Source organism: Haloarcula japonica DSM 6131, from assembly GCF_000336635.1.
Lineage (GTDB): Archaea > Halobacteriota > Halobacteria > Halobacteriales > Haloarculaceae > Haloarcula > Haloarcula japonica.
This window is the reverse complement of record NZ_AOLY01000038.1, coordinates 1-54,231: the sequence shown is the minus strand read 5'-3', so window position 1 is coordinate 54,231 and position 54,231 is coordinate 1. Positions and strand designations below refer to the sequence as shown.

At 64.1% G+C, this 54,231-nt stretch carries 63 protein-coding genes, 1 tRNA gene and 1 pseudogene (1 of these 65 only partly in view); 18 read left to right on the top strand and 47 right to left on the bottom strand.

Annotation, left to right across the window (positions count from 1 at the left end):
- The 3 genes from C444_RS14345 to C444_RS14335 all read right to left on the bottom strand — a co-directional run.
- Positions 1–337, bottom strand: the 5' portion of a protein-coding gene (locus tag C444_RS14345) for a DUF7534 family protein (RefSeq protein WP_004593688.1). The gene continues 71 nt to the left of window position 1, outside the view; 337 of the gene's 408 nt are visible here — the first part of the coding sequence; it begins with the start codon at positions 335–337; its stop codon lies beyond the left edge, outside the window.
- A 91-nt stretch (positions 338–428) separates the two neighbouring features.
- Positions 429–1,541, bottom strand: a complete 1,113-nt coding sequence (locus tag C444_RS14340; protein WP_004593687.1) for a glutamate-cysteine ligase family protein — start codon at positions 1,539–1,541, stop codon at positions 429–431.
- Positions 1,542–1,771: 230 nt separating this feature from the next.
- Positions 1,772–2,596, bottom strand: a complete 825-nt coding sequence (locus C444_RS14335; RefSeq protein WP_004593686.1) for an aldo/keto reductase — start codon at positions 2,594–2,596, stop codon at positions 1,772–1,774.
- Positions 2,597–2,849: 253 nt separating this feature from the next.
- On the opposite strand from C444_RS14335, the gene C444_RS14330 reads away from it, so the two are divergent.
- Positions 2,850–3,359, top strand: coding sequence for a hypothetical protein (locus tag C444_RS14330; protein WP_004593685.1), 510 nt, complete (start codon positions 2,850–2,852; stop codon positions 3,357–3,359).
- A 98-nt stretch (positions 3,360–3,457) separates the two neighbouring features.
- Here C444_RS14330 and C444_RS14325 read toward each other — a convergent pair whose 3' ends face one another.
- Both C444_RS14325 and C444_RS14320 read right to left on the bottom strand, forming a co-directional pair.
- Entirely contained in the window at positions 3,458–4,423 is a 966-nt protein-coding gene (locus tag C444_RS14325) for a WD40/YVTN/BNR-like repeat-containing protein (RefSeq protein ID WP_004593684.1), read from the bottom strand.
- A 206-nt stretch (positions 4,424–4,629) separates the two neighbouring features.
- Positions 4,630–5,580 (bottom strand): molybdopterin-binding protein, encoded by a 951-nt coding sequence (locus C444_RS14320; protein ID WP_004593683.1) that lies wholly within the window; start codon positions 5,578–5,580, stop codon positions 4,630–4,632.
- Between the two features lie 112 nt (positions 5,581–5,692).
- Here C444_RS14320 and C444_RS22405 point away from each other — a divergent pair, with 112 nt between their 5' ends.
- From C444_RS22405 to C444_RS14310, 3 genes are all read left to right on the top strand, one after another.
- Complete coding sequence (locus tag C444_RS22405; protein WP_167320813.1) at positions 5,693–5,857, top strand: hypothetical protein; 165 nt, start codon at positions 5,693–5,695, stop codon at positions 5,855–5,857.
- 128 nt (positions 5,858–5,985) lie between these two features.
- The gene (locus tag C444_RS14315; RefSeq protein ID WP_004593682.1) at positions 5,986–6,306 is read left to right on the top strand and encodes a hypothetical protein; all 321 of its coding nucleotides are present in this window, start codon (positions 5,986–5,988) and stop codon (positions 6,304–6,306) included.
- A gap of 42 nt (positions 6,307–6,348) precedes the next feature.
- A complete protein-coding gene (locus C444_RS14310) occupies positions 6,349–8,088 on the top strand; it encodes a histidine kinase N-terminal 7TM domain-containing protein (protein ID WP_049909536.1) in 1,740 nt (579 codons plus the stop codon).
- A 9-nt stretch (positions 8,089–8,097) separates the two neighbouring features.
- Here the strand turns inward: C444_RS14310 and C444_RS14305 are convergent, their stop codons facing one another.
- The 3 genes from C444_RS14305 to C444_RS14295 all read right to left on the bottom strand — a co-directional run bounded on the left by C444_RS14305 (position 8,098) and on the right by C444_RS14295 (position 10,130).
- On the bottom strand, positions 8,098–8,796 hold the full coding sequence (locus tag C444_RS14305) for an SDR family NAD(P)-dependent oxidoreductase (RefSeq protein ID WP_004593680.1): 699 nt from the start codon (positions 8,794–8,796) through the stop codon (positions 8,098–8,100).
- An 87-nt stretch (positions 8,797–8,883) separates the two neighbouring features.
- Positions 8,884–9,447 carry an NUDIX hydrolase gene (locus tag C444_RS14300; protein WP_004593679.1) on the bottom strand — a complete coding sequence of 188 codons (564 nt, stop codon included), beginning with the start codon at positions 9,445–9,447 and terminating at the stop codon, positions 8,884–8,886.
- 47 nt (positions 9,448–9,494) lie between these two features.
- On the bottom strand, positions 9,495–10,130 hold the full coding sequence (locus C444_RS14295; protein WP_004593678.1) for a helix-turn-helix domain-containing protein: 636 nt from the start codon (positions 10,128–10,130) through the stop codon (positions 9,495–9,497).
- 193 nt (positions 10,131–10,323) lie between these two features.
- Between C444_RS14295 and C444_RS14290 the strand changes: the two genes are divergently transcribed.
- The 4 genes from C444_RS14290 to C444_RS14275 all read left to right on the top strand — a co-directional run bounded on the left by C444_RS14290 (position 10,324) and on the right by C444_RS14275 (position 12,943).
- Positions 10,324–10,737, top strand: coding sequence for an SRPBCC family protein (locus C444_RS14290; RefSeq protein ID WP_004593677.1), 414 nt, complete (start codon positions 10,324–10,326; stop codon positions 10,735–10,737).
- Positions 10,738–10,850: 113 nt separating this feature from the next.
- Positions 10,851–11,156, top strand: a complete 306-nt coding sequence (locus tag C444_RS14285) for a CGCGG family putative rSAM-modified RiPP protein (protein WP_004593676.1) — start codon at positions 10,851–10,853, stop codon at positions 11,154–11,156.
- Positions 11,157–12,230: a radical SAM/SPASM domain-containing protein gene (locus C444_RS14280; RefSeq protein ID WP_004593675.1), complete on the top strand. Its 1,074-nt coding sequence runs from the start codon at positions 11,157–11,159 to the stop codon at positions 12,228–12,230.
- A gap of 65 nt (positions 12,231–12,295) precedes the next feature.
- Positions 12,296–12,943: a helix-turn-helix domain-containing protein gene (locus tag C444_RS14275; protein WP_004593674.1), complete on the top strand. Its 648-nt coding sequence runs from the start codon at positions 12,296–12,298 to the stop codon at positions 12,941–12,943.
- Positions 12,944–12,959: 16 nt separating this feature from the next.
- Here C444_RS14275 and C444_RS14270 read toward each other — a convergent pair whose 3' ends face one another.
- From C444_RS14270 to C444_RS14240, 8 genes are all read right to left on the bottom strand, one after another.
- Positions 12,960–14,120 carry a hypothetical protein gene (locus tag C444_RS14270; protein WP_004593673.1) on the bottom strand — a complete coding sequence of 387 codons (1,161 nt, stop codon included), beginning with the start codon at positions 14,118–14,120 and terminating at the stop codon, positions 12,960–12,962.
- 1 nt (position 14,121) lies between these two features.
- Positions 14,122–14,355, bottom strand: coding sequence for a DUF2249 domain-containing protein (locus tag C444_RS14265; RefSeq protein ID WP_004593672.1), 234 nt, complete (start codon positions 14,353–14,355; stop codon positions 14,122–14,124).
- Positions 14,356–14,481: 126 nt separating this feature from the next.
- Entirely contained in the window at positions 14,482–14,778 is a 297-nt protein-coding gene (locus tag C444_RS14260; RefSeq protein WP_004593671.1) for a hypothetical protein, read from the bottom strand.
- A 64-nt stretch (positions 14,779–14,842) separates the two neighbouring features.
- On the bottom strand, positions 14,843–15,121 hold the full coding sequence (locus C444_RS14255; RefSeq protein WP_004593670.1) for an ArsR/SmtB family transcription factor: 279 nt from the start codon (positions 15,119–15,121) through the stop codon (positions 14,843–14,845).
- A gap of 207 nt (positions 15,122–15,328) precedes the next feature.
- Positions 15,329–16,450, bottom strand: coding sequence for a pyridoxal phosphate-dependent aminotransferase (locus tag C444_RS14250; protein ID WP_004593669.1), 1,122 nt, complete (start codon positions 16,448–16,450; stop codon positions 15,329–15,331).
- A 114-nt stretch (positions 16,451–16,564) separates the two neighbouring features.
- Complete coding sequence (locus C444_RS14245; protein WP_004593668.1) at positions 16,565–17,728, bottom strand: thiolase family protein; 1,164 nt, start codon at positions 17,726–17,728, stop codon at positions 16,565–16,567.
- 55 nt (positions 17,729–17,783) lie between these two features.
- Entirely contained in the window at positions 17,784–17,939 is a 156-nt protein-coding gene (locus tag C444_RS22400) for a hypothetical protein (RefSeq protein WP_004593667.1), read from the bottom strand.
- Between the two features lie 45 nt (positions 17,940–17,984).
- On the bottom strand, positions 17,985–18,752 hold the full coding sequence (locus C444_RS14240) for a DUF7839 domain-containing protein (protein ID WP_004593665.1): 768 nt from the start codon (positions 18,750–18,752) through the stop codon (positions 17,985–17,987).
- A 135-nt stretch (positions 18,753–18,887) separates the two neighbouring features.
- On the opposite strand from C444_RS14240, the gene C444_RS14235 reads away from it, so the two are divergent.
- Both C444_RS14235 and C444_RS22395 read left to right on the top strand, forming a co-directional pair.
- On the top strand, positions 18,888–19,568 hold the full coding sequence (locus C444_RS14235; RefSeq protein WP_049909540.1) for a metallophosphoesterase: 681 nt from the start codon (positions 18,888–18,890) through the stop codon (positions 19,566–19,568).
- Between the two features lie 37 nt (positions 19,569–19,605).
- Positions 19,606–19,761: a hypothetical protein gene (locus C444_RS22395; RefSeq protein WP_004593663.1), complete on the top strand. Its 156-nt coding sequence runs from the start codon at positions 19,606–19,608 to the stop codon at positions 19,759–19,761.
- A gap of 38 nt (positions 19,762–19,799) precedes the next feature.
- Here the strand turns inward: C444_RS22395 and C444_RS14230 are convergent, their stop codons facing one another.
- The gene (locus tag C444_RS14230; RefSeq protein WP_004593662.1) at positions 19,800–21,053 is read right to left on the bottom strand and encodes an NAD(P)/FAD-dependent oxidoreductase; all 1,254 of its coding nucleotides are present in this window, start codon (positions 21,051–21,053) and stop codon (positions 19,800–19,802) included.
- Positions 21,054–21,136: 83 nt separating this feature from the next.
- Between C444_RS14230 and C444_RS14225 the strand changes: the two genes are divergently transcribed.
- Complete coding sequence (locus C444_RS14225) at positions 21,137–22,309, top strand: threonine synthase (protein WP_004593661.1); 1,173 nt, start codon at positions 21,137–21,139, stop codon at positions 22,307–22,309.
- A gap of 83 nt (positions 22,310–22,392) precedes the next feature.
- Positions 22,393–23,406 carry an alcohol dehydrogenase catalytic domain-containing protein gene (locus C444_RS14220; protein ID WP_004593660.1) on the top strand — a complete coding sequence of 338 codons (1,014 nt, stop codon included), beginning with the start codon at positions 22,393–22,395 and terminating at the stop codon, positions 23,404–23,406.
- Positions 23,407–24,067: 661 nt separating this feature from the next.
- On the opposite strand, the gene C444_RS14210 is transcribed toward C444_RS14220, so the two are convergent.
- From C444_RS14210 to C444_RS14185, 7 genes are all read right to left on the bottom strand, one after another.
- On the bottom strand, positions 24,068–24,691 hold the full coding sequence (locus tag C444_RS14210) for a J domain-containing protein (protein ID WP_049909533.1): 624 nt from the start codon (positions 24,689–24,691) through the stop codon (positions 24,068–24,070).
- 68 nt (positions 24,692–24,759) lie between these two features.
- A complete protein-coding gene (locus tag C444_RS14205) occupies positions 24,760–25,518 on the bottom strand; it encodes a proteasome assembly chaperone family protein (RefSeq protein WP_004593657.1) in 759 nt (252 codons plus the stop codon).
- 5 nt (positions 25,519–25,523) lie between these two features.
- On the bottom strand, positions 25,524–25,706 hold the full coding sequence (locus C444_RS21320; protein ID WP_004593656.1) for an RNA-protein complex protein Nop10: 183 nt from the start codon (positions 25,704–25,706) through the stop codon (positions 25,524–25,526).
- 28 nt (positions 25,707–25,734) lie between these two features.
- Positions 25,735–26,535, bottom strand: coding sequence for a translation initiation factor IF-2 subunit alpha (locus C444_RS14200; protein ID WP_004593655.1), 801 nt, complete (start codon positions 26,533–26,535; stop codon positions 25,735–25,737).
- Position 26,536: 1 nt separating this feature from the next.
- Entirely contained in the window at positions 26,537–26,710 is a 174-nt protein-coding gene (locus C444_RS14195) for a 30S ribosomal protein S27e (RefSeq protein WP_004518703.1), read from the bottom strand.
- Positions 26,711–26,712: 2 nt separating this feature from the next.
- Positions 26,713–26,991, bottom strand: a complete 279-nt coding sequence (locus C444_RS14190; RefSeq protein ID WP_004593654.1) for a 50S ribosomal protein L44e — start codon at positions 26,989–26,991, stop codon at positions 26,713–26,715.
- A gap of 130 nt (positions 26,992–27,121) precedes the next feature.
- Positions 27,122–27,388 carry a hypothetical protein gene (locus tag C444_RS14185; protein WP_049909531.1) on the bottom strand — a complete coding sequence of 89 codons (267 nt, stop codon included), beginning with the start codon at positions 27,386–27,388 and terminating at the stop codon, positions 27,122–27,124.
- Between the two features lie 184 nt (positions 27,389–27,572).
- On the opposite strand from C444_RS14185, the gene C444_RS14180 reads away from it, so the two are divergent.
- Entirely contained in the window at positions 27,573–27,845 is a 273-nt protein-coding gene (locus C444_RS14180) for an HAH_0734 family protein (protein WP_004593652.1), read from the top strand.
- A 56-nt stretch (positions 27,846–27,901) separates the two neighbouring features.
- Here C444_RS14180 and C444_RS14175 read toward each other — a convergent pair whose 3' ends face one another.
- Positions 27,902–30,220 (bottom strand): DUF2298 domain-containing protein, encoded by a 2,319-nt coding sequence (locus tag C444_RS14175; RefSeq protein WP_004593651.1) that lies wholly within the window; start codon positions 30,218–30,220, stop codon positions 27,902–27,904.
- 117 nt (positions 30,221–30,337) lie between these two features.
- On the opposite strand from C444_RS14175, the gene C444_RS14170 reads away from it, so the two are divergent.
- From C444_RS14170 to C444_RS14160, 3 genes are all read left to right on the top strand, one after another.
- The gene (locus C444_RS14170) at positions 30,338–31,105 is read left to right on the top strand and encodes a glycosyltransferase (RefSeq protein ID WP_004593650.1); all 768 of its coding nucleotides are present in this window, start codon (positions 30,338–30,340) and stop codon (positions 31,103–31,105) included.
- Positions 31,102–31,587 carry a GtrA family protein gene (locus C444_RS14165; protein ID WP_004593649.1) on the top strand — a complete coding sequence of 162 codons (486 nt, stop codon included), beginning with the start codon at positions 31,102–31,104 and terminating at the stop codon, positions 31,585–31,587. Before C444_RS14170 ends, C444_RS14165 begins: the two co-directional genes overlap by 4 nt.
- A 74-nt stretch (positions 31,588–31,661) precedes the next feature.
- A tRNA-Met gene (locus tag C444_RS14160) sits at positions 31,662–31,736 on the top strand.
- A gap of 65 nt (positions 31,737–31,801) precedes the next feature.
- Here C444_RS14160 and C444_RS14155 read toward each other — a convergent pair.
- The 21 genes from C444_RS14155 to C444_RS14055 all read right to left on the bottom strand — a co-directional run bounded on the left by C444_RS14155 (position 31,802) and on the right by C444_RS14055 (position 51,678).
- Positions 31,802–32,239, bottom strand: a complete 438-nt coding sequence (locus C444_RS14155; RefSeq protein ID WP_004593648.1) for a hypothetical protein — start codon at positions 32,237–32,239, stop codon at positions 31,802–31,804.
- Between the two features lie 153 nt (positions 32,240–32,392).
- Complete coding sequence (gene hpt, locus C444_RS14150; protein ID WP_004593647.1) at positions 32,393–32,962, bottom strand: hypoxanthine/guanine phosphoribosyltransferase; 570 nt, start codon at positions 32,960–32,962, stop codon at positions 32,393–32,395.
- 44 nt (positions 32,963–33,006) lie between these two features.
- Positions 33,007–34,920 (bottom strand): hypothetical protein, encoded by a 1,914-nt coding sequence (locus tag C444_RS14145; RefSeq protein ID WP_004593646.1) that lies wholly within the window; start codon positions 34,918–34,920, stop codon positions 33,007–33,009.
- Complete coding sequence (locus tag C444_RS14140) at positions 34,917–35,405, bottom strand: hypothetical protein (protein WP_004593645.1); 489 nt, start codon at positions 35,403–35,405, stop codon at positions 34,917–34,919. The genes C444_RS14145 and C444_RS14140 overlap by 4 nt, the downstream gene beginning before the upstream one ends.
- Positions 35,406–35,553: 148 nt before the next feature.
- Positions 35,554–36,045: a type IV pilin gene (locus tag C444_RS14135; protein WP_004593644.1), complete on the bottom strand. Its 492-nt coding sequence runs from the start codon at positions 36,043–36,045 to the stop codon at positions 35,554–35,556.
- Positions 36,046–36,310: 265 nt separating this feature from the next.
- Positions 36,311–36,889, bottom strand: coding sequence for a DUF7344 domain-containing protein (locus tag C444_RS14130; RefSeq protein ID WP_004593643.1), 579 nt, complete (start codon positions 36,887–36,889; stop codon positions 36,311–36,313).
- A 112-nt stretch (positions 36,890–37,001) separates the two neighbouring features.
- Positions 37,002–37,466 carry a type IV pilin gene (locus tag C444_RS14125; RefSeq protein ID WP_049909538.1) on the bottom strand — a complete coding sequence of 155 codons (465 nt, stop codon included), beginning with the start codon at positions 37,464–37,466 and terminating at the stop codon, positions 37,002–37,004.
- A 194-nt stretch (positions 37,467–37,660) separates the two neighbouring features.
- Entirely contained in the window at positions 37,661–39,442 is a 1,782-nt protein-coding gene (locus C444_RS14120; RefSeq protein ID WP_004593641.1) for a Na(+)/H(+) antiporter subunit D, read from the bottom strand.
- A complete protein-coding gene (locus C444_RS14115; RefSeq protein WP_004593640.1) occupies positions 39,442–41,133 on the bottom strand; it encodes a cation:proton antiporter in 1,692 nt (563 codons plus the stop codon). The genes C444_RS14120 and C444_RS14115 overlap by 1 nt, the downstream gene beginning before the upstream one ends.
- Complete coding sequence (locus tag C444_RS14110; RefSeq protein ID WP_004593639.1) at positions 41,130–42,623, bottom strand: monovalent cation/H+ antiporter subunit D family protein; 1,494 nt, start codon at positions 42,621–42,623, stop codon at positions 41,130–41,132. The genes C444_RS14115 and C444_RS14110 overlap by 4 nt, the downstream gene beginning before the upstream one ends.
- Positions 42,616–42,972 (bottom strand): cation:proton antiporter subunit C, encoded by a 357-nt coding sequence (locus C444_RS14105; protein ID WP_004593638.1) that lies wholly within the window; start codon positions 42,970–42,972, stop codon positions 42,616–42,618. Before C444_RS14105 ends, C444_RS14110 begins: the two co-directional genes overlap by 8 nt.
- The gene (locus tag C444_RS14100; RefSeq protein ID WP_004593637.1) at positions 42,972–43,445 is read right to left on the bottom strand and encodes a Na(+)/H(+) antiporter subunit B; all 474 of its coding nucleotides are present in this window, start codon (positions 43,443–43,445) and stop codon (positions 42,972–42,974) included. The genes C444_RS14105 and C444_RS14100 overlap by 1 nt, the downstream gene beginning before the upstream one ends.
- Positions 43,442–43,987 carry a DUF4040 domain-containing protein gene (locus tag C444_RS14095; RefSeq protein ID WP_004593636.1) on the bottom strand — a complete coding sequence of 182 codons (546 nt, stop codon included), beginning with the start codon at positions 43,985–43,987 and terminating at the stop codon, positions 43,442–43,444. The genes C444_RS14100 and C444_RS14095 overlap by 4 nt, the downstream gene beginning before the upstream one ends.
- Entirely contained in the window at positions 43,984–44,265 is a 282-nt protein-coding gene (locus tag C444_RS14090) for a monovalent cation/H(+) antiporter subunit G (protein ID WP_004593635.1), read from the bottom strand. The genes C444_RS14095 and C444_RS14090 overlap by 4 nt, the downstream gene beginning before the upstream one ends.
- A complete protein-coding gene (locus tag C444_RS14085; protein ID WP_004593634.1) occupies positions 44,262–44,537 on the bottom strand; it encodes a cation:proton antiporter in 276 nt (91 codons plus the stop codon). The genes C444_RS14090 and C444_RS14085 overlap by 4 nt, the downstream gene beginning before the upstream one ends.
- Positions 44,530–45,573 carry a monovalent cation/H+ antiporter subunit E gene (locus C444_RS14080; protein WP_004593633.1) on the bottom strand — a complete coding sequence of 348 codons (1,044 nt, stop codon included), beginning with the start codon at positions 45,571–45,573 and terminating at the stop codon, positions 44,530–44,532. Before C444_RS14080 ends, C444_RS14085 begins: the two co-directional genes overlap by 8 nt.
- A 151-nt stretch (positions 45,574–45,724) precedes the next feature.
- On the bottom strand, positions 45,725–46,891 hold the full coding sequence (coaBC, locus tag C444_RS14075) for a bifunctional phosphopantothenoylcysteine decarboxylase/phosphopantothenate--cysteine ligase CoaBC (RefSeq protein ID WP_004593632.1): 1,167 nt from the start codon (positions 46,889–46,891) through the stop codon (positions 45,725–45,727).
- Positions 46,892–46,941: 50 nt separating this feature from the next.
- Entirely contained in the window at positions 46,942–48,507 is a 1,566-nt protein-coding gene (locus C444_RS14070; RefSeq protein WP_004593631.1) for a DUF7519 family protein, read from the bottom strand.
- On the bottom strand, positions 48,504–49,829 hold the full coding sequence (locus tag C444_RS14065; protein WP_004593630.1) for a DUF58 domain-containing protein: 1,326 nt from the start codon (positions 49,827–49,829) through the stop codon (positions 48,504–48,506). The genes C444_RS14070 and C444_RS14065 overlap by 4 nt, the downstream gene beginning before the upstream one ends.
- Positions 49,826–50,566, bottom strand: a complete 741-nt coding sequence (locus C444_RS14060; RefSeq protein WP_004593629.1) for a DUF7269 family protein — start codon at positions 50,564–50,566, stop codon at positions 49,826–49,828. Before C444_RS14060 ends, C444_RS14065 begins: the two co-directional genes overlap by 4 nt.
- Positions 50,566–51,678 carry a DUF4129 domain-containing protein gene (locus C444_RS14055; RefSeq protein ID WP_152420815.1) on the bottom strand — a complete coding sequence of 371 codons (1,113 nt, stop codon included), beginning with the start codon at positions 51,676–51,678 and terminating at the stop codon, positions 50,566–50,568. The genes C444_RS14060 and C444_RS14055 overlap by 1 nt, the downstream gene beginning before the upstream one ends.
- A gap of 101 nt (positions 51,679–51,779) precedes the next feature.
- Between C444_RS14055 and C444_RS14050 the strand changes: the two genes are divergently transcribed.
- The gene (locus C444_RS14050; RefSeq protein WP_049909527.1) at positions 51,780–52,835 is read left to right on the top strand and encodes a M48 family metalloprotease; all 1,056 of its coding nucleotides are present in this window, start codon (positions 51,780–51,782) and stop codon (positions 52,833–52,835) included.
- A 70-nt stretch (positions 52,836–52,905) separates the two neighbouring features.
- Here C444_RS14050 and C444_RS14045 read toward each other — a convergent pair whose 3' ends face one another.
- Positions 52,906–53,646 (bottom strand): NAD(P)/FAD-dependent oxidoreductase, encoded by a 741-nt coding sequence (locus C444_RS14045; RefSeq protein ID WP_004593626.1) that lies wholly within the window; start codon positions 53,644–53,646, stop codon positions 52,906–52,908.
- Between the two features lie 153 nt (positions 53,647–53,799).
- Here C444_RS14045 and C444_RS14040 point away from each other — a divergent pair.
- Positions 53,800–54,231: pseudogene (locus tag C444_RS14040) on the top strand (peptidase); the annotation flags it as partial.

Sequence of the window (54,231 nt, the reverse complement as noted above, 5' to 3'; positions counted from 1 at the left end):
CAGCTGGGAGATAGTAGAGCTGTGTGACGGGGTCCGGTGGTCCGAGCACGGCACCGACAACGAAGGCACCGACGCCCGCACTCGCGAGCGTCATGAGTCCGTGGTCAAGTCGCTCCGGCGGGTGCGCCCGCGTCCCTCGCCTATAGAGGTAGTAGGGGAGAATGAACAGGGCGAAGACGATACCGATGGCCCACACCACCGGCGACCCGCTCTCTCGTGCCCGCGCGTCTCTGTAGGTCCAGAGGCCGATCGATCCCACCGTTGTGGCCCACACCAGCACGGAGAGTGCGGCGAAGACGGCGGGCGGAAGCGACCCGAGGAGCGCATCGGTAACCATGTTAGGAGAGCAAAGACTGTCGGCGACTATATGTTCAGTGGTTGATTGGTCTGTGGCCACCGCCGGCGTGAGCCACTCCATCGCTGGTCGGTCAGTCCATGGCAACTGGGTCGACCTGCCGCAGGTCCGCTTTGAGTCGGGTGGCGTGGTCCAGCCGGATCTCCCTGGCTGCTTCGGGCGTGACTGGCTCCGGCCTATCGAAGGTGGCCGAAACAGGGTCGTACGCGTCTACCTCGAATCCCATTCGGTCGAGATACGGCTCCACGCCGTCGGCGGTAACACCGTCACAGATCGCGTCGGTAGCGTATTCGAGGACCGAATCGAACTCCGGAAGCACGATTTCGTCGTCGGTAACACGGCCCCGCTGGCCGTCGATACGGACCGGTGTTCCCTTGAGATGCTCCATCAGACCCGTGATGTCCTCAGCCAGTGACAGCACCTCGCTCGGCAGCGCAGTGTCGGGCGACCGCCACTCAACGGTGCCGAACTCGGCCCGGAGTTGAACCGGCGTCCAGATAGCGCTTTCCGGGTCGAAATTCGCGACAGCAGTCTGGCGGTTGAGACCGGCGTCGATAGCCGCGGTCACGAACTCGTCATAGCGCCGTTCGAGCCGCCGGTCCCATTCGGCCCTGTCGGTGACGTACGACCACAGCCAGCCCTGGTGTGGCACCGAATTGTACGCCATCCACCGGTACAGCTTCGAGCGCGCCCCGTCAGCCAGTCGCCGTCCCCGGAAGTACGGCGATGACGAGACGAGCGCCAGCGCGGGGTCGATGGCGATCAGCGTGTTCAACTGGTCGATTGCCCGCCCCGGCTGCTGTTCGACGTGGATGTGTGTGCCGGCGCAGTGGCGAACGAACTCGAAATCGTCGCCGATGACACAGTTTTGAATCCGCGTCCGGTCGCTTGGAATCTCCTGAATCTCGTCGGCATTGACTGGTGTCGAAAGCGGCACGAGGCGTTTTCCGAGGTCGTCGGCCTGCCGCAACACGGCCCCGAGCCGGCCAAGGAGTTCCTCGCGCAGTTCTGTCGCTGTCTCACACGGCGTCGTCTTGACCTCCAGCAGGGGCTCGACGAACTCCCGCTCCGCACCCGGGGTTGCGTCAACGAGTGTTCCCGGCTCGACCAACCGGCCTGCGTCGTCGATGACCCAGTACTCCACTTCGATGCTCCGCCGTATCGGTTCGGATTCGTGTACTGACACAGTGGCCTCGCTGTGGATTCAGCGGTGTGTCCCAACGCCGCACTCTAGTGGTAACGCACCACACGAATGCTATGATGAGACAGCTTATGGCAGTTGTGGGATTCGTAATATTTGCGGCGGGAAAGGATACAAACATAGTTAAATAATCTGAAGAAGAGGATGTATGTCCAGACAAATCGAATACAATCCACAAGCCGGGACTTCAAGTCTATATGAACTGGCGCTTCCGCTCAGAACGGCAACTGCGACCGGACGAACTGCACGCCGGTTTTGATCTTCGACGGGTCCCGGATACGCTCCATCTCCGCGTCGGTGAGTTCGAAGTCGAAGACAGCCATATTTGCTTCCAGATGGTCGCGGCTGGATGCCTTCGGAATCGCGGCTACGCCGTCCTGCTGGAGGAGCCACCGCAAGGCGACCTGCGCCGGGGACTTCGCGTACTTGTTTCCGATCTGGACAAGCGCGGGGTCGTCGAGGACGCCGCCGCGGGCGAGCGGACTGTAGGCGGTCAGGAGCACGTCGTGGATGCGGCAGTAGTCAAGCAGTTTCCGCTGGTCCCAGTAAGGGTGGTACTGCACCTGATCGGTGAGGATTGGGGCCGCGGAGAGTTCTCGGGCCTCGTCCAGCAGCGACGGTGAGAAGTTGCTGACGCCGATGTGACGGACCAGTCCCTCCTCGACAAGGTTGTTCATCGCGCCGAGCGTCTCCGACAGCGACGCCATCCACGGGGTGTTCGGCCAGTGGATGAGCAGGAGGTCCAGGTAGTCCGTTCCCAGCTTGTTCAGGCTCTCCCGCGTCGACCGCCGGACGCTCCGTTCGTCGCGGTTGGAGCCGTCGAGCTTCGTCGTCAGAAACACGTCCTCGCGGTCGACTGCGGCGGCCTCCATCCCCAGGCCCACCTGTCGCTCGTTGCCGTAGGCCTGTGCCGTGTCGACGTGCCGGTAGCCCATCTCCAGGGCCGCTTCGACGGTCTCGCGGCAGGTCTGGCCGGTCAACTGCCATGTTCCGAGGCCGAGTGCGGGGACCGACGTTCCCTGAACCTGAATCTCGTCCATACCGCCTGTTCGCGTCACACCGGTAAAACGTCGGTGTCGCTCTGACAATTCGATGTGGCTGAGAGTTCAGGGGTATGTCGTGGCTACTGGCGGGAGTCGTCGATATATATCATGAACGATTTTTAGGTATTAAGCGCACTTCCGATCTATCTGCGATGTCTCGCCGGAGACAGGAGAGAGGCAATGAGCCAACAGTATCCACGACGGCGGTCCGTATCGGCGGACGAACAGCTCGGGACGGGAGGCGTCACGGATGAGTGAACTGGCCGGCGTCTTCGTCTCGTTGACGACCGGGTCCGGGAGACACGAGGGGACCGACGACCACGTGTACCTCGGCGTCTGTGGCACGGTCGGCGGCCGCGAGTTCGCGCTCAACGTCGAAAACTTCGACGACTGGGAGGAAGGCAGCGTCGTGACCTACTCTTTCGGACAGTACGCGAACTTCTACGGCGGGAAGGACCCGCGGACTGCGGCCGACCAGCTCGACCGGATGACGATTTGCCTGCCGAATATAACGCACGTCTATCTCCGCAAACAGGGGGACCGGACGACGTCGGGCGACGATTACTGGGAGCTACAGGAGTGCCACGTCAACCTCCACTCACAGTCCTCGACCCGGCAGTTCGTCTCCACCGGAACGGCGCGGCTCGGGAACGAGTACGGACACAAAATCTGGCTCGCCGAAACGTTCCACCAGGGGACGTACCGGGACGCGCGGCTCCCCGCGGATGGGGCTGCGGAGTGCGAACGCCAGCGGGAGTGAACGCCTTCGGATAAACGGACAGCAAACCAGGCCCGTCACACCAGCGGGCCGTCTTTCGATGCGGGCACGAGCAGCCAGCCAGGGACCTGCGGCGGTTCCTACTTCTCCAGGATAGTTCCGCCCGAGCCGACCGCGATGTCGGTGCCGCCGCGGACGACGGCTTTCAGATTCTCACCCGCAGGCGTCTCCTCCGGGGTCCAGTCGCCGCCGCCGAGACTGTACACCTTACCGCCGCCACCGACCGTGTAGCCGGTGCTGTCGTCGTCGGTGACCTCGATGTCGCGCAGGCCGGCGTCGCCCGTGTCGGTCGGCGTCCACTCGGACCCGTTCCAGTGGAAGATCATGCCGCCGCCGCCGGAGACCCACACGTCATCCGGGCCGTCGGAGTCGACGCCGTAGAAGTTGACGTTGGCGTCGGCGAGGCCGATCTTGTTCCACGTCGAACCGTCGTCGGTGACGAAGACGCTCTTGTTCCCGTCGACGATGTGGCCCGAGCGGACGCCGTGGAAGTCGACGGCGTTGATGGCCGACCCGGACCCGGGCGTGGTGTAGTCCCACGTCTGACTCGCGCCGTTCTCGAAGCTGTAGTACATCTTCCCGGAGTCGCCGGCGACGTAGACGTTCGCCTCGCCGGCGTTACCGGTCACGGACACGTCGTTGAAGTTGTTGGTGACGTCCATCGGGGCGCTGTGGTTGGTGAGCACGCCCGACTCCACGTCGTACTCGCCGATAGCGCCCGAGGCCCCGACGAACCAGAGGGCCTTCCCGTCGTCGGTCACGTCGGCCCCGTAGAGGCTGTTCCCGTTGCCGGTCGGGCCGCCACCGAGGACCTTCTGCCAGCCTGTGCTGGTTCGTTCAAGTACGATGCCGCCACCCGCCACGGCGTACGCACCCGCGGCCGTGTATTCGACATCGTGGAGGGTGTTCCCAGTCGGGGACTCGACGGATTCCCAGGGGCCGGCCGCCGCAACCGTACCGGAGAGGGCCGTCCCACCCAGTGCGGCCGCAGCTGTCGCGCCGATACCCTTGAGTACGCCGCGTCGTGTCGCGTTGCGATCGGACATGACACCTGATCCTGTGGACTGGCTCCACTTCAATGGGGGACGCAGTTAACGACCTTTCACAGCGATTTAACCGTTTAAACGGTCGATATTCGGAAGAATAGCCCATTAGCTGTAGAAAAATTGGCGGCCCGGAACGAACCGGCAAAATATCACGTTAAGTCGGGTAAACGGACACAAGACTGATAACACGAATCCGTCGGCCGTAATCAGGACAGGTCAGCAACGAGCGACGGGGCTTCCGCCGCGATGATCTCGTCGATGGCAACACTGGCCGCCGCCGGATCCGCGGGCAGGCAGAACACCGGCGTCCCGTCGGCGATGCCAGCCGTTGCGCGGACAGCGATGACACTCGTCCCTTGTTGTTCGAAAAGGAGGCCCCGGTACACCTCCTCGAATCCCGGCAGGGCTTTCTCGAACAGCGGGTGGACCGCTTCGAGCGTCTGCTCCGACGGGGCGACGCCGAGTCCCCCCGCGGTGACGACGGTCTCCACGTCGTCACGTCCGACCAACCTGTCGACGGCCTCCTGAATGCCGTCGTAGTCCCCTCGAAGGCGTTCGCGGGCTGTGACCGTCTGGCCGGTCGCTTCGAGTGCTGTCTCCACCGCCTCGCCCGTCGGGTCGCCTTCTTCGGTTGCCGTCCCGACGGTGACGACGGCGGTGGTCACCGACTGTTCTTGCGGCGCGTCGTCCTGGGTGACTGTCTGCGCTCTCGTCTCATCCGTTGCCTGAACCGATGTTTCCTGCGGTGTATCCGCCGGTTGGGTCCCTGTCTGTGTCTCAGAGAGGGGGTCCTCGTCAGGTTCCTGTATCTGCTCAGCAACGCCCCCGGAGTTCTGTGTTTCACCCGCTGGCTGGCTGTCTGTACCTTGGTTTGCTGCCTCGTCGATTCGCTCTGCGACGCCGCTATCAGCTTCAGGCTCCGACGTGGAATCGTCACCGTCCCCCGCAGAAGTCTCCGTTCCGTCACCCTCACTTGCTGCTCTGTCGACGTTTTCCGGTGCTGTGTCCGCTGCTTCGGTTGGCTCTGAAGTGGTGGCCTCGGTACCAGTATCGGTTGCTGCGGATTCCTCGTCGTCCCCCGTCTCGCCCTCGTCTGTCTCGTCGTCTTCCCCGTCAGTCGAACCCCGGCGTGTGTCACGGGACTGGAAATCCACCATACTCCCCCATCGGTTGCGGTGGATAAATACCCTGACGACCGTTTGCGCGACTATAATCTGTATAATATTTGAAACCGATAGTCTTAAAATATGGGGTGAAGAACAAAAATGTATGGTTGGGAGATACCACGTCGTCTGCCATGAATGTGCGTTTGAGGGACTGTACGAAGACTCGTCGGTCGCGGAGGGCCAGCGGGACGCACACGCTTCCGACAGCGGCCATCGGCTGAGTCTGCGTGACATCTCAAGCCAGGAAGCCCCTAGTCTGTCGCAGTAACGGGACCGTTAGCGTTTTGCGCTCGCTTGCCTGACTCCGAGATATGCAGCCACGTTGTTCCGTCGGTATTACTGGAGGTCGTCCCATCGTGACGCACCGTTCGAGCGGGCGCGACGGGGGGCGTGTCGATGGCTGACGATGAGTCCGGCTACGTCCACCGTCCTGACACGGAGCCACAGTCCGCAGACGCCCCTCGTGCGGACAGTGAGACAGGCACGGAAGCTGCCGACGGTCCCGAGTTCGGAACGAGCGGCTGGATTCTGGTTGGAATGATCGGCGTGGCGTTCCTTTTCGTTCCCGGCGCAATTTTGCTCTTGCCGGCCGCCCAGAGCGTTATCAGTAGCTTCGGGCTCACGCTCCGGGATGCCTATCTCACGCTCCCGCTCGTCCCGGCGTTCGTACTCGGTGCCCTCGCCGTGTGGTCCGCGGTTCGTTCGCAGTCGAAGTGACCGAGAATAGTTATATCAGGGACGCCATTACTACGCTACTGAATGGTCCTGTCGCCGCTTACTGTCGTTTTATTGTCGGGTGTTGTCGGTATGGGCGTCGCCTTTCTGGTGTGGCTCCACCGGGATCGGCCGGGCGCGGGACCGCTGGCAGTGTTCGTCGTTGCGGCGAGCCTCTGGGCCGTGACGTACGGTATCGAGCTCGCTGTGCCGGGGCTGTCTACCATGGAGCGGCTTGTCCAGGCACAGTTGACGCTCTCAGTAATCATCCCTGTCGCCTGGCTCGTAACGGTTATCGAGTACACGGGACACCCACACTGGCTCACGCAGCGCCGAACAGCGCTGTTGCTCGTCGAACCGGCGGTGTTTGTCACGCTCGTGTGGTCGAACCACGCCCACGAACTCATCTGGTCCGGCCACGGGACACACTCCGTCTCCGCATCGTCGGTAGCCCTCGCTCCCGCGTACGGAGTCATGTACTGGGGGCACATGTCCTACATACTGCTGTTGATTCTCGCCGGCGGTGTCCTCCTGTTGCGGATGCTGTTCCGGTCGAACCAGGTGTTTCAGGGTCAGGGGGTCGCATTGTTGCTCGCCATCGCCGTCCCGACGGTCGTCCAGACGCTGTTTGTGCTCGGTGCGGTACCGATTCCGTTCAACCCGACGAGTCTCGGGTACGTCGCGTCTGGGGCCGTCCTCTCAGTCGCCATCCTCCGCGGACAACTGCTCGATGTGGCACCGGTGACCCGGGAACTGGGCCGGGAAGCGATCTTTACCGAAATGGATGATATGGTCATCATTGTCGACGACGAGCGCCGCATCGTCGATATCAACGCGACCGCAACAGCGCTGTTCGACGGTGACCAGAACGCGCTGCTGGGCCGTTCGCTACCGCATACATTACCGGCACTCGCCGAGACGGTCCCCGGCCCCGGTGAGCGAACGCAGACCGAGACGACCCTCGAACACGAGGGCAGCGTCCGGTACTACGACGTGCGCGTGATACCGCTGTACCGCGCGTACGGCGTTGTCTCGGGCCACCTCATCAGCCTCCGAGATATCACAGACCGCCGACAGCGGGAACAGCGGCTGGACGTGCTCAACCGCTTGCTCCGTCACGATATCCGGAACGAGATGAACGTCGTCAAAGGGAACGCGGACCTGCTCCGGGACACGGCCGACGCCGACGAACGCGAGCGACTCGACCGCATTATCAGTACAGTCGACGACATCGTCGCCCGCAGCAACAAGATCGGCCGAGTCACCGAGGCCCTGGAGACTGAACAGCACAGCCCGACAGCGCTTCAGCAGCTGCTAGAATCGGTCGTGAGCGATGCTCGGGACCGTCGCCCTGACGTGGCGATCACGCTCACCTGCGAGGATGATCTCTGGATACGGGGCGGTCCGTCGGTTCTCATCGCGCTGGAGGAACTGGTCGAGAACGCCGTCGAACATCAGGCGACCGATGAGGGCCCAGTTGTGGTCGAGATTACAGCGACACGGGCCGACGGAACGCCGGGCGTCCGTGTAGCCGTTCACGACAACGGTCCCGGTATCACTGACCACGAGCGCGAGGTCATCCGCTCGGGGACCGAAACGCCGCTCAAACACGGCTCCGGCGTCGGGCTCTGGCTCGTCAACTGGATCGTCCGAAACCTCGGCGGCCGGATGTCGTTCCCCGATACGGACGAGCCCGGAACGACTGTGGAACTGCAACTGCCGGCGGCTGAGCCAGTCCATGCGACGGACGAGCCAGCGACGGCCCACAGCGAGAACGCTGATTGATCGCTGCTGTTACCACTCGATCTCGGCCTTGTCGCGCCAGAACCGACCGCTCGGCGCGTCGGACCGGAAGCGAGCGAGCCAGACCGGCGTCTCGGCCCCTTCCTCTGGCGTTCGTGGCGCGCTCCCCTCGGTCATGTCCGTCTGAACATACCCCGGACATACCGAGTTGGCGATGAGGCCGTTGGCCGCATACTCGCCGTCGAGGTACTTGGTCAGGCCGTTGACGCCCGTCTTCGAGATGCGGTAGGCCGGCGTGCCGCCCGACTGGCTCTCGCTGATGGCCCCCAGCCCGGAGGACATGGTGACCACGCGGCCGCCCTCCTCGGCCAGCAACAGCGGGAGCGCGTACTTCGTCATGAGGACCGCTCCCCGGAGGTTCGTGTCGAGGGTGTGGTCGATGACGTCGGTCGGCATCTCGTCGAGCGGCTCTCGGGAGTCCATCACGCCGGCGTTGTTGACCAGGGCGTCGAGCCGGCCCTGCTCGCGCTCGATGCGGTCGACCGCGTCGACCATAGCGTCGTCGTCGGTCACGTCGAGTTCGACCGCGTGGCGGTCCGCGGCGTCGATGTCGTCGGTATCGCGAGCGCCGGCGTACACCGTCGCGTCGAGGTCGACCAGTCCGTCAGCGATTGCCTTCCCGATACCGCGCGTGGCACCGGTGACGAGTACGACCTGCCCGTCGAGGGACTCATAGAGCGGAACGTCCATACGCGGGGTTAGGCGGCGGGGCCGAAAAGAAAGGGGGTCGGGGTGCCGTCCCTGCGGTGCCGGAGACCCCGCTGGCGGTCGCCGACGTTACCGCTCCTCGTCGCGGCGCATCGCGATCTCGAACCAGGGACAGAGACGCAACTGACGGTAGTACTCGGGGTGTTCGCGGAGTCGCTCGTAGGGGACCCACATGAGGCCGTCGACCTCCTCGGGGTTGGGATCGAGCGAGGTGTCGTGCAGCGTGGCCTGTAGGACTGCACACACTTCCCACTCCAGGCCGGCGTTCTCGTAATAGCGCTTGTACTCGAACCGGTCGGTCACGCGGAGGTTCTGGTACTGCGAGGGGTCGATACCCAGTTCCTCTTCGAGGCGTTCCTCGGTGGCTTCGACCTGTGTCTGGCCCTGAACGGGGTGGGAGGCGACGGTGCCGTCCCAGTGTGTATCCCAGAGGCGCTTGTTCGCCGCGCGCTGGGCGAGGAGAATCCGGTCATCCTCGTCGAACAGCAGGGCGGTGAACGCGCGGTGGCGAACGCCGTCGCCAGTGTGGGCATCGAGTCGATTGACCAGCCCCTCCTCGTTGTCGTCGGCGTCTACCGCGATGACCTCCTGTCGGGCGTTTTCGTGCGTCTCGTCGACCGCGTCGGAACTCATATGTCGTACCTCTCACAGAGGCGCGTATTACGCCCTTCGACTTCCCCTCACCGCGCGGGGAGGTCCGAGACGAACTGTTTCAGGATCTGCTCCTCCGCGCGGTGGAGCGTCTCGCTGCAGGTCGACTTGGCGATACCGACGCGGTCGGCCAGTTCCGTCAGCGAGCACTCTCGGGGCGTGTCGTAGTAGCCCGCGTCGATGGCCTCTTGGACCAGTTCCAGTTGGCTCTCGGTCAGCACCTGCTCGGTTTCGAGGTGTTGCTGGATGCGGTCGACGCTGAAGGAGATACCGAACTCCTCCAGTTGCTCGCCGAGCTCGGAGAGCCGCTCCTGTGGTGCCGATATCTCCCAGACGGCCTGGCCGTCCGACAGCGTGAACGGCATTTCAAGCGGGACGCCCGAGCCTTGAACCGGGAAGAGCAGGAGCGGCATCGACGTCTCGAACTGAACCAGTGCGCTGTCGTCCCGATGAGAGAGTATCTCGAGGGTTGTGACTGACTCGCGGTCCTCGATATCACGGAGAACCGCCGGGAGGTCGTCCGATGTGATCTCCGCTAGCCCGACACCGGAGTCCTCGCCGGGGAGTGCAGACAGGATGCGAAACGTCGCGTCGTCGTACGCTCGCGAGATGTCGCCGATCCAGATCTCATCCGGAATCGTGAGCGTGAGTTCAGCGTGTGGCATTGGTGTATCCGAATATATTCGTCCGACCCCTGCGGCCGTAATCCCGAACATGTTCGCTTCTCTGTTCGGGAACAAGAATTTTGGGGAACCATGCCGCGATTCGTTCACCAACGACGGTCCGGGTGCATAGCCGGCCGCCCGAACATCTCCGGGTATGGCGAACGCTTATTCCGACGGGCATTCGCCGTCCGGTATGGAACGCGTCTCGCTGACTCGGACGGTCCCAGCCGACCCAGAGACAGTCACCGACCTGATAACTGACGTGGAGCCGTTTATGCTTGCGGCAGGGTTCGACGAGGTGACACTCGATGGGGACAACCTCGGCATCATGAACCGCGTCGGGCTCTTCGAAATCGAGCTAGACCTCGAAATCGTCGAGACTGACGCGGTGCTTCGGTACGAGCAGCGGCAGGGCATCTTCGAGTCAATGATGACAGAATACACGGTTGCGGCCGTCGACGGCGGGACCGAAGTCACGGCAACGACGGAGTACAGTGCGCTCGACCTCCCGGTGCTCGGCGAGATGATCGATTCGACCGTTATCTCGCGACAGCGCACGAAGGAACTGGAAAAGCAGTTCGACTGGCTCGTCGAACAGGTGACGTAGCGGTACGTGTGATAGAGGCCGTTCGGACGAATTCCGCTCTGTAATCCGTTGTGTACAATGGCCCGAACATATTCGGGATAGGACCGAGGGACGCCCGCCGTCAATCTGTTCATATGAGCCATCCCCACGAGGACGTGCCGCCGGTAACGACCGAGGTGCACGACAACTCCTGGTCGGCGAACCTGGAGACGCCCGCGCACGCCGAAGACCCCGACGTGGTCGTCGAACAGGCTATCGACGCCGTCGAGAAGACGACGGTGGGGAATCACGTCAACCTGGTGAGCCACGCTGACCACGGCCATCCGGAAACCTACCTGTTCGACGCGCTGGCGGAGGCCTTCGGCGATTCCATATCGCTGGAGTACGTCCAGCAGTGTGGCTGTGGGGGTCACGTCACCCGCGTCCACCGGGAGGCATAGATGCGCGGGAAACTCGACCTCGACGAACAGCCGCTGGTGCTGATCTGGGAGGTGACCCAGGCCTGCGAACTGGCGTGCAAGCACTGCCGGGCCGACGCCCAGCCCCGCCGCCACCCAGACGAGCTATCGACGGCGGAAGGGAAGGCGCTGCTGGACCAGGCCCGTGAGTTCGGCGACGGGCAACTGGTCGTCCTCTCAGGCGGGGACCCGCTCGCCCGCGAGGACCTCCCGGAACTCATCGACTACGGGACCGAGCAGGGTCTCCGGATGACGCTGACACCCAGCGGGACGAACTCGCTGACGCGGGACCGACTGGCCGAACTCGACGACGCCGGACTCCGACGGCTGGCTCTGTCCATCGATGGCGGCGACAGCGAATCTCACGATACCTTCCGGGGCGAGTCCGGGAGCTTCGAGGCCACGATGGAAGCCGCCGAGGCGGCCCGTGATCTCGACATCCCGTTGCAGATCAATACCACTGTCTGTGCGGAGACAGTCGAACAGCTGCCGGCGATCCGGGACCTCGTCGCGGACCTCGATGCGGTGCTGTGGTCGGTGTTCTTCCTCGTTCCGGTCGGCCGCGGGCGAGTGCTGACGCCGATTGATCCCGACCGAGCGGAGCGCGTGCTATCGTGGCTCCACGAGGTTAGCGAGGAGGCATCGTTCGGCCTCAAGACGACTGAAGCACCCCACTACCGCCGCGTCGCGATACAGAACCAGGACGAAGGGGCTAGCGGGCTCAAGCGACGGATGGGCATCCGCGCTGGCAAGGGATTCGCCTTCGTGAGCCACACTGGCGAGGTGTTCCCCTCCGGGTTCCTGCCGAAATCGGCAGGCAGCGTTCGCGAGGAAAGCGTCGTGGATATCTACCGTGAGTCGTCGCTGTTCCAGCAACTCAGGGACGACGACGCGCTGACGGGCAAATGCGGGGCCTGTCGATACCGAACGGTCTGTGGCGGCAGCCGGTCTCGGGCGTACGCGACGACGGGGGACCCGCTGGCTGCGGACCCGCTGTGTGACTACCAGCCGGATGGGTTCGAGGGGTCGGTTCCCGACCAGCACCCAGCAGATTGAGGGGGTTTTTCACTCCGTGGGAACGCGCCTCGCCCGTTTTGTAACATGGTGTCACAGTATCTCATATGAGCGACTCCGGCATTAGAGTGGAGCTGTCGGTTGACACCCCTGGAGCGTGTCCGGTGGCGAGCGTCTCGGACGAGGCAGGCGCGGCCGTGACCGATGTCGCCCGAAGCAGCCCAGACGAAGACGGGCAAGTCATCGAAGAGTTCACCGCGACGGCCACTGACGAAGGGGCAATCGAGGCCCGGGAGGGCATGGACAAGGTGTTCGCGACGGGCAACGGGGCCCGCTACCAGTTCTCTCGGTCGCGAACTGAGTGCGTCTGCGAGGCGGTCGAAACATACGACTGTCCGGTCGCGGATATCCGCGCCGAGGGCGGACAGCTCCACCTGACCTTCCACGTTCCCGATGTCGACCGGGTGCGCGCTATCGTGACACGGCTGAAGGAACTGTACGACGGCGTCTCGCTCCGGTCGATGCGTCGGAACGGCGACGTTGACCCGGTGGACTCGATTCTCGTCGACCGAAGTAAACTCACCGACCGGCAGCAGGAGGTGCTCGAAACGGCCGTCGAGATGGGATACTTCGAGTATCCGAAAGGGGCCAACGCCGGCGACGTGGCTTCGGAACTGGACATCTCCGTCTCGACGTTCGCTGAACACCTCGCCGCCGCCCAGACGAAACTGCTCGACAGCATCATGGCGGAGTAGGCCCACGCCGTCACTACTACTGCCATCGACGAGCGAACGCCGCTAACAGGAGATACGTATAGAGGAGTGCGCCGAGAGCTCCAGCCGCTGTGCCGACTGATATTATCCAGCCGAACCGACCGATAAGGCCGAGTAGCTGAATGCCGATTCCACCACCGAGCAGTCCAATCGTCACCAGTGCCGTCCGGTTGTTCGCGTAGGGCCAGACACCGACCGCCGGTGGGTAGAACTGGAACGCCGCCCCAACCACAGTGAGTCCGAGAAAGCCCGCCAACATCGCCCGGTAGTGTGCGCTGACCAGCGCTGGGCTCCGTCCAGTTACGGCGATGGTCAGTCCGAGTCCGATACCGACGACTCCGGCTACGACCGCCACCAGCACTGCATAGAACCCGACGCGGCGGCGCTCCGACCGCAGGAACAGGACCAGATACGACAGCGTGAATCCCACGACTGCGATTGTTTCGATGACGCCACCAATGAGGAGGAGTCTACGGTCGAACAGCCCGAAAGCGAGCAGCGCGGGACCGACAGCGCCGGCACCGACGACGACTGCAACGATCGGTTGCGGCGCTTCAGCGACCAGAAACCGGGGAAACAGGCGGAAGCCAACGCCGAAGACGAACAGCGCGGCCGTCCCCGCAGCGAGCAAGTGCGACAGTTGCTGTGGGAGCATCGACTCGAAGCCAGCGGTGGTAGCGAGCGCGCCACCCGCGGCGAGTGTGAGGTAACCGAGTGCTATCGGGACTGCGACGTTGGCGGTTCGGTCGACCGGCTCCCTGTGGGCGTTCGGACCGCCGGTTCCCGTCGCCGCGCCGGTGGGGTTGTCTCGAATTGTCCAGCCCATCGTGCCGAGAAACACCGCGACGCCGCCGGCCCAGAGCGCGGTTCCGATAGGCCGGAGCCACGGTGAACCGAGCGGCGCGAGCGCCAGCCCAGTTGTGCCGAGGGCGGACAGCGGGAACTGGACAGCCGGCCCCCGATCCCACGCGAGGTCCCGGTCGAAGTACGACGGCACGAGCGCGTAGGCCTTCCCAAATAGGACGTGCAGGACGAACCCGTACAGACCGAGCGTGACGACGACACGGCGGGGCGCGGCGACCGCCATTGCGGCGTGGAAACCGACGAAAAACAGCGCGCTAACGGTGACGAACCACCGCGAGACGCGCTCGGGACGCATTTCACTCTGGTCGGATCGTGACGTGCCACTCCTCGTCGGCGACCTGTTCCGTGTCGTACTGGTACCCCTTCTTCGAGAGGACGTCGTACAGCGGCACCGGTTCGAAACTGTTCACCAGCCGGAGCGCCTCGCTCTCGCCGACGGAATCGAGGGCGTTCATGATCTGTTCGAACGGTTCTCCATCGACGTCCCGAACGTCGAGTTCCTGTACCGACTCCTGGTGATCTGTGCTCATACGTCCGACGACGGTCCCCGCCAGTCAGGGATTTGTCCCGAACGTGTTCGTCTTCGTGGCGGTACGGTACCAGTGATCCGAGGCCGAACGGACCGCCAACACCACTGCGGTACTCCCGGAACCGCGCTACCGAAGCGTGGTGTAGCTCAGCCCAGCAATCGCCACGAACTGCAGCGAGCGCAGGACCAGCACGGCCTGCTGGACGTGTGGGTCGCCGGCGTAGAAGCTCTGCATCGAGAAGAAGAAGTAGACAGCGATGGCGTTCTCGGCGAGCATTGCGACGGCGAAGGCGATGAGCCCGGCGACCAGTCCCGTCCGGAACGTCGCGTAGTTGCGAACCCAGACGCCCAACAGCGGGAGCAACAGGAGGACGTTGAGCCCGCCGAGGACGGCCGCGGCTGTGATGAGCGGTCCCATCGCCATCAGCGACACCCCGCTCGCTGGTCAACCGCGTTCGGTCCGTCACCAGTCACAGCTTGTGGCCCCGTCATTCGTCCATCTTCTCCACGATTTCCTCGAAGGTATCGCGGTAGTTGTCGAACCGGTCGGTCAGGAAGTACAGTTTGGCGTACTCCTCGTCGCCGGATTCGACCACGTCGTGGTCCTCTAGCTGTTCCATGTGATGCCTGATCGTCTTGTAGCCCACGTCGAGTTCGTCGGCGAGTTCGTTGGCGTTCATCGGTCGGTCCGAGAGAGCGTCGATGATACGCGCCCGGTTGGCACCGCCGCGCGTCGCCGTCAGCAGATACCAGAGCGCTTTCTCCATCCCACTGTCCTCCCGGGACCTGCGTCTGCCGGTCGTATAGTCCTGTCTCTCCCCGTCGAACAGCGCGCTGGACTCGGATGCATGTGCCACGATGGGATACGAGAGTCAAGACGGGCGGCTGATAAAGCGTTTCTTCGCACTCTCTTCCGAGACTGTTCCAATTTCGGGGTAACTGTACGGCGCGGTTCCAACTCCGCCTGTGAGCGCTCAGCGGACCGCCGCCGTCGCGTCGGCCATGATGTCGATGGCCTCCTTCAGCGTCGCCATGTCCGTCGCGTAAGAGATGCGGGCGTAGCCCGCGCCGTGTTCGCCGAAGGCATCGCCGGGGACGACCACGACGCCGCGGTCGATGACCTCGTCCACCCAGCCGTCGGGGACCTTCGGCATCGCGTAGAACGCGCCCTTGGGCGTCGGACAATCCAGTCCCATCTCGTCGAGGCCCTCCAGCAGCACGTCCCGCCGCTCTTTGAAAGCCTCACGCATCTCGTTCACCTGGTCCTGCGGGCCGGTCAGGGCGGCCTCGGCGGCGTACTGGGCCGGGGCCGACGCACAGGCCTGGGCGTACTGGTGGACGCGCAGCATCCGCTCGATGCGGTCGGTCGCACCGGTGACCCAGCCGAGCCGCCAGCCCGTCATCGAGTAGGCCTTCGAGCAGGCGTTGACGACGACGACGTTGCCCGTGTCGCTGAACTCCGCCGGCGAGCGGTGCTCCCCCTCGAACACCTGGTGTTCGTACACCTCGTCGGAGATACACAGCACGTCGTGTTCGTCGGCGATGCGGGCGAACGCCCGCATGTCATCGGGGGACTGCACCGCCCCGGTCGGGTTCGCCGGCGAGTTCACGACGAACGCCGCCGTGTCGTCGGTGATGGCCTCCTCGACTGTCTCTGGCGACATCGTGAGGTCGTCCCGCAGCGGGACCGGTCGCGGCGTCCCGCCGGCGAGATGCGTCAGCGCGTCGTAAGAAACGAACCCCGGGTCCGGGAAGATGACTTCCTGCCCCGCATCCACGTGGGCCTCCAGCGCGATGTGCAGCGCCTCGCTCCCGCCCGATGTGGCGATGATGTCTCCGGGGTCGACATCGAGGTCGTTGTCTCGCTCGTGCTTGGCAGCGATGGCTTCCCGGAGTGCCTCGGTCCCCTTGTTCGACGTGTAGGCGTCGACTTCCCCCGCCTGAATTGCCTCGACAGCCGCCTGGCGGGCGTGGTCCGGCGTCGGGAAGTCCGGCTGGCCGAGGCCGAGGTTGATGGCGTCCTCGCCCGCCGCCTCGAACACTTCGCGGATACCCGAGATCGATACCTGCTCCACCCGTCGGGAGAAGTTGGTCATAGTCTGTCTGGGGGCGGCCGGCCCGATAATTCTTCCCGATTCCGCTATGACGCGGCGGACATCACAATCGCGCCGCCACTGCCGGCGCTCACTCGCCTCGGCGCTGGCGGTCCCTTAGCGGACGATGCTCATCGCAATTGCGCCGCCACCGCCGACGCTCATCCCCACGATTCCGCGGTGATGGTCTGCCCGCTCCATCGCGTACAGCAGCGTCGTCGTGAGGATGCCGCCGCTGGCCCCGATTGGGTGGCCCAGTGCCACCGCGCCGCCCAGCGGGTTGTGCTTCTCGGCGGGGATGTTGAGTTCGTCAGCGACGTACACCATCTGAGCGGCGAAGGCCTCGTTGAGTTCGAAGTGGTCCACGTCGCCGACGGCAAGGTCGTTCCGGTCGAGCAGTTCCTCGACCACGTCGGCGACGGCCAGCGAGAACTCCGCGGGGTCGCGGTAGGTGACGGCGTAGTCCTCGACGTGGGCCATCGGTCCCAGTCCCTCACGCTCGACTGTCTCGGCATCGGCGAGCAGTACCGCCCCCGCCCCGTCCGAGAGTTTCGAGGCGTTGCCGGCGGTAATCGTGCCCCCGTCCGCAAATGCCGGCGGGAGTGACGCCAGCCGGTCCAGCGTCGTGTCCGGGCGTGGCCCCTCGTCTTCGGTCACGAGCCCGTCGGCTGTTTCCACCGGGACGAGTTCCTCGGTGAACTTCCCGGACTGGATGGCCTCGCCGGCCCGATGGTTGCTCCGCCGAGCATACTCGTCCTGTGCCTCGCGGTTGATGTCGTGCTCGGCGGCGATTTTCTCCGTCAGCGTACCCATGTGGGCGTCGTAGTGCTTGTCCCACAGCGAGTCCCAGATCATCGCGTCGACGAGTTCGCTGTTCCCGTGCCGGCGGCCGCCGCGCATGTCCGGCACGAGATATGGCGCGTTCGACATCGACTCCATGCCGCCGGCGAGACACACTGACGCTCGACCGGCCTCGATGCGGTCAGCGGCGGTCGTGATCGCCCGCAGTCCCGACCCCGAGGCCTCGTTCAGCGTCGTCGCGGCGATGCCGTCCGGCAGCGGTGACTCGACGACGACCTGCCGAGCCGGAACCTGGCCGACGCCCGCCTGCACCGCGTTCCCGAGACCGACCCAGTCGACGCTGCCCGCGTCGACGCTGGTCCGATTGAGCAGTCCTTCGACGGTCGCCCTGCCCAGATCCACCGCTGTCCGCCCCGAGAGCCCTCCGAGCAGTTCGCCGTGTGCGGTGCGTGCGCCGTCGACCAGAACCACATCGGTCATACGGACTACATGAATCCAATCCCACAATACTGTTCGCCTGACGACGAACGCCGTCCTACTCCTCGGTCGCCGTCCGAAGTTCCTCGATGGCCGTCTCTAGCCGCCGGAGCGTCGCGTCGGCGTCGGTGTATCCCTGCTCGTACTCGCCGTAGGCGTCGTCGGCTTCGCTCAGAAACGCTTCGACGGCGTCGTGTACGTCGTGTTCGCTCATGGCTGTACTGACGGCAGCCGACCGGAAAAGTCCCGCTACTCCGGGCTACTGGGTCACGTCGTAGTCGACGCTCGCGTCCCGGAGCGCGTCGGTCACGCGCCCGACGGTGTCCTGCGTTGCGACGACGACGGCGTCCAGCCCCCGCGATGCGGCGGCGGCAGCCACCTCGCCTGCCGCGAAATGGGTCGTCGGTTCGATGCCGGCATCGCGGAGCGCAACGACGGACTCGACGCCCGCTGCGGTGACGATTGGGACGTCCGCACAGGCGGCGGCAATTTCATCGACGTTCTCGACCGGCCCCGACCGGACTGGCGGGACCTGTATCACGCTGACGTGGCCGGGGTTGAGGTCGATGACACCCTCGAAGCCGGTGACGCCGACGACCTCGCCCGCCGCGGCGCTGGTCGTCGTCACGCCCGTCGCGTCGCCGCCACCGGGGTCGGCGTGCAGCAGGCCGTCCGACAGCGAGAGCGTCACCGTCTCGCCTTCTGCCAGGTCCGCCGTGGCGATGGCGGCGTCCTCCTGCACGCTCCCGAGCACGTCGTCGGTGACGTGGTCGGCGAACCGGCGCACGTCGGTGGCGGACTGGAACACCCAGTCGACGCCCTCTTTGGTGACGCGGTAGCGCGACCGCCCTTCCTTCTCGACTAAGCCGTCGTCGACGAGCTCCCGGATGTACTCGCTGACGGCCTGGCTCGTCACGCCGACGGCCTCGGCGATTTCGCCCTGACTCACCGCGGGCTGGCGCTCGGCGATCTCCACGAGGACCCGAAACCGCGTCGCGGCCCGCTTGTTTTCCAGGACGTCGACCATACCAGAGTCACGGGAGTCACAGGTAAAAATACCACCGACACCGTCAGGCCTGGATACGCGGCTGTGGACCGCCCCATCGCATCCGGCCTCGCCGTGACCGACAATATAAGCGTCGCCGGCGCTGACTGGACGGCGATGACAGCCAGCTACGACGACCGGGCGCTGCTGCTCGACGGCACGCTCGTCGTCGCGGACCTCCACGTCGGCCGGGGCACCGGCGGGAGTCTCGAACTCCCGGTCGGCTCCGGTTCCGACATGGTCCAGCGGTTCCAGTCCCTCGTCGACCGCCACGACCCCGACGAGGTCGTCGTCGCCGGCGACCTGCTGCACTCGTTCCGGACCGTTCCCCGCTCGGTCGAAAGTACCGTGGCGGGACTCAAAAGCGCCTGTCAGGGGGTCGGTGCGCGATTGGTCGTGACGCCGGGCAACCATGACACGATGCTCGACGGCGTTTGGGACGGACCGACCGAGACGGAATACCGGATCGGCGAGATGGTCGTCTGCCACGGCCACGAGGCTCCCGACACTGAGGCCGACCGCTACGTCGTCGGGCACGATCACCCGACCATCTCCATTGAGGGCCAGCGCCGGCCCTGCTATCTTGTCGGGAGCGGGCAGTTCCGGGGCAGCGACGTGGTGATGCTCCCGTCGTTCAACAAGCTGAACGCCGGGGTCGAGGTCAACGAGATGCGCGCCGGCGACTTCCAGTCCCCACTTGTCACCGACACCGACCGACTGGAGCCGGTGGTCTGGGACGAGAGCGGGCGCGAGACCCTGTCGTTCCCGCCGCTGGGTGAGTTCCGCCGCATGCTATAACGGTAAGTATTTGGCCCGCGACGGTGGACGCTGGAATATGGTTCAGACAGAAATCGCGCTGGGTCTCATCGCGATTACGCTGCTCTCGCTACTGCTGCTGTACTTCGCGACGATAAAGTACGTCTCTGAAGTCCTCGAAGGAGAGGGGCACGAACAAGAGGGAAACACGAATAGCGGCGGTCCGGCCGCATAGGCCGCCGCCCCTCTTCTGAAGTCGTATCGGCGTTTCTCTTATCGCAGCAGATCAGCGGCGACCTTGCCGCTTTCGAGCGCGCCTTGTATCGACGACCAGCGGGTGTAGTCACCGGCTAGGACGGCGTTCCCGTCCGGCGCTGTCGGGTCCGGCAGCGAGTCCCGATACCCCGGCGGCTGGGCGAACTGCGAGAACGGAACCCGGTCGGTCCGGAGCAGTTCCAGCGCCTCGAAGCTCGCGTTCGGATACCACGACTGCAGCGCCGCCCGGACTTCGGCGGCCAGTTCCCTGTCGTCTTCTTCCGGCGTCCCCAGGAACGTGGCGCTGTACAATTCCATGCCGGCGGGCGCGTACTCGCTGGCAACGGCCGACAGCGGCGCGATAGTGTTGGGCCGGTCGTCGGCCGCGTTGAGGATGATGCGCTTGCCGGTCGACGGGGCACGGTTCGTCGGGAGTGCGAAGTACTGGGTGACACAGCCGACGGGTTCGGTCGGGATGGCGTCGATGTCGGTCAGCTCCGCCGCGGTCCCCGGGTCCGTCGCGACCACGGCGCTCTCAGCGGTCACCGTCTCGCCGCCGACCTCGGCAGTGACTTCGTCGTCGTGGGTCTGCAGGTCTGTCACGGCCGCGTCGGTCTCGATTGTCGCGCCCGCCGAGCGAGCGCGGTCGGCGAGCTGTCGCGGCATCGCCTGCATCCCGTCGGCGGGGACGAATATCTCGCCTTCGCTCAGCATCTTGTAGGTGTACTCGAAGATGCTGCTGTCCGTTCCCAGCGAGCGGTCGAGCGTGATGCCGCCGTAGAACGGCGCGGCGAACCGCTCGACGAACTGCTGTGAGAACCCGTAGTCCGCGAGATACTCCCGAATGGTTCTTCCGCCACGGGAGAGCAGCTTGACGGGGTCGATGCCGGCCAGTTCGCGCTGGAGGCGGAACAGCCGGAGTTTGTCGGCCGTTCGAACGTCGGTGTTGAGCAGCGTCTGTGGCGTGGCCGAGGGGTTGCGGAGCGGGTCCGACAGCACCGAGCGGTGGTTCGGGCTGGCGATGGTGGCCCCCGGCGTGAACGTCCGCGGGGACAGTGCCTCGATGTCGAGTTCTCGCTTCGCCGCGGGATAGGCGGTGAACATGACCTGAAACCCGCGGTCGAACGTGTAGCCGTCCTCGTGGGTCGTCCGGACGCGGCCCCCGACCTCGGACGCCTGTTCGAAGACGATCACGTCACGGCCCGATTCCGCCAGGTGGCGGGCGGCGACCAGCCCGGCGAGTCCCCCGCCGGCGACGACGACATCTGTCATGTCCGCTCCTTTGGCCGCCTGTGCCAAGAGCGTGCTGAAGCGGGACCGGACCACACTTGGTCGTCCCGTCCGCAGGGGCAGACATGGAGACGACTGGGGCGTTTCGCGGCCTCATCTGCACGGCGTGTGGCGCGGCAACCGACAGCACGGCCGACCGCTGTCCCGACTGCGGCGGCGTTCTCGTCGGCGACTACGACGGTCCCGACCTGACGCCTGCGGACCTACCCGACACGTCGGGGCCGGGCCGGTACGAGCCTCTGCGGCCGTTCCCGCAGGACGCGACGGTGACACTGGGCGAGGGAGCGACGCCGATGGTCCCGGTGCCGGACCTGGCCGATGAACTCGGCGTCGACTCGGTGTATGTAAAAGACGAGGGGCGAAATCCGACGGCCTCGCTGGACGACCGCAAACTCTCGCTCTCGGTCACTGCTGCCGCCCAACGCGGGGCCGAGCGCGTCGTGACGTCCTCGACCGGCAACGGCGCGCAGGCCAACGCCGCCTACGCGGCCCGCGCCGGCATCGAGTCGAAGGGCTTCGTCCCCTCGCGGTGCCCGTTCCTCAACAAGGCGATGGTGAACGTCCACGGCGGCGACATGCGCGTCGTTGAAGGCCGGTACGACGACGCCGTCTCGGCGTTCGACGACGAGGTAGCCGAGGCAGCCGACGGCTGGGTCCCGGTCGCGCCGGGCCACCCCTTCCGCATCGAAGGGGCGAAATCCGTCGCCTTCGAGACGGCCGACGACCTCGACTGGACGGCCCCCGACGCCGTGGTCCACCCCACCGGCCACGGCGAGACGCTCGTCGGCCTCGAACACGGTTTCCGGGCGGCAGCCGACAGCGGCCTCACGGACTCGACGCCGCGAATCTACGCCGCACAGCCGGACTCGACAGCCGCCGTCGCCGACGCCGCACGCGAGGGTGCGAGCGAACCAGCGGCCATCGAGCATCCCGACACCATCGTCGGCCCGCTGGAGGTCCCCGACCCCGCCGCTGGCGCTGCGGCGCTCGACTCTCTGGATCGCTCGGGCGGTAATGGTGTCGCAGTCTCGGACAAAGACATCCTGGCCGGGGCCGTTGACGGCTGCGAGATGGGGCCGGAAACCGGTGCGACCGGCGGAACGGCGATTGCCGGCGCGCGAGCGCTGGCCGAGGAAGGGGCCTTCGACGATACCGACGTCGTCGTCTTGGTGAACCCTGTCGCCGGTAGCAAGGAGGCGGACCTGCTTCGCAGTCACCTCATGAGTCAGGGCATCTGAGGGCGGCCCGTGAAAACAAGTGCCACGACACAGGGACACACACTTCGGTGTCGTTTAGACTGTCGTGGCACAACACTGGCCTGATGCGCACTGCAGCGTTCAGCGAACTCACTGGCCCGAACGGTGTCTCGGTCATCAACCAACCGACCCCCGAACCCGAACGCGGTGAGGCGGTGGTCTCCGTCGAAGCGTGCGCGATCAACCGTCACGACCTCTGGATTCTCGAAGGCGATTCCGCGATGATCGACACGGACGACCTGCCGTTCGTCAGCGGCCTCGACGTCGCTGGCACCGTCGACGCCGTCGGCGAGGGCGTCACAGCCGTCGAACCCGGGGACCGCGTGGTGCTCTGTCCGAACGAGACCTGCGGGACGTGTCGCTACTGCCGTGAGGGGCCGGAGAACCTCTGTGAGAACTTCTCACTGTACCACGGCGGCCTCGCCGAGGCGGCCCGCGTGCAGGCCGACCGCCTCGTTACGCTCCCCGACGGCGTTGAGACTGTCGACGCGGCCGCGCTTCCGACGGCCTATATGACCGCCTTCCACATGCTCCGCCGGGTCGACGCCGGCCCGGGCGACACGGTGTTCATCCCGGGCGTAACCGGTGGTGTCGGCGTCGCGGGCGTCCAGCTCGCGGCCGCTCTTGGTGCCGACAGCGTCGGGACCTCCTCCTCAGAAACGAAACTGGACCGCGTCGAATCGCTCGGCCTAGACTACGCCATCGAGAGCACCGATCCGGACGAGATTCGGGATGCAGTCTCCGATATCGGGCCGGTCGACGGCGTCCTGAACCATCTCGGTGGCGAGTACACACAGGTCGGTTTGGATGTCCTGAAACGCGGCGGCCGGATGGCGATCTGTGGCCGGACCGCCGGCGGCACGTCTGAGATCAACATTCCCGACCTGTTCCTCGGCCATAAACGCGTCATCGGAAGCACGATGGGAACACTGGGCGACTTAGAGCGGCTCGTCGGACTCGTCGCCGACGGCGAACTCACCCCGGAAATCGAGGAGACGTACCCGCTCGAAGAGACCGGTGCGGCGTTTGCGGCGATGCAGGACCGCGACAGCGTCGGGAAAATCGTCGTAACGCCCTAGCTACTCTGTGTGCTCCCCGGAGGTAGCTCGTCCGGACTCACTCTCTTGCTGTGTCTCGACGACAGACGCCCCGAAAGCAGCCGTTCAGTGGATTCCCTCGCTCACTGCCTGTGCGATTTGTGTCAGAATCCCTAGAGCGGTACAGAGTAGTATCACAGCCGCCGACAGTATGACACTCCCGAAGAGGAGGCCACCGATGGGGGGAAGTACATGCTCAAGCAGCGACCCGTCCGGGATTTGAGCAACAACGTTCCACAGGGTCACCACAGCTGAAGCCAGGACTCCGGCTCCCCCTCCAACGTACAGAAACCGCCTCGGCCATGTTGCGGGCCCTCCCCAGCGTGTATGGGCTGCCAACAGTCCACCGCTCCCAAGCCCCAGCAGTCCAACAACTAACAGCACTGCGAAAGAGAGCCCGGCTAAGCTGGCTCCATCAGGGTCGGGCTGGTCGTACGTTATGACCGTCATGACGGTCCCCAGGAGCGAACAGAGAGCGGCTCCGATGGTTCCAGCGGCTAACCGGCGCGAGGACACAGGACGGCGCATGCGCTGTCCTATCCTGCCGGAATTGAAAATTCTTCTGGACAGAACCCACCGGAACGGCCTGATACTGTACCGTTGGCCGCCCGTTGTTCGAGCGACCGGCGCGCACGTCTCACTCTCACGACGCTCGCTGTTTCGACGTCCCGGACGCATGCTGTTTCGCGGTGGTGTACGCCTCCCGGACGCGCTTGAACTCGTCTTCGTTGCCGCCGTGATCCGGATGGACCTCCTTGACGCGCTCGCGATACGCCGATTTCACGTCGTCTAGCGACGCGCTCTGGGTAAGGCCCAGTTCGCTGAACGCCTGCACCGTCGGGTGTGGTTCCTCCTCGGGGTCCGGGCCGAGGTCGACCTCCGGCGTCTCGAAGGGGAGGCGCGCGCCGAGGTAGACGCCGGGCATCTCGTGTTCGACCAGCACCGGGACGGTCGGGGACCGTTCGATACGGTAGTACGCCCTGGCGTCGAACGTGATCGCCACGTCCCGCTTGGGGAGGTAGAAGGCGACGTGTTGCCCCTCGACGAAGTGGTTCTCGGCGAACTGCTCGTCGATAGCGGTGAGGTACTCCCGGAGCTCCGCCCGGCGTCGCATCTCGCCGCCGTCGGTCGCCTGTCGGTTCGGCCGTTCGGCGGGAAACACGCGATTGGCGAGGACGAACAGCCCGGCGACGACGAGGCTGCCAGCGACACCCAGGACGAGCCCGAGGACCAGCCACTCCGGCGGCATGCCCGGTTGTGTCTGCACGACCAGCCGTTAGGGCTCCGGCGGTAAAGAAATTCTCGCTGTCGGGCCGCAGTGTGCGGCTGTTCGCTTCACCCGATGTACCTGAGGTCCTCGTCGGCGGGCGACGGGGAGTTCTGCTGTTCCATCTCTTGGATCTTCCGGACGACTTCCTCCATCTCGTCGGCGCGGTCCTCCAGCGAACTGTAGTCGACCTCGAACCCGATGACCTCCTGCAGGATTTCGAGTACGGCCTGTGCGCTCTTGGGGTCGACCAGATAGCCCGACGTCTCGCCCATGAGGCAACTGGCCGGCACGTCCCGGCGCTTGCTCAGGCCAAGCAGCAGGCCGGAGACGCCGACGATGCCGCCCGCGGGCTCGTCTTCGCGGAAGGCCACGCCAGCGTCCTCCAGCGTTTCTTTGAAATCCTCGGTCGTGGTCGCGCCGAGCACGTCGTACTCCTCGATGAGTTCGCCAGTCGGGACGCCGCCGAGGGCGAACACCCGTTGAACGCCGAAGTCATCGGCGATGTCGAGGAACGTGTCAGTCAGGCCGTAGTGGCCCTCGTTGTCCTGGGCCTGGTGGTCCCCGGAGAGGACGAGCAGGTCCTGCCCCTCGTCGGGCGTGACCGCGTGGAACTCGGCGCAGGCGAGCTGTGCCTGTCCCTCGTCGATGCTGACCTGTGGCGGGAAATGCGTCGAGTAGACGCGGCGGACGAGCTCGCTTTCGAGCTCCTCCAGGAGGTGCTCCGCGGCGAGTTTGCCGACGTGGCCCACACCGGGCAGCCCCTCGACCAGCACCGGGTCGTCGAGGTCGGGGTCCGCTACGGTCTCGATGTCGAATTCGTCCATACGGCTTATTCCCGGCGGCGGCGCTTAAGAGAACGTCGATACTCGCCGTAACTATCCTCCGGCGAGAACGGCGCGGGTGCGCTGTTGACTGCTTCGTGCCCGCACTCCGGGCAGGTGTCTCCCAGCGTGTACACCGGCCGGTCGTGTTCGGACTTCCAGGCGGCACAGACGCGGATATCCGATTTCATCGGTTGTAAATCGTCCGTCGGCGGCGGCTTACTCGTCGTCTTCGCTGCGCTCGCGGTGGAACTGCCCCGTGCCGCCGTGTTGTTCGACGACCTTCGCGGCGCGGTCCGCACTCTCTTCGAGCGCGTCCTCGGCGGTCTTGTAGTCGGGCGCTTGCACCTGAATGCGGTACTCGGGCGAGCCGACGTAGGTCACTTCGAGTTCGATCTCGTCGGGGACCTCGCCGTTGCCCTCCGCGGCCTGCAACGCTTCCTTGATGACGTCGACGCCGTCGCTTTCGGGACAGGACAGGTCGACGTAGCCGGTGACTTGTACGTACGGCACGGAGACGTTGTTCCGGGCCGTCTGGACGATAGAATCGATCTCCTCCCCGGAGAGGTCGACGTCTTCGAGGGCGTCATTGCCGTGGATCGCCGCCGATTCGAACCCGTCGTACATCGAGCCGAACTCCGCCAGCAGCTCGTTGGCGATGGCGGCGTAGCTCTCGTCGTCCAGGTCCTCGCCGAAGGCCAGCTCCATCCAGTTGTCGGCCTTCTGCTCGTTTTTCCACTCCTGGATCTTCTCTTTCCGCTGGTGGTCGTTGACGTCCTTGATCGAGAGGTCGATCTGCTGGGCGCTCTCGTCGACGTCGAGTACCTTGGCAACGACTGTCTGCCCTTCGTTGACGTGGTCGCGGACGTTCTTGATCCATCCGCTGGCGACCTCGGAGATGTGACAGAGGCCGCGCTTGCCCTCGTACTCGTCGAGGTCGACGAACACGCCGAAGTCCTCGATCTCGTCGATCTTGCCGACGACGAGTTCGCCCGGTTCGGGCCAGCCGCTGTATTTCATCCTATCGGGCCTCGACGACGGCGGTCACTTCGCCTTCGATGTCGGCCTTGCCGCCGGTGGGGCGGGCGATAGTGTGGCCACAGACGGCACACGAAACCTCGCTCGCGGCCTTCTCGAAGAGAGTCTGTTCGTTCTCGCAGTCGGGGCATTCGACGGTGATGAAGCTTCCTGCCATCGTTACTCCTGGAACTCCAGTCGGCCGGCGCGCCATCCTTCGCGGAGGTGGGCCTTCCCACACTCGCCACAGCGGTACTTGAGGTCCGTCTTCTTGGTGGGCTTGTCGCCACCCGGAACCTTCGAGAACTTCCCGTCGTTCCCGATACCGGAGTTACGCTCGCGCTGGCGGTCGATCCACTTCATGCCCGTCTGGCGGCCGCTACGGACCTTTTCGACCTCGTGTTCCTGGTGCTCGTTACAGTGCGGACAGTACGTATTGAATCGTCGTGGCATCTGCATAGATATCGGCCTTACCGAGCGATTTGACGTGACCGCTTAAAACCCGTTTGGTTCGCACCCGCCGTCCGCCGTTCGAGGCCCCATCAGCCGCGACTGAATCGCCGACGCTCCGCCATCTATCCTGCGACAGTTACTGGAACAGTACGGACGGGCCGGTCGATTCCATCCGGACCGCGCCGAACACGTCCGACGCGCCCGACCCGGGCATCAGTTCGAGATTCACCGCTTCGCCAGTCGAGAGCGATTCCAGCGTCGCCGCCAGTTCGTCGTCGATGTAGTCCACGACCTCGTACGTTTCGTCGTTTTCGACGTCCCTGAGTTCCATTCGTCCATCGTCGCCCATCGGACTGACCACGACCGAGGCCCGCTCGCACGACCGCTGCCGTTGTTTCAACATACATGACTGTCACCAGTTCTAATATATAAATCTCCGCCATCAGGATGTTAAGCATCTAAACATTGTCTGGAATAATATAAGGACATTCTAGTTACAGATTCTCGGATCGCCGCCCTGTCGGTCGGCCTGCCGTGGCGCAATCGCCTTCGAAGTCACTAAGTACGCTGTTGGCAAAGGAACGGGCATGAAGAAGCTCATTATCCACGGCGACCCGGGGCTGCGAAAGGGCGGCCGCATCGAGTACGAGGACGAGGAGTACGAGGTGTTCTCAGTCTCGCGGCAGGGCGACTGGCACGGCCCGGACCGGCCACAGCTCTGGTGTACCATCGGCTCCGAAGACGAAGAAGAGACGTTCAAACGGCAGGAGTACATCCCGATGCATCTGGACACAGACGATATCGAGGCCGAGGCTGTCACCGTCCTCCGCGAGCGCGCGCCGCCGAACGCCGAGTCCTGATCGGCCCGCATCGCTTCCTGAAAACCGCCGTTCGCCCGGCGTATCACGCTCTTTTTTCAGAAGTACTCCGGTCGGACCTGGTAGATCGTGACGCCGTCTGTGCGTTTCGCTACGGTCACGCCCTGTAGTTGGCCGACAGTCACCCCGTCGTAGCGGGCCCGCTCGGCAGGGCCGACGTAGACGTAGCGCACGTCGTACGCTTCCAGAAGGCGGCGCTGCTCGGCCGCATCGCCGGTGTAAATCGTCTCCACGTCGTCGACGCGGCCGTCGTACACCGTGTCGTTGCGGTACTGGGCCTCGTGGGTCCAGCCCGCGACGGTCGGCAGTCCGGTCAGACTCGATGGCGCGCTCGCGCCCTTGCCCTCGCTGGCGTCCCACTCGTAGTCAGCGGGGGCGGCCGTGACGATGGTCGGCCGGCCGGTCATCGTCTCGCCGAGCCACCGGATCGCCTCGGCTTCCTCGGGATGGGCCTCGTCGAGATAGGCCAACCCGTCCAGCGTGGGCTCGTCCGCGGCGTCGACGTGATTCGAGAGCGCGAACACGCCGTACAGAGACGCCGAACAGACCAACAGGGCGACGAACGCGCGGAGGCCGATGCTCGCCCACGCTCGCGCACGGTCGTCGGTCGGCCGCCAGCGGGTGAGCAGCCACGCCAGCACGGGTCCGGCGGCGACCCCCCAGAGCACCCACACCTGCATGTACGTCTTGAAGACGGTGTTCATCCGGCCGATGTTCTCCCTGACGAAGACGAACTCCACGAGGAGCACGAGGCCAGCACCGGCGAGTATCAGTACACCCTCAAAGCCGACGGGTCGGTCGCTGCCGTCCGCGAACGCCGGGACTGCGTCGAGAGTCCGGTCAAGCGTCGGCGAGCGCGCGAACAGCCACGCGCCGACCAGTAGCGGGGCGAGCAGCCCGACCGCCGCGATGTCCAGTGTCGCCGCGAGCGCTGCCGTTCCGACGGTCACGAGTCCGACGATACGGGCCGTACTCCGGCCGACGGCACGCCCGGTCTGGGCGTACAGGTACAGCCAGAACGGGGCGACGAACAGGCCATGGACGGCCAGCAGCTCAAGCAGCGAGGTTCGGTCGGGCAGGACCGCTATCTCGCGCCCGCTCGCCGGCCCGAGCCAGAACGGGAGCGACCAGAGCAGCCCCAGCGCGAGGACGCCGCCGGCGACGGCCAGCCCCGTCCCGACCCGGACCACCTCCTGACCCGGACCGTTCAGACGGAGCCGCTGGCCGATGTGCTCCGGCAGGAGCGTCGTCGGGTCGGCCGGGGCGACGGTGACCGTCAGCAGCGCCAGCCCGCCCATCGACGGGAACGACCACGTGTTCGTCACGGCCATGATGCCGGCGACGGCCGGAAGCGCGCCGAACAGCAGCGCGAGCCGTCGGCGGCGGTCGTCGTCCGGCGTCTGATAGTAGCTGAAACAGAGCGCGGCGGCCAGCAATAGAAAGCCCGTACTCATCATGTGGGCGTGCATGTCGCCGTTGAGCCAGGCGAACAGCGGGAATTCGTCAATGACCAGCGCAGCGCCGGGCTCGTACGTGCCGAAATCGGCCGCGGTGTCCTCGATGACGCGGCTCGCGTCCCAGTAGCTGAACGAGTCCGGTCCCGCCGCGAGCCCGTCCAGTTCGTAGCCGGCCCGCTCGGCGACTGTCTGACTCAGCCCGTCAGGCAGGAGCCAGACGACGAACTTAGCAGGCGTCGATAGGTTACTGGCGAACCCGACACAGAACGCCGTGAGGCCGGCGGCCAGTCGCCGCGGGAGCCCGCGCTCGCTCGCCACAGCGCCGGCCAGTCCGTACGCCGCCGTAACCAGCGTGGCGTAAAAGCCCGCCAGTGCGAGATTGTACGCGAACTGCCCGGCGGTGCCCGTTATTCTGGTGAGAATCGCCGCAATGAGATGCCCGCCATAATAGTACGCGACCGGTTCGCCGGCGAACCACATGTCCTCCAGGGGGAGGCTGTCAGCCCGCACAAGCGACTGCAGTAGCCCGAAGTCGAGGAATTTCTCGCCGCCGATCGGGACGATTGCGGGGTCAAGCGCCCGAACGCCGACGAGGAACAGGAACGCGACTGTGAACACGCCGGCCGTCTCGGCATAGGTTCGCAGGTCCAGTGTCCTGTCAAACCGCCATACTGCTAGGGTAGTCGCTGCGAGAACACCGACGCCGAGCCAGACTCCCAGCGTCAACGAGAGGCGACCGACGAAATAGGTGACCAGCCACAGTATCGAGACGGCGACCGGGACACCGAAGGCGACTCCGCGGTCGGTAAATCGGGGAAACAACAGTCCAGCGACGGTCCCGCCGGCGTACAGCAACAACAAGTAGAGGGCGAGCCAGGTGGCGAGGAGCCCGTATTCCATCAGTGAAGGGGCCGATTCGCTGCCCTATACGTTTTTCCGTTGCACGCGGGCTTATCAACTGATTAGTGACCGGTAGCTTCGAACTGTTTTTACTTCCGCCTGTCCCACTACTCGGCAATGTCGCCGACCGTCGGGGTTGTCCTCCCAGCCTATCGTCCCGACATGGACCAGCTCGGGTCGTATATCGCTGCCATCGACGACGCCCTCGCTCCCCAGACCATCGTTGTCGAACTCGATGCGCCACGAGACGGCGTCCCTGCACAGCTCCGTTCGCTCCCGGTCGACGTCCACACTGTGCCCTACCGCCGCGGGAAGGGCGCAGCGATCACCGCGGGGTTCGAGCGGCTGGATACCGACGTGCTGGCCTTCGTCGACGCCGACGGGTCGACACCGGTGCGCTCGCTCGAACGCATACTGGACCCGGTCACCGACGGCCGCACGGACCTCGCCGTGGGCTCCCGTCGTCACCCGGATGCGACGGTCGCTACACACCAGACATTCGCCCGCCGGTTCCTCGGCGACGGTTTCGCGTGGCTTGCCGGCCAGTTACTCGACGCGCGACTGTACGACTACCAGTGCGGTGCGAAAGCCATCGACGCGGCCGCCTGGAACCGGGTCCGTGACCATCTGTACGAGCCCGGCTTCGCGTGGGACGTCGAACTTATCGCCATCGCCGCGGCGCTGGACTTGCGTATCGAGGAGGTCCCCATCGAGTGGGAGGACAAGCCCGGCTCGACGGTGTCGCCGATACGAACGTCGATAGACCTGCTCGAGGCACTGCTGACGGCTCGCCACCGATCGAAGCAACTGCGCGATGACAGCTTCCACACGGCTCTGGCAGAACACCTCGACGAGCCAACTGCTCTTATCGAGAAAGACCGATGATAGACATCGAACAGCAAGTTCGACGCATCGTTCCCGACCGGTTCGAGTCACTCGTGTCGGGTGTCCGGTTCGGCCAGTTCGTCTCCGTCGGCGTTGTCGGCGCGATCAGCGACAACACGGTGCTCGCCGTACTCGGCCTGGCCTTCGGCGTCAGCGATATGTGGGCCAAAGCTGCCGGCGTCGAAACGGCGATTCTCGTGATGTTTCTGGTCAACGAACACTGGACATTCGCCGGCCAGGGTGACGCCGGCCGTCGGTCGTTCGCCAAGCGACTCGGGAAATCCCATCTCGTCCGATCCGGCGGCGTCGCAGTACAGCTCGCCGTTTACTGGCTGCTCACACAGTGGCTGACGATTGAACTCGTCGTCGCCGGAACTGACCTGTGGTTCATCGCCGCGAGCCCGCTCGCAATCGGCGTTGCGATGCTGGTCAACTACGTCGCCGAGAGTATCTTCACCTGGCAGGTCCATACGGACGGGTGAACGTAGCGCGTTACTAACTCACGGACGGCACTCGAATCACAACCCTTAATGAGGGGACCGGACTACGAGATAGTAGCGGGATGGGATAGCCAGGAGATTCCGGCGGGCTCATAACCCGCAGATCGGTAGTTCAAATCTACCTCCCGCTATCATTTTGCCGAACTCACTTTTCCAGTAAGTCGGTCAGATCGACCACTCACAGCATCTTCTCGCGTTACAGGCTGTTTTCAGCTTCTTCCTGCTGTTGCTCACTGCTATGGAGATACCCGTCTCTGGCTGCTGTAAGTATCCGGTACAGCGTGGCAACCAGCGCAACAACGAGCAATACGCCAAGGGCCTGTGCAGGCGTGTTCTGCGTCTCGAATGCCCACGGGAGCGACAGCGCTAAAAACCGGATAGCGACGATAAGTCCGGCGAGTGTCGTGACAGTGACCAGCAGATACCGGGCAACACGCTGAAATGGGCCGCCGCGGTCCATCGTCTCGAGCCCGTATCGCTGTACCATCGCTCCTTCCAGTGCCAGCCAGAGTGCCAGCAGTGCGGCCACGCTGAAGCTAATGGTTCCAAGCGGGTCCGGAATCGTGAGACCTGTTATCCCGGAGACAACTCTGCTTGCACCGACGAGGAGCCCGAGCGCCAGTGGCCCAAGCAAGACAAGTGAACTAAACAGTGCAGCAAAATCCTTTGTGAGGGGCCGAACGGAAGGGGACACAACAGCCAGTATCGGCTCAGGTTCTTGTAAGGCTACTGGTGACTACTGGCGGCTCGACCCCGACTCTCTACAGGAACCGCATCAACAACCGCTCTAGTCGTCGCCGTGCTCGTCGACGATAGTGACTTCGCCGTCGATGACTCGGACGTTGATCAGCGTCTTGGCATCGTACCCCGCTTCGTCGAGCTTGTTCGTCCCGTCGGCTTTCTTGATGACACAGACGATGTCGCGGATGTCCGCACCGATGTCTTCGAGCGCGCCCGTAAGCCCGGCCAGCGTCCCCCCGGTCGACAGTACGTCGTCGAGGACGAGTACCTGATCGCCCTCGTACACGTCGTTGACGTACATCTCGCTCTCGGAGTAGCCAGTCACCTGGGACAGTGATACTTCGCCGTCAAGCCCGTACTGGCGCTTACGGACGACGACGAGTGGGATATCGGTCATCAGCGAGACGGCTGTGGAAATATGGATTCCCATCGCCGCCGGTGTGACGATTTTGTCGACGTCGTCGAGCTCTGCCTTCCGAATGATCTTGATGACGATTTCGCGCAGAAGTTCCGGTCGAAGCATCGGGACCCCGTCGCTGATGGGGTGAACGAAGTAGTGATAGCCTTCCTTCTCGATAATTGGCGCTTCGAGTAGGGACTTCTTGAGTCGGTCCATGCTGGCGGTACTACAAGCCCGTACTAAAATTCTCCGTCACCGACTCAGTAGAGCGCTAGCAACTCACCGAGCGCTCGCATAATCGGCAGGAGGTGCGCATCACCCAGTGCGTAGTACTCGATGGTCGTCAGCAGTAAAAACACGGTCGCCACGCCCGTTGTAGCACCGAGAAGCACTGCACCGATCTGCCCGGCGAACCCTCGTGAGCGCCCACTCAGTGCCCAGATACCGAGTGGAACAGCGCTCCCAAGCGCGAGCAACGCGTGCAACTGGAACGCTTCGCCGATACCGTTCACCGTCAGCGCGACGAAAACCACAGCCACCTGTCCGCCGATCAACACTGTTCCTGCAACTGTCCAGAGGAACATGCGCCAGTGGTCCGTGAGGCTCCTGCGTACCGCTGGTAACCGTACGAGCAGATACACGCCAAGTGGATACAGCGGGAACAGATACCGGACAGTCACCTGTGCGTGCAGCGGCAAGCGGCTGGCGTACAGCAGGACGACGCCGACGAACGCGGTTATCGCGAACGCGTCTGTGACACGGTCGGCGCTGAGTGTCCGGTCAGCTATCGACGAGGGCAAACGCAGCCGTCGAAGGACTGGAACTGCGCCAAGCATAGCGATGAGAACTGGCGCGGACTCAAGCAGCGAAAGGTTGACCGATTCCTCACCGGTGTTATCGAGCGCACCGCCTGCGCTTCCCGACCGGACGAACGCGTGATACACGTCGGCTGGCTGCTGCTGAAGCGTTTTGATCCCTGAAACGAGTTCGCCGCCAAGCAGCAGCAGTGGCCGCATCCCACTTTCGAGGGTCCCGAGCAGGGGTGCCAGCGGCGTGAGTAATCCACTAGATCCACTACTACCGCTATTGCCACCACCCCCTCCACTCCCGCCGGTACCGCTCGCAGTATTGCCGCCAAGGGAGCCACCACGGGAAATCAATCTCGGGGGCTTGACCGGAGAACCGGTGATAGCGATATTAGTGACAATGAACGGCAACAGGGAGAGGGCGAAGACGATGCCGATACGAGCGAGCGTTCGTGGGCTGTTGTCCGGGGCCGTCGGGATATCGACCAGTGCCAGGGTGACACAGAGCAGGAGCGCTTCCGGAGCGTGTACCCACGCGTACAGTCCCACCAGCGCGTAGGCGAGCGCACGGAAGGTCTGCCGTTGCGTGATAACTGCCCCGTCCGCTGGCCTGCGGCTCCGATAGAGGCAGTACGCGATGCAGACGACCACCGTCCCGGTGACAGCGTGGCGCTTTGGCACCGTCGCCCAGAAGGCCAGCGGTGTCCCGGCTGTGAGCACAACAGCGTTCAGGAGTCCTAGCCGGCGCGTGTGCATCCGACTGAGAAGGCGATAGAAAACCACCGGGGTAAACGCCGCGATGAGGAGATGCGTCAGTTGCAGTGCGTACAGATGGGTTCGGCCGGCGTCGAGTGGCTGTGCCAGCGCGACGTTCAGCCCGAACAGCCCCAACACGGCGACGCTGCCTCCGTAGAGGACCCAGTCGCCGTCGGTGTAGCGACCGCACTGGAGTACCAGCGCCAACAGCGCGAGCGACCAGAGTGCGACCAGCGCAATACGGAGTTCGACGATGGCGGTGAGCAGGTCAAGCACGAACACGAGCGGCAGCGAGAGGACAATGACGCCGTAGTTGCGCGCAAACCGCTGGCCGCCGTAGCTGTTCGCCCCCGGCGTTTCTAGTCCAGGGCTGTAGACCGCCTCGGTCATCGCTAGCTGTCCGTTCGAAAGGCTGTACAACCCATTCGCCAGCGTGTAGGAGTCAGTAATTAGGAACGCCGTCCGCCACAGCAGCCCGAACAGCACGACCGTCGCGAGAAACACGGTCAGACCGAGCCTGTCGCCAAACAGCACTGAATACGCCGTCTCGCGGGTGTTCGACAGTGCGGGCGTCCGCTGTCGGAGACGCCCGACGAACTCCGTCGCCGTCATTCGACCACCGATATCGTAACGTTGTGCGTTGCAACCACGCCGTGGCCCGACCCGTCGCGCTTGTTCACCCTCACTGTGCCGTTGTACTGCTCGCGTTCTATCTCCTCGTCAGTGAACGTATCGGACGCCAGCGTCAGGTCGTACGTGTCACCGGTCGAGTCGTCCAGAAAGTGGTTCGTCGTCCGCGTGTAGCCCAACTCCTCGATTGTGAGTTCGTAGACGAGCGTCGGCCGCCCGGTACGATTCGCGAACTGTACGCGGACCGGCGGCGCATCAAGGTAGTAGCTCGCCGCGCCATAGGATCCCTTCTTTAGCGTTACGTCCTCCGGCATTTCAACCGTGGAAACTGTGACATTGCCCGTTTCGAGCGCGACCGGTTCTGGTTCCGTTGCCAGCGTCACGCCGGGGACCAGCGGGCCAGAAAGAAGTGTAACGCCGAGTATAATGGCGATCACACTGGTGATAACAGCCCGCGTTCTTTCCATCGTTATCAGTCACTGGGTAGGTGGGAATAAAAGTATCGTAACGGGTTCTCGTGTTTGATTCTGCAATATTACCAGTATGAGACTAACGTCAATTCAAGCACTATCACGCCACTGCTCATCGCTTACAAAACAAAAATTGAGAACCGGATTATGCGTCCGGACCGCTATCTTGAGCGAGTGTTGCAGAAGTGTCGCCTTCTTGAGTTTCGTAGACGACACGGATATCGTAATTAGATGAAACAGCAGCATCTATAGAGTTCCCAGCGGTTACCTCCGTTTGACCTCCCACAGCGGTGTCCCAATCGTCATCAGGATTAGTGCTGTCAATATCGGGCGTCGACCCTGACCAGGAACTTCCGTCTGCAAGATCACCACGGACAAAGAGTTCGTTACCTTGGATTGTGTCCCCGCCATCATGCGTTATCGTTAGCATTCCTTCGTTGCTACCGCTACCACTTGCAGAAGAATCATATTCAAATGAGAAGCTAGCTTGTGGCGTTGCCTGCTGTGCTTGGTCACCGAGACCGAGCACAAAGGAGGCGATTACTGCGGCCAGAATGACCGTAATTGCGACCATCAGGATGACCCCGATGACCGGCGACACTGCGTCGTCGTCGTGGATGAGTTGTTTGATATCCATGGTTTGTTCGACGCACACCGCGAGTGTGACCCGAGTAGGAACCCCCTATATATCGAAGGATTTCCTTACCGGCTCGCGGGGTGTGCTGACTCAACCACATGAGATGTGCCCACTTATACTCACAGCACGTTTTAGCCGTTCAACCACGCCTTGAAAACCTTCAAGGCTGGCTGTACCGCCGGAATTCGATACGGCGGTGTTTGGATAGTTCAGCGGTAAACGGGACAAACGAAACAGCGCAAGGCCGTGAAACAAACTGCGTACTTCAGTCGTCGGACTCGGCTTCCTGCGCCACATACTCGGTCAGCGTCATCTCACGACCGGCGTAGGTATGATAGGCCGCGGAGACGCTGAGCACAATCGCAATCAGCGTGGCCCAGACCAGCGGCGGGATCACCGTGAACGGATAGATGCCGACCCAGAGGATCGTCACGATTGCCAGACTGACCGCGCCGAGCGAGAGGTAGTACTCGCGCCAGGGGAACTCGCTTCCCGGCACGATTTCGAGATAGATAGTGAGTTCTTCTGTGTGTGCCGTCTTGGAGATTGTCCCGTTTTCATCGTCGTAGTCGATGATACCCGTCTCATCCATCCGCGGGAGATGAGACTGCTGTAACGTGGTGTAAACGCGCTTCCGTTGCGCGCTCGTGACTGCAGTGTTCGGGCAGTCGTACTCCTGTGCCGCGACGTGTGACGCGAGGTCACCGAGCTGTACTGGCCCGTCGTGTTCCCGTAGATACTGCAGCGTGTAGCGACGCCGTTCGTTCTGCAGGACGTCGAATATCTCGCCTTTGGAAAGGTCATCGTCCGTAGTGGAGTCCGACCGTTCTACCTGCTTACTCATGTCATATTCTCCGATCCCCACCACCCAATGCAGGGAATACAGCAGATATCAGGGTGTTCATCAGTTATAAACTCACGGGTTTTTGTTCCGGAAAAAACGAGATGCCGCGGGCTTATGCGTCCGGTCCGGATGCGGTAGCGAGCGTTGCGGAGTTATCGCCAGTGGACGACTCGTAGACGACTCGGAAGTCGTAGCTGTCGCCAGACACCCCAACATTGACCCGGTCACCAGCAACAACCTTGCTGTTGCTTCCACTCGTATTGCCACCTGGCCACGGGTCATTATTACTTCCTATTCCATTGGTAACGTTGCTGGAATCAAATCCGGTCCCTCTAAAGTACAAGTTGCTTGCCTTAATAGAGTCACCACCATCATGTGTTACCGTGACTTGGCCATCGTTTGAGTCATAATCCGTACTAAAGCTAGCCTGCGGTGCCGTGCTGCTGACCTGATCGCCCAGTCCGAGGACGAATGTTGCGATAACGGCTGCGAGGATGACCGTGATTGCGACCATCAGGATGACCCCGATGACCGGCGACACAGCATCGTCGTCGTTGAAGAATCGTTTGAGTTCCATTGTTGTGTCCGCACGCATCAACAGGTTCCCCTGTTATGCCGTGCTTATCGAATCGTGGCTATGGAGATATATAAGTCTGCACCTGTATTATCAGAGACTGTAATCACCCTGTCTGCTAACAGCTATTCTGGAGTGCTTGAAACCATATCTGGCTGATCTGGTCCGCGATTATCACAGAAGGTGTTTTTAGGACCTCATGAAAGAGCCAGCAGTGCTACCGTAACGAAGACCGCGAGGATGAGGATGCTAAGTCCGATGCCGGCCCGCATCGGATGTACGAGGGTGTCGTCGTCACGGAGCCGCACAATCACGTCGTTTGGGGACGTCACTGTCCGCGTGACGATGCCTGTGGCCTGAACCACAGCGCGGTCGACGGCGGCGTACAACTCGGTCACACCGACAACGAGGCCGCGGGTGCCATAGAAGACAGCGGGATTGTACAGCGAATCGATGTCCGGGACACGGCCGAGTTTCGAGAGGGGCTTCTTTGTCACCGCGAAGCCGATCAGTCCGAGGACGGCGAGGACGACTCCCTCGATGAGGTGGGGGATGGTGTAGGTCTTGTATACGTGGTGGACGACAGCCTCGCTCGTAACGTCGAACGGAAGGATGGCGAACAGCGCCGTGTCGTACACGCCGTAGATGACACAGAGCGCGGCTACAGATACCATTGCCACGCTCTGCAGACGGTTCGCGTCCGGCACACTGCTGTCGTACTCACCGTGGAAGAACGCGTAGTAGCCGAACTTGATGAACGACATGAACGTGCCGACGCCGCCCAGCAGCAACATCCACTCAAGCGTATAGAACTCACCGAGCGGGAGCGGTCCCTTGCCGAAGGTGTAGTGGCTTCCGGAGATGATGATCCCCTTGCTGACGAACCCGTTGAACCCGGGGAAGCCGGCGATAGACAGCGCAGCGACGGAGAACGCCCCCGCCGTGATCGGCATCTCCCGCCAGAGACCGCCGAGTTTCTTCAGGCTCTCCGTCCCGGTCCGGTAGATGACGACACCGGCGGTCATGAACAGCAGGCCCTTGTAGAGGATGTGGTTGAACACGTGAGCGAACGCGCCAGCCTGTGAGAGGGCGCTCCCGACACCGACGCCGGCGACCATGTACCCGACCTGTGACTGGATGTGATAGGAAAGGAGCCGCCGCATATCGTTCTGGAACAGCGCGAACAACGCACCGAAGACAGCCATTCCACCGCCCATGTACGCGATGGCCTCGTGGCCGTTGGGGAACGCGCGGTACATTCCGTAGACGCCGGTCTTGGTCGTGAACACGCAGAGAAACACGCTGGCAGCAATGTGTGGCCGCGGATAGGTGTCGGGCAGCCACGCGTGCAGGCCGATGAAGCCGACGTTGACGCCGATACCGATAGCGGCCAAGGCGGCGGCCAGCCCAGACGTGATTCCGGCCGTTTCCGGACCGCCCGGCACTGACGCGAACAGGAACGTCTCCACCTCGACGTAGTGTCTGAGGATAGCGGCCATCAACAGCGTGCCGCCCAGTCCGTGGAGCAGGGCATACCGGAAGCCGGCCCGGACCGCCTTGCCGCCGTAGTGCCACACCAGTAGCGTGCTCGTGACGGCCATCAGTTCCCAGAAGAAAATGAGCGTCAGCCAGTCGCCAGCGAACACGGCCCCAAAACTGGTCGCGACGTAAGAGAGAGCGTACCCGGTCTGCGTCGTATCAGCATCGCTGGCGTAGGAGTAGAGGACAGCAACTGCGGCGATGAGCCCGAAGATGATTCCCATCAGCCGCGAGAACGGATCGACGTTCAGTAGCACGGCGTCGAACCCGAGGAACTGGGTCTGGAGATGTGCGCCCTCCGGGACCGCAAGTGCCCACGGCACCGCAAGTGCAGGCACGAGCACACCGACCGCGTGTCCGGCACGCCGCGGAAGCCGGGACACGACGATTGCCAGCGCAAGTAGTACGACGACTGGCGGAACCGCTGTAAGCATCGACATTAGGCCATCACCCCCGGCAGATTACTGACGATGGTATCGACGATCCGCAGGAAGACAGCCGTGTATGGCACTGTCCCCAGCAGGAGCGACAGCGTGGCCGCGGTGAGGATCGGCCCGAGCATGAACCACGTGCTTTCGCCGCCGCGCCAGCCGCGGTCGTCCCAGCCCCCTGCGGGCGGGCCGCCGTGGTGTTCGTGGTCCTCACGGTGTTTGCCGAGGTGGTCGACGTGTTCGGTATTCGGAACCTCGCCCTCGTCGGAGTCGTCGTCGGTATTACCCGACTCGTGGCCATCACCACCGTCGGCTCGAACCTCGTCTCGCCCCCCGAGTGGCCCTTCCAAGAGGGGCTTCTCGTCGTGTCCCTCCGGCGACTCGAAGTACGCTTGGTAGACGATGGGCCAGAAGTACGCAATGTTGAGCACGCCGGAGACAAGCAGGGCGGCGGCGAAGATGAGCCCGCCATCGAGGCTCAGCGCGCCGATAACGAGATACCACTTGCTGACAAAGCCAGCGACCAGCGGAATCCCGGCCATCCCGGCCGCGGCGACGGCGAAGGCGGCCATCGTCAGCGGCATCCGTTTCCCGATGCCGGCCATATCGCTGATGTCGTCGGTGTGAGTTTCGACGTGGATCGCGCCGGCACAGAAGAACAGGGTGAGTTTCATAAACGCGTGGGCGGGGATGTGGAGCAAGCCGCCGGTTAGAGCGTCCTCCTTGAGCAGTGCCAGCCCGAGCACGATATAGGAGAGTTGGCTTATCGTTGAATACGCCAGTCGCCGCTTGAGGTTGTCCTGTCTGAGTGCGATGATACTCGCGGTCAGCAGGGTGAAGGCCGCAATCGCGGCCAGTGGGAGAGCGACACCGAGTTGCTCCATCGTCACAGGGCCGTACACGTCGAGGACAACTCTGGCGATGCCGAACACACCGCTTTTGACGACCGCGACAGCGTGCAACAGGCCAGACACCGGCGTCGGCGCGACCATCGCGTCCGGGAGCCAGGAGTGCATCGGCATCAGTGCGGCCTTGACGCCGAAGCCGGCCGCAAGCAGGGCGAACGCTGCCCGTGCCAGCGTCGGGTCGGCCGTCGCGAGGCCTTCGAGCCCGCCGGGGGTAAACGCGGTCGTCCCAGCGAGGACGAACACCAGAACTGTGCCCCCTAGCACGGCGACGCCGCCGCCGAAGGTGTACGCGAGGTACTTCCGGCCGGCCGCGCGGGCCTCGTCGGTCTCGTCGTGGGTAACGAGCGGATACGTCGACACTGTCAGTAGTTCGTAACAGACGAACAGTGTCAGCAGGTTCGACGCGAAGGCGACGCCGACAGCCGACGCGAGGCTGGCGGCGAAGGAGGCGAAATAGCGCGTCTGTGCGTGTTCGTCCAGACCGCGCATGTAGCCGATGCTGTAGAAACTGGTGACGATCCACAGCAAGCTCGCGAGCAGTCCGAACAGCAGCCCGAGCGGGTCGACGCTGAACGCCAGTTCGATCCCGGTGGCGAACTGTCCGAGGGCGAATTCGTATTGTGTCCCCGACAGGACACCGGGAACCATGCTCGCAATGATAGCGAACTTTGCGAACGCGACAGTCAGGGTCACCCCCTCCCGCACGTTCGGCCGGCGCTTAAGCGAGAGAATCACGGGGATGGCCACTGTGGAGACGAGGATTGCCAGGATTGGGCGTAGCGACTCAGTCATTGGTTTAGAAGGGGTGGAAGCGTGTCCTCAAGCATTGCTTGTAACTCCGGTACGGCTGCTGTCAGCGCGACCGCGAGCGCGGCTGCGATGACGACGACGGCGATCATCCCGAACGAGACCGCCTGTCCGCTCCCGTCTGTTACGGGAACCTCGTCAGGCTCTGAGTGGATGGTCGCCTCGGCGAAGTAGAGCCGCTCGACGAGGCGGGCGAAGTACGCGAGCGTCAGCAGCGTACTCGCGAGCAACACGGCCACGACGGGCCAGTTCTCGGCGTTGACTGCGCCGAGGACGATGTACCACTTGCCGACGAAGCCGACAGCCGGCGGAACACCGACCATTGCCAGCGAGAGCACGGCGAAGGAAAACGCCGGGAGTGGGACGCGGCTCCCCATCCCAGCGTAACCGTTCACCGTCGTCGCGCCCGTCTCCCGCTCGATGACCCCCGTCGCAGCGAACAGCCCGCCTTTCATCACTGCGTGGCCGAGTAGGTGGACGGTCGCACCGACGACGGCCAGCGGGGTCGCGATGGCGAACCCGGCGACGACGAGGCCGAACTGTGATACCGAGGAGTACGCGAGCATCCGTTGGACGCTGTCTTGCGAGACGGCGAGCGCACTTCCCGCAATGATGCTCACGCACGCCAGACCGACCAGTGCCCAACGAGCGACGGGCACGGCCGTCAGGAACTCCACGGTGAACACGGAAAACAGCAGGCGAGCGAGCGCGTACGCCGAGACCGTCGAGACGAGCGCCGAGATGAACGCGCTCACGGTGTCCGGGGCGTTCGCGTAGGCGTCTGGCTGCCAGGTGTGCAGCGGGAACAGGGCGACTTTCACCGTCAGCCCGCCGACCATCAGCCCGAACGCGGTCAGGACGAGCGTCGAGTCGTAGGCTGCCATCTCCCCGAGTTTGGTCGCCAGATCGGCCATGTTGAGCGTACCCGTTGCCGCAAGCAGGTAGCCGATGCCGAGCAGGTACAGTGAGGCCCCGACGGTTCCGATGATGAGGTATTTCAACGCTGCGACGGCGGCGCTTGCGTCCCGGCCACTCGCCACGAGACCGTACGCCGCAAGCCCCGTGATTTCGAGGAACACGTAGAGGTTGAACACGTCGCCGGTGACCGTCATACCTGTCAGACCGGCCACTAATAGTAGGTACAGCCCGTAGAAGGGGCCCGAGTGCGGGCCGGCCTGTCGGGCGTACGCGAGTACGCCCAGTGACACGACTGCCACGAGCAAGGCGACGGCCCCCGACAGCCCGTCGACGACGAGTTCGATGCCGTACGGGGCGGCGAAACCACCGACCGCGTAGGAAACGGTCCCGCTCGTGCTGACGGTCCACGCGAGCAGTCCGGCCAAGACGGCCTGGCCGATGAGCGTCAGCGTCGCGACTGGCCACCCTGCTCGGTCGCTGACGAGACTCGCGGCCAGCGGGATTGCACCGCCGATAATCGGCAGGACGACCAACAATACGGGGAGTTGTTCAATCATAGTAGAGCTGTTTGAGTTTGTCTTCGTCCAGCGTGCCGTACTCGGTGTAGATGCGGATGATAAGCGCCAGCGCCACGGCGGTCAGGCTCACCCCGACGACGATAGCCGTCAGGATGAGGACGTGTGGCAGCGGGCTGACGTAGGGGCCGCCGCCCTCCTTTATGATCGGCGGATTCCCGCCGGCCCGGAACGCGAGCGTGATGAAAAACAGGAAGATGCCCGTCTGGAAGATGTTCATCCCGATGACTTTCTTCACGAGGTTCTTGGACTCGATGAGCATGTAGAGGCCGATACCCAGCAGGAGCATCACCGCGAAGTAGTTGTAGTGTGAGTTCAGCAGTTCAAACATTAACTCTCATCCTCCGGTGCATCGACGGCGTGGCCGAACCCGGCCGCAAGCAGGAAGAAGAGGCCGATGGCAACGCTGGCGACGATACCACCGATGCCCAGTTCGACGAGTTCGATACCGTAAGCAATCGCGTGTGAGATGAACTGTTCGTACAGGTGGTACTCGAGGAAGTTCCCGCCCAGGAGAATCGTCCCCAGCCCAATCGCCGCGAACGTGAGCACGCCACCGGACGCGAGCGAGGCGACGACGCGGACGTCGAGCCACTCCCGGGCCGCGTCAATGCCGTAGGCGAAAGCGAGCATCATCACGACCGACCCGGCGATGACTCCGCCCTGGAATCCACCGCCCGGAGAGTCTGCCCCGTGGAACATCACGAACAGGGCGAAGGTGAGCACGAACGGCGCGACGACGCGGACCGTTGTCATGATGATGGTGCTCTCGACGTACAGCCCGGTTCGCTCGTCGCTACTCATGCGAACACCTCCTGTCTGAGGACGGTCAGCGCCGCGACGCCAGCGGAGAACACCACGACCGCCTCACCCAGCGTGTCGAATCCACGGTAGGCCGCGAGCACGGCCGTTACCGCGTTGTGGACCTCCGTGTCCGCGTATGCATTGTCGATGTAGTGCTGCGTTACCTCGCCGCTGACGACGGGGTTCGCCGCGCCCTCTGCCCCAATCGCTGGCAACGACGGAACTGTCGCGATCATGACGACGACGAACGCGCCGACCAGCACGACGGTCCGGACGCTGATCGACTCGAACAGTCCGTTTTCCTGTGGCCGAACGGTGTTTGCCAGCGCCAGAATGAACAGTATCGTCATGATGCCGGCCCCGACAGCCGCTTCGGTCAGCCCCACGTCAGGGGCTTCAAGCATCACCCAGATGATGGAGATGCCGAGGCTGTAGGCGGCAAACGCCATAAGCGACGCCAGCACGTCACGGAGTACGGCTGCGCCGATAGCACAGCCCAGCACGAACACCAACAACACTGCTTCAATGAGCGAGAGCGTCATGACTTGCCCTCCTCATCGCCGGCAGTCCACGGCTCGATACCCTGGTCCCTGTCTCTTATACACATCTCTGAGCGGGCNCGCTCAGAGATGTGTATAAGAGACAGAATCGCGAGTGCGGCGGCAGCGATAGTGAGAACGGCCCCCAGCGTATCGCTTTTCGATGCCGCGTGAGCGCGTGTGTACACGTCGGGAAGTCGGACAATGCCGATCGAGGCGACGCCAGCAAAGAAGGCACCGACCAGTGCGAGTACGACAATGGCCCACTCGGTTGGCGTCATAGTACACCCCCGTGCTCGACGTTGAACTTCGAGAACGCTATCGAGAGCAGGAAGTTCAGCAGGGCGTACACGAGCGCGATGTCCAGGAACAGCGGCTTATCGAGCGCGCCGGAGACGAGCGCGATAGCGATGACAGTGTTCGTCCCGATCACGTTGACCGCGATGACCCTGTCGTGGTCCGTCGGTCCGGCGAACACGCGGTACAGCGATACGATAGCGAACAGGACGAACGCGCTAGCGATTGCCAGCAGCGCCGCTTCGAACTCAATCATCGTCGGCCACCTCCGGGTCGCCGATGTCGCTCTCGATTGTGCCATCGTCGTCCCCCTGCCCCCGTTCGCGCGGCGAGGGAATCGCTGCGGCCTCCCGGCCGTAGAAGACGAACCGGACGGCCCGTTCGAGGCCACCGTCGAACAGGTCTTCGCGCGCACCCCCGGTGAGCGAGTGGATATCGAACGCCTGCTCGGAGACGCTGACGGTGAGCGTTCCGGGCGTCAGCGTGATGCTGTTTGCCAGCGTCGTCACCGGGCCATCACCCCAGATGGCTGCCTCAAACTCGACTATTTTCGGGTCGATAGGTAGTGACGGGTGCAAGACGACGTAGGCGATTTCGAGGTTGGCGACGGCGATTTCCTTGAGCAGGTACGGGACGTAAATCGCCAGCCGGGCGAGCTGTCGCGGAATCCGGGTCAGCGACGGCTGGCGACTGAACGCGATTGGTGCAAGCAATGCAGTGACGATAGTCGCCGTTATCGCGCCAGTAAGGAAATCCAACGGTTTGTACGAGCTCAACAGCAAATAAAACAGGTATGACGCCCCAAAAATGGTGAGATACTTCGGGAGCGTCGCGGCGCGAGCGAGCGCGGTCGACCGTGCCGGCCGCTCGACGGGTGCGGTCTCGACGTCGATATCGCCCCGGACGAGTTCGACTTCGAGCGGCCGAAGCATCGGCGTCGTGCCGCCCGGGTTGAACTCCGGATCGAGGACGACCCGTTCGATGCTGTGTTCGTCGGCGTAGGCCAGAATCGCGTCGGCGTAATCACCAGGGCTGAACAGGTAGCGGTCGGCGCCGATGACGCCCAGTTCCACGTCGAGGTTCGATGGTGGGGACTCGCCGAGGTCTTCGTCGAGCCAGACCTCGATGCGGTCGAGCAGGTCCTTTGCCTGGCCGAGTTCCGTCTGAGCGTCGGGGTCGACGGCGCGCGTGCTTGCGACGGCGACGAGGTGCAACGACACCTGTTGCTGTCCCTCTCTGGCCGCCGATTCGGCCTGTTCAATGGCGTAGGCAACGGTGTTACGGACCGTCACCGAATCGGCTACTGGCACGAGCAGGCGACGGGGTGGTAGTACAGTCACAGTCTCTGTTTAGAAACTCCGAATAGCGGTTCGTCGGGCAGTACTGTCGTTATCGGACCGGAGCAACGGAACACGCAAAACTATTTCGTAATCGGTTACGCGCTCAGTCATCACTGGACAGACGGTCACCGAGTTCATCGGCAACACGGGCACCCAGCCCCTGCTTGTCCCCGGCGTACTCCGCCGCCGTCCCGTCGTCCACGAGTAGGGCGCGCGTCTCCTCGGCTCCCATCACGTTCGCGCCGTTGGCGACCACGAAAGCCAGCCCGGCCCGCTCGCGTATCTCACGGGCGCGCTCGATCAGCGTTTCGTCGTCGCCTTCGGTTTCGACTTTGAACCCGACGATAGGGAGGTCGGGGTGGTCCGACCGAACGGTGTCGATGAGCTTCGGCGTCGGCTGCAGCGTCAGCGTCAGTTCCGCCTGCCCGCTCTTGATCTTCTCAGCTGCTTGTTCGACGGTGTAATCCGAGATGGCGGCTGCCGAGACCAGCGCGTCGGCTGAGTCGGCGACCCGACGGACGGCCTCGGTCATTTCCGCGGCGGATTCGGCTTGCTCGACGGTCGCGTAGGGAACGTTCGGTCCGTCGTGGACCAGTGTCACGTCGGCCCCACGGGTGTAACAGGCCTGTGCGACTGCCCGGCCAGTCTGCCCCGAAGAGCGATTCGAGAGCGTCCGCACGGGGTCGACTGATTCCGTGGTCCCGCCCGCGGTCACGACGACGTGCTCGTCCGCTAGCGGTCGGTCGCCTGCGGCCCTGGCGGTCGCTGTGACGATGGCTTCCTCGGTCGCGATCTTGGCTTTCCCTTCCTCGACCCGCGGGTCGACGAACTCGACGCCCCAGGACTCGACGCGGTCGATAGCGTCCAGTACGCCGGGGTGGTCGTACATCGGTTCGTGCATCGCCGGCGCGACGACGACGGGCACGTCCGCGCCGAGAGCAGTCGTCACACACGTCGTTACGGGCGTGTCGTCGATTGCCGCGGCGACTTTGCTGACGGTGTTTGCCGTCGCCGGCGCGAGCAAGAGCACATCACCCCAGCCCGAGCGCCCGCAGAGGTCGACGTGCTCGACGCTGCCTGTGACTTCGGTAACGACCTCATTGTCCGTTGCGAACTCAAGTGCCCACGGGTGGATAATGCCCGTCGCGCTGTCGGTCATCACGGCCCGAACGGACGCCCCCTGTCGTCGGAGTTCGTGTGCGAGCTCCACCGTCTTGACGGCCGCGATAGACCCAGACACCCCCAGAACGATGTTGACTCCGGTCAGCATACCTGCCGGTTCGCGGCGCGAGGGTAAAAGCCCCTGTCTCCCCGGCGGAACTAATCGCTGTCATTGGCGGACCGCTCGCTCCGCTTGCCGCTCCTGTCACTGCTGGTACGTGGCCCGCCGTCGTGTGCGTTCAGTGCGAGGGTGAACGCGGCTATCGCCAGCAGAACCAGCCCGAGCGCGACCACTGAACTGACTGAGAGCCCGGCAGCCGTGGTCGGAACTACGACCGGGATGAGTACGTATCGAACGAGTAGCACGAGGAGTATCGCTCCGACGAGGACGACCGCAGTTCCGGTGACGTGGACGAACTCGCTGTCGGTCGTCTCAGCGTTTCGCCCCAGTTGCTGCCCGATACTGCTGGCGTGCGCGCCGGCGTCCCAGACCAGCAGCGCCGCCGCGCTCCCGACGAGGACGAGTATCGGTACGAGTCCGCGCTCAGCCCCGAGCAACGTCATGACGAACAGGAGCCCGCTTCCAGCCGCGAACCCTGCCACACGTCTGGACAGCAACTCCGCACCGACCAGTTCGGACAGCACCGTGACGAGTCCGCGAAGGACGACGACCGAAATGAGGACGCCGAGGAGCAATACGGTAGCCGAGCCATAGTGGCCGGCCCCGGAGTACGTGGGCGCTACTCGCCGGGTCACGCCAGCGGCGGTAAGGACCAGCGCGCCCAGCAGCAGTCCCACAGGGACAACGATACTGCCGGCCTGCCGGGCCAGCGACCGTCCAGGGTCGTCCCCCAGCCACTGCAACAGCCACTGCCGGAGCCGTTCGATGATGAGAATAGCCAGTAACGCCAAGAGTCCGGCCGCAAGGACGAGATGGAGCGGACCACCCAGAGTGACCCGCAGGGCCGGCCCGAGCACTGGGAGGGTTCCGAGGAAGCGGTCGAACAGTCCCTGTGCTGTCGGAACAAACGCCACGAACACCTGCAAGCCCATGGCGGCCTTGACGTAGCGGTCGATGTCCCACCAGCTCGTCCCCAGCAGGTCCAGCCGCCCGAGCGCCCGGTCGGTCGTCGCTGTGGGTTCCGGAATCCACGACTCCAGCGTCTTCGTGGTTTTGTCCAGCAACAACAGGGCGAGGAGGACTCCGACCTGTAGCGTCACGAAGCCCACGAGTGGGTGGACCGAGAAGCCGGCGACGACACGGACGAGTATCCAGGGCAGCCTGACGGCAGCGGCGACGGCACAGACGATTGTGACGCAGATACCGACCACCAGTACCACGAAGCTCTCGTCGAGCATTGCCGTGAGTTCGTCCGTCGCATCGGTCGGCGGCACCAATCCGCTACTCGCGTCGATGACGACGAGTGTGGCGGCCAACGGGAACCCGAGCGCCACGACGAGCGACCAGTAGTCAGTCGCCAGCAGTGCGGTTCCACAGAACACGCCCGCGCCGAGGATGATGGCGACGCTACCGCCGGCGATGCGCGTGTGGGCATCGCTGCGGAGCGCCCAGAGCCCAGCTGCGATACAAAGCCCGCCGACGAAGCCGGTCAGGACTGGTCTCGGGTCCCCGACAGCGAGGCCGAGAACGAGCGAGACGAGTACCGCGACCGTCCCGGCCAGTGCCGCGCTCGATGCCGCCGGTCGACTGTCGAGTTCCGTCATGCCCACCGCTCCGTTGCGCGAATGAGTGCCTTAGCGAGCGGTTCCGTGGGCGTCCAGTCGACGACTCGGACCGTCCCTCGAAGGCTGTCGAGGCGGGCTGTTCGGTCGATTCGCTCCACGGTACTGCCCGGGCTGTCACCGGTCGTCATATCCGGGCTGACGACCGTGACCGCGTGTCCGTACGCGGCAAGCCGTTTCGCCGCGTCGGCCGCCCGGTCGTCGAGCAGCGGCGTACAGAACACGACCTGTGACTCGCCCGGTATCGAGCGGTCGAGCGTCGCTACCGCGTCGCCGCCGTCGGCGATGCCGTAGCGGTCCGCCATCTCGGTCGGTGACTGCATTCGCCGGGTTCGGGTACCGGTGTCGAGCAGCGATGAACCGCGGGCCCCCGCCGACCCGGTGGGTGCCCCGCTCACAGTCTCCTCTAGAAACGCCTCCAATCGCTGTTCCTGTGCCCGATTGGCAGACGGCTGGAGCGTCTCGCAACTGTCGTAGACTGCGGCACCGACGCGGTTGTCCATCCCCAGAAGCGCCGAACCGACCTGCTGGGCCGCATATGCACAGAACTGGACAGCCGTGGGCGCGTTCGCCTCGGCCGCGACGGGGTGTCGTGAATCCACCAGCGTGATAACGGTGGCCGCTCGCGTCTCCTTGAACTCGACCGTCGCTAGCTCGTTCGTCTTCGCGAGGCGGTTCCAGTCGACGCGACTCATCGGGTCCGAGGACTGGTGCTCACGGATGGCGTAGAAGGCGAGCCCGTTCCCGCCGGCGTCCGTCGGGACACGCCCGGATTGGGAGAGTGTCTGGCCCGAGAGCGGGACCGTGTCCACACTGGCGCTGCACGACAGCGTCGTCTCGACGGTGACCTGCTCGGCGAACTCGACGGTTCCGGTCAGATTCCGGCAGACGACCGCAACGTCGGTGAACGCGTGGTCGCCGCGCCGGGCTTCGACGGTGTAGGTGACCGAATCCGTCGCCCCGGCTTCGAGATGGGTCCCGAATCGGGGAGAGCCGTCGACGACTTCCAGCCGCCCCGGAACGCCGTCGAGGATGCGAACATCGGGCAGGGTCGCGTCCCCGTCGTTCGTGAGTGTGAGCGTCACTGTTACCTCCGAGCCGGGAAGCGGGTCGGCCGGTTCGACGTGGCGCTCGACTGTGAGCGTCGGTTCGGGGTCACCGATGGCCGCCTGATAGGCCGCGTACACCAGCGCCACCGCCGCGACCATGAAAACCGCCGGATTTCCGGTGACAATACCGGCTCCGCCGGCCACTAGCGCGGCCGAGACGCCGACGTTACGCTGGGTCGTCTCGCGCGTGCTCACGCGTGCCCACCCCGCTGAAGCCGGCGTATTTCGGCCGCTGCAGCCTCGACTTTCCGGTCGAATCCCTCACCGCTGGCCCAGTCCCGCAACTGCATTTCAATGGGCGGGTCGGGTGCCTCTGGGCCGCCGAGGAAGGACATCGCTCGGCGGTCGTCCGTCCACGAGCCAGTGCGGACTTCTCGAGCCGCCGCCTCCATCGACATATCTGCCGTTTCGACCAGCATCTGTCTCGCGGCCTCACGGAGTCTGTTTCTGACTTCTGACGCATAACTCGCTTCGAGGCCGTTGTAGTGGTCGACACGCCCGTCGATTTTTGCGAGCAACTCGTCAATTTCGTTGCCGACTAGCTCGCCGGATTCCGACGTTATCGCTTCCGGCTCCAGTAGCTCATCAAGCAGTTCCGTCGACTCGTCGCTTTCGTCGGCATGAGACGTATCACGCGGCTGTCGCCCTTTCACCGGCGGAAGCGTCGAGTCCTCTGTCCGGACAACGGTATACAGGCCGAAAAGGCCGACGACGGCAGCGCTGACGCTCGCACCGAGTTGGAGCCGTCTCGCCGTCCCGCTCCCAACATCCGGCAGCACCGAGGGGAAGGTAACGACGAACACCGCCCCGGCAAGCGCGGCGAGTCCCAACAGCGTGTACCGGACGAACTTGCGCCCCGGTGTCGGCCGTTCGACACTGACGTCGATGTTCGCGCTGGCAGTGTCCCCCTGCTGTGATTTCGCGTCACTCATCAGTCATCACCCCGGTCAAGGAGTTGTCTGAGGGCGGTCCGGGCCGACTCAGTCCGCTCTCCGGTCGCCGATCTCCCACCGTATTCGACCTCCCGAAAGAGGGTTGTTAGCCGGCGTACGGGCGCTGCCGGAAGCCCGCTGTCGATAGCCCGGCGAGCGTACTCTCCGGGCGTCGCCGTCTCGGGGTCCGATACCGACACGCGGTCAGCCAGCAGTGCCCAGGCCTCTTGGATGGACAGACTATCGATTTCCGGACCGTTGTCCGCGTCAGCCGTCGATTCGCCAGCCGCTGACTGCTTGGCCGCTGCATCCGACGAGCCAAACAGCGACGGGCTATCGACACCACTCCGGACTGAGGCGAGGAAGCCGCCGGTCCCGCCGAAGCCGCTGAGGGCTTTGAACGGCGCGACTGAGAGCGACCCGAGCGCACTCGGCAGGCCGGCGACCCCCCGAAGTGACATCGTGCCGACTGATCCGACCCCCGTCGCCAATCCGGTCAGGATACCGCCGGAGACGGCACTGATACCGGCTCCGACCCGTGAGAGCGACGACGAACCCGAGAGCAGCGCGGCGGTCGTTACCTTCGGAATCCGCCCGATAGTCCGCCCCACCGCGCCGTCCGAAACCGCCGAGACGACTGTCCCGGCCAGTTTGTCGATGATAGGGGGCAAGAGCAGTCCGCCGTCTGTCGACCCGTCACCCTCCGCGTTCGATGCAGCCCGAATGACTCCGACTGCAACGACGCCGAACCCGCCGATCAGCGCCAGTCCAATCAGTTTCACCAGCATGGGGGACCCACTGTCTTCGCTCCCGCCGGCTGCCGGCGTTTCTGTCGCCGTCTCCGTCGGTGTTGGCGTCGCTGTCGCCGCCGGTTCGCCGCTCGTCGACCGCGGCGTCGTCTCCGCCCCATCACTCGTCGCTACCGGTGTCGGCTCACCGTCGACATCGTCAGGCGCTGTTCCGTCGGGTGTGGTCGGCTCGCTCGCTCGGCTGTCGAGGGGGCCGCTCGACTCGAACCCGACGCCGAGTGCGCCGGGAAACAGCGCCGTGCCGAACAGGACAGCGACCGCACAGAGGAGGGCGAGGGCGGCACGCACCAGCTTTGTTGACACTACGGCACCGTTTCCGGCGGCAAAATAAATACTTTCCCTCACTGCTGGACTGTCCGAGCAGAAAACCTTTCATCCGCTGTGGGTATAGCAAAACTACCCCTATGCGGACACTGACCCGCCGTATGCTGTGGACCCTCCTGTTGCTCCTCGCTGTCGACATCGCCGTGGTCGCTACCGCGGCGGTGCTCCTGACGCCCTGGCTTTCGCCGGTGCGGGATACCGTTGCCGCCTCCCTTCCGTTCGGTGGGGCATCGGCACGCATCGCCTGGTGGGTGGCCGTTCTCGCCCCCGCCCTCGTGGCGTTTGTCTGGGCACAGCTCAGATACACCAGCGCCCAGACGATGGCCGAGGTCGACGCTCGCATCGTCGGCCCTGCTGAGTATCCCGACCTCCACGAGCGAGTCCAGCGGCTCGCGCAACTGGCCGACCTCACGCCGCCACGGATTGCCGTCGCAGACGCCGACGTACCGAACAGTTTTGCCATCGGGACGCTTGGCGGCGCGACGGTGGTCGTCAGCGAGGGGCTGCTGTCGACCCTCGACGGCGACGAACTCGACGCCGTACTGGCCCACGAACTCATGCACGTCGCCAACCGCGACGCGACCGTCATGACGCTGGCCAGCTTCCTCCCGTCGCTGACTAACGGCGAGTACGACCCGCTTGCGGACCTGCTCCCGGGCGGGAGCCGCCACGCGCTCGGGCTTGTCGCACTCGGTCTCGCATACGTATTCAGCGTCCGGGTGCTTGACGCCCCCTTCGGAAGCCTCGCGTTCACGCTGGGGTTTCTGTTCCTGTTCGCGGTGACAGTCCTGTTCGGCGGCGTCGCGCTGGGCGTGTTCACTGCCCCCGTTGTCGTCCTCGGCCGGTCGCTGTCGCGCGCTCGGGAGTTCGCCGCCGACCGGAGCGCTGCCCAGTTGACTGGTGACCCCGCCGCACTCGTCAGGGCGTTAGAGACACTCGATGGAGATGACGACCGGCCGGGGACAGACAAGCGCTCCGCGTACGCGGGCGTCCGCGGTCTGTGCTTCCTTCCACACGGGTTCGATACGGCAGCGTCGACCGATTCCCTGTCTATCGAAACGCGGTCCCACCCACCGACGGCCGAGCGGATCGAACAGCTGCAGTCCGTCGAACGCTCGCTCGAAACAGGGCCATAGCGACTGCTGTACGCCGTTTCGGCATCGACCACCGTACGGTCGAACCGGGAAACTGTTACAGTAGGCCCTATCAATCCGAATCCTGATCGACGCTCGGGTGCATCGTTGGCTCACCCGGCATCGGCTCCTCGAAGTACCGCTGCATGACCCCCAGGGACTCCTGTTCGCGCTTCTTGCGCTCTTCCTCGTCGATTTCCTCACATCCCGGCGGAACTGGGCGGTCACGGCCGGTGAAGTACCCTTCCGGCGCGGTCCAGTCGTGATAGAAGTCGATGTCGGAATCCTCCAGCAGCGTGAGCCCGACCTGTGCGCCGTGGCCCGCGGCGACGATGGTCTGGTGGTGCTGCTCGGCAAGCCGGCCGGCCGCGTACAGCCCCTCGATATCGGTTCGGCCCTGCTCGTCGGTCGAGATGAACTGCTTCGACCCGCGGTCGATGAGTGAGAGTTCCAACCCATCCAGATACGATGGGTCCGACCAGGAGGCGGCGATGAGGTACGTCCCGTCGTAGGACTCGCCGTCTGTACAGGTCACTTCGAAGCCCCCGTCGGTTCGCTCGACCTGCTCGGCTTCGCCGTCGATGAACCAGACGCCGGCGCGCCGCGCCTGTGCCCGCATGAGTTCGAGCAGGAGCCGGGGGTTGATTCCCGCCGGGAATCCGGGGTAGTTTTCGAGGTGTGCGTTGCGGTTCAGTATCGACTCACCGGTCGAGATGATGCGTGTCGACAGGTCGGCGCGAGCGGTGTAGATCGCCGCCGAGAGCCCGGCGACGCCGCCGCCGACGATGATGACTTCCTCGCGTTCGGTTGGCATGGACGCATGTTCCCAGTGGGGGCCAAGAAACGTGCCGATTTCGGACCCGCGGTCGGGACGGCCGGTAACGGCCCCCTCGGGGCTCGCGTCGGGCGATACAGTTTCTGGCACTACCCGAAGCCTCATAACGATACACCTACTAAAGGCGTCGTAATGACCGACACCGTCGACGAGGTCGATATGCCGTACGACGACGACGCGTCTCAGCAACAGAAGATCGAGGCGCTGCAGGAGCGGCTGGAGGTGCTCGAATCCCAGAACGAGGAGATGCGCGACAAGCTGCTGGACGCGAACGCCGAGAACAACAAGTACCAGCAGAAGCTCGAACGGCTCACCCACGAGAACAAGAAGCTCAAGCAGTCACCGCTGTTCGTCGCGACCGTTCAGGAGCTCTCCAGCGATGGCGTGATTATCAAACAGCACGGCAACAACCAGGAGGCCCTGACAGAGGTCACTGACGAGATGCGCGAGGAACTCGAACCCGACGACCGCGTCGCCGTCAACAACTCGCTCTCTATCGTCAAACAGCTCGACGACGAAACCGACGTTCGCGCCCTGTCTCTTATACACATCTCTGATGGCGCG

Excerpts from the sequence above, each read along its gene's own strand:
- C444_RS14335 (WP_004593686.1), bottom strand. The coding sequence starts at position 2,596 with ATGGACGAGATTCAGGTTCAGGGAACGTCGGTCCCCGCACTCGGCCTC.
- C444_RS14330 (WP_004593685.1), top strand. The coding sequence starts at position 2,850 with ATGAGTGAACTGGCCGGCGTCTTCGTCTCGTTGACGACCGGGTCCGGG.
- C444_RS14325 (WP_004593684.1), bottom strand. The coding sequence starts at position 4,423 with ATGTCCGATCGCAACGCGACACGACGCGGCGTACTCAAGGGTATCGGC.
- C444_RS14320 (WP_004593683.1), bottom strand. The coding sequence starts at position 5,580 with ATGGTGGATTTCCAGTCCCGTGACACACGCCGGGGTTCGACTGACGGG.
- C444_RS22405 (WP_167320813.1), top strand. The coding sequence starts at position 5,693 with ATGGTTGGGAGATACCACGTCGTCTGCCATGAATGTGCGTTTGAGGGA.
- C444_RS14315 (WP_004593682.1), top strand. The coding sequence starts at position 5,986 with ATGGCTGACGATGAGTCCGGCTACGTCCACCGTCCTGACACGGAGCCA.
- C444_RS14310 (WP_049909536.1), top strand. The coding sequence starts at position 6,349 with ATGGTCCTGTCGCCGCTTACTGTCGTTTTATTGTCGGGTGTTGTCGGT.
- C444_RS14305 (WP_004593680.1), bottom strand. The coding sequence starts at position 8,796 with ATGGACGTTCCGCTCTATGAGTCCCTCGACGGGCAGGTCGTACTCGTC.
- C444_RS14300 (WP_004593679.1), bottom strand. The coding sequence starts at position 9,447 with ATGAGTTCCGACGCGGTCGACGAGACGCACGAAAACGCCCGACAGGAG.
- C444_RS14295 (WP_004593678.1), bottom strand. The coding sequence starts at position 10,130 with ATGCCACACGCTGAACTCACGCTCACGATTCCGGATGAGATCTGGATC.
- C444_RS14290 (WP_004593677.1), top strand. The coding sequence starts at position 10,324 with ATGGAACGCGTCTCGCTGACTCGGACGGTCCCAGCCGACCCAGAGACA.
- C444_RS14285 (WP_004593676.1), top strand. The coding sequence starts at position 10,851 with ATGAGCCATCCCCACGAGGACGTGCCGCCGGTAACGACCGAGGTGCAC.
- C444_RS14280 (WP_004593675.1), top strand. The coding sequence starts at position 11,157 with ATGCGCGGGAAACTCGACCTCGACGAACAGCCGCTGGTGCTGATCTGG.
- C444_RS14275 (WP_004593674.1), top strand. The coding sequence starts at position 12,296 with ATGAGCGACTCCGGCATTAGAGTGGAGCTGTCGGTTGACACCCCTGGA.
- C444_RS14270 (WP_004593673.1), bottom strand. The coding sequence starts at position 14,120 with ATGCGTCCCGAGCGCGTCTCGCGGTGGTTCGTCACCGTTAGCGCGCTG.
- C444_RS14265 (WP_004593672.1), bottom strand. The coding sequence starts at position 14,355 with ATGAGCACAGATCACCAGGAGTCGGTACAGGAACTCGACGTTCGGGAC.
- C444_RS14260 (WP_004593671.1), bottom strand. The coding sequence starts at position 14,778 with ATGGCGATGGGACCGCTCATCACAGCCGCGGCCGTCCTCGGCGGGCTC.
- C444_RS14255 (WP_004593670.1), bottom strand. The coding sequence starts at position 15,121 with ATGGAGAAAGCGCTCTGGTATCTGCTGACGGCGACGCGCGGCGGTGCC.
- C444_RS14250 (WP_004593669.1), bottom strand. The coding sequence starts at position 16,450 with ATGACCAACTTCTCCCGACGGGTGGAGCAGGTATCGATCTCGGGTATC.
- C444_RS14245 (WP_004593668.1), bottom strand. The coding sequence starts at position 17,728 with ATGACCGATGTGGTTCTGGTCGACGGCGCACGCACCGCACACGGCGAA.
- C444_RS22400 (WP_004593667.1), bottom strand. The coding sequence starts at position 17,939 with ATGAGCGAACACGACGTACACGACGCCGTCGAAGCGTTTCTGAGCGAA.
- C444_RS14240 (WP_004593665.1), bottom strand. The coding sequence starts at position 18,752 with ATGGTCGACGTCCTGGAAAACAAGCGGGCCGCGACGCGGTTTCGGGTC.
- C444_RS14235 (WP_049909540.1), top strand. The coding sequence starts at position 18,888 with ATGACAGCCAGCTACGACGACCGGGCGCTGCTGCTCGACGGCACGCTC.
- C444_RS22395 (WP_004593663.1), top strand. The coding sequence starts at position 19,606 with ATGGTTCAGACAGAAATCGCGCTGGGTCTCATCGCGATTACGCTGCTC.
- C444_RS14230 (WP_004593662.1), bottom strand. The coding sequence starts at position 21,053 with ATGACAGATGTCGTCGTCGCCGGCGGGGGACTCGCCGGGCTGGTCGCC.
- C444_RS14225 (WP_004593661.1), top strand. The coding sequence starts at position 21,137 with ATGGAGACGACTGGGGCGTTTCGCGGCCTCATCTGCACGGCGTGTGGC.
- C444_RS14220 (WP_004593660.1), top strand. The coding sequence starts at position 22,393 with ATGCGCACTGCAGCGTTCAGCGAACTCACTGGCCCGAACGGTGTCTCG.
- C444_RS14205 (WP_004593657.1), bottom strand. The coding sequence starts at position 25,518 with ATGGACGAATTCGACATCGAGACCGTAGCGGACCCCGACCTCGACGAC.
- C444_RS21320 (WP_004593656.1), bottom strand. The coding sequence starts at position 25,706 with ATGAAATCGGATATCCGCGTCTGTGCCGCCTGGAAGTCCGAACACGAC.
- C444_RS14200 (WP_004593655.1), bottom strand. The coding sequence starts at position 26,535 with ATGAAATACAGCGGCTGGCCCGAACCGGGCGAACTCGTCGTCGGCAAG.
- C444_RS14195 (WP_004518703.1), bottom strand. The coding sequence starts at position 26,710 with ATGGCAGGAAGCTTCATCACCGTCGAATGCCCCGACTGCGAGAACGAA.
- C444_RS14190 (WP_004593654.1), bottom strand. The coding sequence starts at position 26,991 with ATGCAGATGCCACGACGATTCAATACGTACTGTCCGCACTGTAACGAG.
- C444_RS14185 (WP_049909531.1), bottom strand. The coding sequence starts at position 27,388 with ATGTTGAAACAACGGCAGCGGTCGTGCGAGCGGGCCTCGGTCGTGGTC.
- C444_RS14180 (WP_004593652.1), top strand. The coding sequence starts at position 27,573 with ATGAAGAAGCTCATTATCCACGGCGACCCGGGGCTGCGAAAGGGCGGC.
- C444_RS14175 (WP_004593651.1), bottom strand. The coding sequence starts at position 30,220 with ATGGAATACGGGCTCCTCGCCACCTGGCTCGCCCTCTACTTGTTGTTG.
- C444_RS14170 (WP_004593650.1), top strand. The coding sequence starts at position 30,338 with ATGTCGCCGACCGTCGGGGTTGTCCTCCCAGCCTATCGTCCCGACATG.
- C444_RS14165 (WP_004593649.1), top strand. The coding sequence starts at position 31,102 with ATGATAGACATCGAACAGCAAGTTCGACGCATCGTTCCCGACCGGTTC.
- hpt (WP_004593647.1), bottom strand. The coding sequence starts at position 32,962 with ATGGACCGACTCAAGAAGTCCCTACTCGAAGCGCCAATTATCGAGAAG.
- C444_RS14145 (WP_004593646.1), bottom strand. The coding sequence starts at position 34,920 with ATGACGGCGACGGAGTTCGTCGGGCGTCTCCGACAGCGGACGCCCGCA.
- C444_RS14140 (WP_004593645.1), bottom strand. The coding sequence starts at position 35,405 with ATGGAAAGAACGCGGGCTGTTATCACCAGTGTGATCGCCATTATACTC.
- C444_RS14135 (WP_004593644.1), bottom strand. The coding sequence starts at position 36,045 with ATGGATATCAAACAACTCATCCACGACGACGACGCAGTGTCGCCGGTC.
- C444_RS14130 (WP_004593643.1), bottom strand. The coding sequence starts at position 36,889 with ATGAGTAAGCAGGTAGAACGGTCGGACTCCACTACGGACGATGACCTT.
- C444_RS14125 (WP_049909538.1), bottom strand. The coding sequence starts at position 37,466 with ATGGAACTCAAACGATTCTTCAACGACGACGATGCTGTGTCGCCGGTC.
- C444_RS14120 (WP_004593641.1), bottom strand. The coding sequence starts at position 39,442 with ATGTCGATGCTTACAGCGGTTCCGCCAGTCGTCGTACTACTTGCGCTG.
- C444_RS14115 (WP_004593640.1), bottom strand. The coding sequence starts at position 41,133 with ATGACTGAGTCGCTACGCCCAATCCTGGCAATCCTCGTCTCCACAGTG.
- C444_RS14110 (WP_004593639.1), bottom strand. The coding sequence starts at position 42,623 with ATGATTGAACAACTCCCCGTATTGTTGGTCGTCCTGCCGATTATCGGC.
- C444_RS14105 (WP_004593638.1), bottom strand. The coding sequence starts at position 42,972 with ATGTTTGAACTGCTGAACTCACACTACAACTACTTCGCGGTGATGCTC.
- C444_RS14100 (WP_004593637.1), bottom strand. The coding sequence starts at position 43,445 with ATGAGTAGCGACGAGCGAACCGGGCTGTACGTCGAGAGCACCATCATC.
- C444_RS14095 (WP_004593636.1), bottom strand. The coding sequence starts at position 43,987 with ATGACGCTCTCGCTCATTGAAGCAGTGTTGTTGGTGTTCGTGCTGGGC.
- C444_RS14085 (WP_004593634.1), bottom strand. The coding sequence starts at position 44,537 with ATGATTGAGTTCGAAGCGGCGCTGCTGGCAATCGCTAGCGCGTTCGTC.
- coaBC (WP_004593632.1), bottom strand. The coding sequence starts at position 46,891 with ATGCTGACCGGAGTCAACATCGTTCTGGGGGTGTCTGGGTCTATCGCG.
- C444_RS14070 (WP_004593631.1), bottom strand. The coding sequence starts at position 48,507 with ATGACGGAACTCGACAGTCGACCGGCGGCATCGAGCGCGGCACTGGCC.
- C444_RS14060 (WP_004593629.1), bottom strand. The coding sequence starts at position 50,566 with ATGAGTGACGCGAAATCACAGCAGGGGGACACTGCCAGCGCGAACATC.
- C444_RS14050 (WP_049909527.1), top strand. The coding sequence starts at position 51,780 with ATGCGGACACTGACCCGCCGTATGCTGTGGACCCTCCTGTTGCTCCTC.
- C444_RS14045 (WP_004593626.1), bottom strand. The coding sequence starts at position 53,646 with ATGCCAACCGAACGCGAGGAAGTCATCATCGTCGGCGGCGGCGTCGCC.